Origin of the sequence: Luteimonas salinisoli (assembly GCF_013425525.1) — a bacterium.
Classification (GTDB): Bacteria; Pseudomonadota; Gammaproteobacteria; order Xanthomonadales; family Xanthomonadaceae; genus Luteimonas; species Luteimonas salinisoli.
Map to the genome: position 1 here is coordinate 56,948 of NZ_JACCKA010000082.1, position 47,648 is coordinate 104,595.

The window sequence follows — 47,648 nt, forward strand, 5'->3', positions numbered from 1 at the left end:
TGGGACAACACCGGCGGGCGCCTTCCCTGGCCGTGAGGCCCGCTGAGGCGACCGGCAGGCCCTTTCGCGGTCCAGCGCCTCTCCGGCTGCCATCGGCCCGGCTGTCCGCACTGAGCGGATAGACACTGAGCGGATAGAATCGGGTTTTCCGACCGAGCGGCAGCCACCGATGCCCCTGACCCGTCGCTACAACGAGGCCCTGGACGAAATCCGCGAACAGGGACTGTTCAAGTCCGAGAGGATCATCACCAGCCCCCAGTCGGCCGAGATCGAACTCGAGGGCGGGCGCCGCGTGCTGAACTTCTGCGCCAACAACTACCTGGGGCTGGCCGACCACCCCGACCTGATCGCCGCCGCCAGGGAGGCGCTGGAATCGCACGGCTTCGGCATGGCCTCGGTGCGCTTCATCTGCGGTACCCAGGACCTGCACAAGCGCCTGGAGCGGACCATCGCCGACTTCTTCGGCACCGAGGACGCGATCCTCTATGCAGCCTGCTTCGACGCCAACGGCGGGCTGTTCGAGCCGCTGCTGGGAGAGCAGGACGCGATCGTCAGCGACGCGCTCAACCACGCCTCGATCATCGACGGCGTGCGCCTGTGCAAGGCGCGCCGCTACCGCTACGCCAATTGCGACATGGCCGACCTGGAGCGCCAGCTGCAGCAGGCCCGCGAGGACGGCGCCCGCAGCATCATGATCACCACCGACGGCGTGTTCTCGATGGACGGCTTCATCGCGCCGCTGGACGAGATCGCCGCCCTGGCGCGGACCTACGACGCGATGGTGCACATCGACGAATGCCACGCCACCGGCTTTCTCGGCGCCACCGGACGCGGATCGGCCGAGGTGAAGGGCGTCATGGACCGCATCGACATCTTCACCGGCACCCTGGGCAAGGCGATGGGAGGCGCGATCGGCGGCTTCACCACCGCGCGGCGCGAAGTGGTGGAACTGCTGCGCCAGCGCTCCCGCCCGTACCTGTTCTCCAATTCGCTGCCGCCGCACGTGGTCGCGGCCGGCATCCGCGCGTTCGAGATGCTGGACGCCGCGGCCGGGCTGCGCGAGCAACTGGCGACGAACACCGCCTACTTCCGCGAGCGGATGACCGCCGCCGGCTTCGACCTCAGGCCCGGCAGCCACCCGATCTGCCCGGTGATGCTGTACGACGCGCCGCTGGCGCAGCGCTTCGCCGAGCGCCTGCTCGAAGAGGGGATCTACGCGATCGGGTTCTTCTTCCCGGTGGTGCCGAAGGGCCAGGCGCGGATCCGCACCCAGATCTCGGCGGCGCATACGCGCGAGCATCTGGACAGGGCGATCGAGGCCTTCGTGGGCATCGGCCGGGAGCTGGGCGTGCTGGAACGCGCCGCCCCGTAAGAGAGCGAGCCGCCGCTCGGCCGCCGCACCAGGCCTGCCGCGGTCAGGGCGTGGGCGCGGGCTCGTCGCTGCCGGCGGGCGCGGCCTCGGCGGGTTCGGGCGGTGCGGCTCCGGAGGGTGCGGCAGCGGCGCCTTCGATCGGCGGAGGCTCAGGGAGCGCGGCGGCGGCGGGCTTGGGCGCGCCGCGCGCCACGCGAACGCCGCGCGCCTTCATCCAGGCGTCGAATTCGTCGGCAGTCATCATCTTGCCGTCCTGGCTCATGTCGAAGCGCCAGGGGGTGTTGTCGTGCTCGGTCAACGGCTTGTAGACCGAGGGATCGAGCGGATCGACCGGGGTCGGCGCCGGCATCGCGCTGGCAATGTCGCGACAACCCTCGAGCCGCAGCCGCAGCAGCACCTGATCGACCGACTGGGACTCGTCGTAGGCATGCGACAGCACGCCCCCATGGGCGCCCAGCCGATAGCTCGGCGCGGCCAGCTCCGAGGACAGCGGCGCGAGCACCGTCGGGCGCAGCAGCGTCTGGGAGGCTGCAGGCGGCCGGGTGCAATCGGACGCGTGGCCGATCACCGGCAGGGCGAGCAGGAGCAGGAGGGTCTTGGCGGCGCGCATGAGGGTCCCCGATTGCGAATGCGCATGAGTGTAGGCGCCTCAGGTTTGCGCCACAAGCCATTGTTTTGCTTGCCCAGCCCATTCACCTTGAATGCGCGCCCATCCGACCGGTCCAGAAAAAACGAAGCCCGGCACTGGGCCGGGCTTCGTGGACTGCAGCGATGTCGGTCCGTCAGTTCTGGACGTTCATCTCGGTACGGCGGTTGCGTGCGCGACCTTCCGGATTGTCGGAACCATCCGGGTTGGTGTTCGGCGCGATCGGGCGGCTCTCGCCGTAACCGGTCGGGCCCACCAGGCGGCCGGCGTCGATGCCGTTGCTGGTGATGTAGTCGTACACGGTCCGGGCGCGGCGCTCGGACAGGCCCTGGTTGTACTCGTCGCTGCCCACCGAATCGGTGTGACCGGCGATCTCGACGCGCAGGTCGGGATAGCGGCGCAGGATCTCGATCGCCTCGTTGAGGATCTGCACGGCATCCGGACGCAGGGTGGACTTGTCGAAGTCGAAGTTCACGCCACGCAGGTCGATGGTGACCGGAACCGGGCAGCCGTCCGGACCGACGGTGGTGCCGGCCTGGGTGTCGGGGCAGCGGTCGTCGCAGTCGTTGACGCCGTCGCCGTCGCTGTCGCGATCGGCGCAGTTGTCGACCGGTGCCGGCGCCGGGGCGACCGGGGCGGTCGGCTCCGGACCCAGCGGGATCACCACGCCGACCGAGGCCAGCATGTCGCCGAACCAGCTCTCTTCCTGGTTGTGCGGATACCCGTTCCAGTCGGTCGAGCCGTTGGCGGCGAAGCTGTCGTCGTTGAAGTCGGCGCGATAGGCCAGTTCGGCACGGACCGCGACGCGGTTGGTGAACGTGGTCTGCAGACCGGCGCCGACCTTGGCGGCGAAGTTGCCGTCCTCGTTCTCGCCCGGCGAATTCGGGTTCGGGAAGGCGTCGAACTCCTCCTCACTGCGCTGATAGCCAACGCCGAACAGGAGGTAGGGGTTCCAGGCGCGTCCCTCGGAGACGAAGTGGCGGCGGAAGTCGAACGAGATGCCGTACTGGCTCCAGTTCAGGTCGCTGTTGCCACCGACCACACCGCTGTCGAAGTTCGGGTTCTGATAGTTGAGTTCGCCGTCGATCGACCACACCGGGTTGAGGAACTTACCCAGCCCCAGCGTCACGAAGGGGGCATCGTTGGTGCGGCGGTCTTCGTCCTGGAAGTTGAAGCCCGCGGAACCGGTGATGTACCAGCGGTCGTCGAACTCCTGCGCATTGGCCGCCTGGGCAAGGCCCAGACCGCCCAGCAGCGCGGCACAGAGGAGTTTCTTTTTCATTCGTTCAGCTCCTTGATCAAGGGGGTAAAGCGGGACTGCACCCATTTCTTCTTCGAGGCGGCAGATCGCGCGCCTTCAGTTGGGTAGCCTAGAGTCAGCCGTGTGAAGACCTCGTTAACGCTAGCATAACAGTTGGGGACTTCCAAGCAGGAATCGCCCCCTCCTGTTCAGCTGCGGTAGAGCCCCAGGAAATCGGCGATCGGCAGCGCGTCCAGCGCGGCGGGATCGGCCGCCAGTTCCAGCAGGCGCTCGGCCTGACCGGCCGGAAGATGCTCGCGCAGCGCCGCCTCGACCTTGGCCATCAGCACCGGGATGCCCTCCGCGCGGCGGCGGCGGTGGCCGATCGGGTAGTCGATCGACACCTTGTCGGTGGACGACCCGTCCTCGAAGAACACCTGGACCGAGTTGCCGATATAGCGCTTTTCCGGGTCGAAGTAGTCCTGGGTGAACTGCGGGTTCTCCCGCACTTCCATCCGCTCGCGCAGGGCGTCGATGCGCGGGTCCGCGGCCACGTCGTCGTTGTAGTCGGCGGCGGTCAGCCGGCCGAAAACGAGCGGCACGGCCACCATGTACTGGATGCAGTGGTCGCGGTCGGCGTAGTTGGCCAGCGGCCCGGTCTTGTCGATGATGCGCACCCCGGCCTCCTGGGTCTCGATCACGATCCGATCGATCTCGGCGACCCGCTCCTTTACCTGTTCATGCAGCCGCATCGCGCATTCCACCGCGGTCTGGGCATGGAACTCCGCCGGATAGCTGATCTTGAACAGCACGTTCTCCATCACATAGCTGCCGAACGGCCGTTCGAACTCGAAGGCCTTGCCGCCGAAGGCGATGTCGTAGAAGCCCCAGGTCTTCGCGCTGAGCGCACTCGGGTAGCCGACCACCTTCTTGTGCGCGGCGTTGATGGCATGGATCACCGCGCGGCGGCAGGCGTCGCCGGCGGCCCAGCTCTTGCGCGGCCCGGTGTTGGGGGCATGGCGGTAGGTGCGCAGCACCCCGTTGTCGATCCACGAATGCGAAACCGCGGTGACGACTTCGTCCTTGCCGCCACCCAGCATCGCCGTGGCCACCGCGGTGGAGGCCAGCCGCACCAGGATCACATGGTCGAGGCCGACGCGGTTGAACGAGTTGCGCAGCGCGTACCCGCCCTGGATCTCGTGGGCCTTGACCGCCCAGCCGAGCACGTCGCGCACGCTGATGTCCCGGCCCTCCTTGCGCGCCAGCCAGTCGGCCACCGCCAGGATGGTGCCGAGGTTGTCGGAAGGGTGCCCCCATTCCGCGGCCAGCCAGGTGTCGTTGAAATCGAGCCAGCGCACCAGGGTGCCGATGTTGAACGCGGCCTGGGCCGGGTCCAGCTCGAACGCGGTGCCGGGCACCCGCGCGCCGCCGGCGATCTCGCCCCCCGGAACCAGCGGACCGAGATGCTTGACGCAGTCCGGGAATTTCATCGCCAGCATCGCGCACGCCAGCGAGTCCAGCAGCATGTAGCGCGCGGTGTCGTAGGCCTCCTGCGAGTCGATCCGGGTGTCGATCACGTAGTCCGCGATGTCGACCATCGGCGCATCGGGTTGGGGACGGGCGGCGGAGCGGATGTCGGCATGGCTCATTCGGCGGGCTCGCTGGAGGGAGGGAAGCCCGCCATTTTGCCAGACCGGGCCCTCGCACCGTCGCCGGCGCGACGAACGGACGGAGCGACCGGCACCACCGTTCGGCCCGGCCTTCGGCGGCACGGCGCGGCGACCCGCGCTAGAGGATCCCCGCTTCCCACGGCGGTTCGGCGAATCTGTCCGCCAGGAACTCCACGAATGCGCGCACGCGCGGCGGCACCAGCCGCCGCTGCGGCATCAGTGCGTGGATGCCGGTTTCGGCAACCGGATGTTCCGGCAGCACGATGCGCAGGCGCCCGGCACGCAGATCGTCGCAGACATGCCAGAGCGATTGCATCGCGATGCCCAGCCCGGCCACCGCCGCATCGCGCACCACTTCGCCGTAGTTGCTCTCCAGGCGGCCGCGTACCCGGACCGTGGTCCTGCCGCCGCCTCCCTCGGCCAGATTCCAGAGATCCTGCCGTCCGCGGCTGCCGACCAGCAGCACGCAGTCGTGCCGCGTCAGGTCCCCGGGCACCCCCGGCGCGCCGCGTCGACGCAGATAGTCGGGCGAGGCGCACAGCACGCGCCGGTTGGCGGCCAGCCGGCGGGCGACCAGGCTGGAATCGTCGAGCGCACCGATGCGGATGGCCACGTCGTAGCCGGCGGTCACCAGGTCCTGCGCGCGGTCGTCGAGGTCGATGCTGAGCCTGACCGCAGGATGCCGCTCCAGGAATTCCGGCAGCAGCGGCGAGACGTACAAGCGACCGAACGAGGCCGAGGTGGTGACCCGCAGGTTGCCGGCGACCTCGGTGCCGGCCTGGCGCAGCCCGAGGGTCAAGGTTTCCAGGTCCTCGACCAGGGTCCGGCCCTGCTCTGCCAGCACTGCGCCCTCGGGGGTCGCATGCAGGCGCCGGGTGCTGCGATGCAGCAGACGCACGCCGAGGGCCTTCTCCAGCCGCTGCAGCCGTTGGCTGGCCTGCGCCGGCGACAGGTTCAGGTGGCGCGCGGCAGCGCTGATCGAACCCAGGTCCAGCACGCGGAGGAACAGGGAAATGTCGTCGATGCGGTCCATTTTCAATGATTCATTGAAGATGATTCATCATAACTCCGGTTTTCGAAGATGACCGTCATGCCCAGGCTGTGCCGTCCACACACGCGGCATCCCAGCCTCCCGCACCGCGCGTGCCGGAACGCCGTGCCCACGTCATCGACCCGGAGTCCACCCATGGAATATCGTTTTCTCGGCGCGTCCGGCCTCAAGGTGCCGGCGCTCGGCTATGGCGCCGGCACGTTCGGCGGCAAGGGCCCGCTGTTCTCGGCTTGGGGCGATACCGATGCCGCGGAGGCCCGGCGGCTGATCGACATCTGTCTCGAGGCCGGGGTCAACTTCTTCGACACCGCAGACGTGTACTCGGATGGCGCTTCCGAATCGATCCTCGGCGCCGCGATCAAGGGCCGGCGCGACCAAGTCCTGCTGTCGACCAAGACCGGCCTGCGATCCGGCGACGACCCGAACGCGGTCGGCGCCTCGCGTTTCCATCTGCTGCGCGCGGTGGACAGCGCCCTGCGCCGGCTCGGTACCGACTACATCGACTTGTTGCAGCTGCATGCGTTCGACGCCCGCACCCCGGTCGAGGAAACGCTTTCCGCGCTCGACGGACTGGTGCGTGCCGGCAAGGTCCGCTATCTCGGCGCTTCCAACTTCTCGGGCTGGCAGCTGATGAAATCGCTGGCCGCGGCTGACCGGCTCGGCGCCCCCCGTTTTGTGGCCAACCAGGCCTACTACTCGCTGGTCGGTCGCGACTACGAATGGGAGCTGATGCCGCTCGGCATCGACCAGGGGCTCGGAGCCGTGGTCTGGAGCCCGCTCGGTTGGGGCCGCCTGACCGGAAAGATCCGCCGCGGCCAGTCGCTGCCGAACGGCAGCCGCCTGCGCGACACCGCAACCTTCGCGCCACCGGTCGACGACGAGCGCCTGTACACGGTGGTCGATGCACTCGACTCCGTGGCAGGCGAGTGCGGCAGGACGGTGCCGCAGGTGGCCCTGAACTGGCTGCTGCGCCGGCCCACGGTCTCGACGGTGCTGGTCGGCGCTCGGAACGAGACCCAGCTGCGGCAGAACCTCGGCGCGGTCGGGTGGGCACTGACGGCGGAACAGGTCGCGCGGCTCGATGCAGCCAGCACCGTGACGCCACCCTATCCCTACTACCCATACTGGAACGGGCAGTTCGCCGAACGCAGCCCGGCGCCGGTCTGATCCTTTTCCCTCGCGGAGCCCCTGCATGAAAGCCGTCGCCCTCACCCGCTACCTGCCCATCGACGACCCGGGATCGCTGCTCGACGTCCAGCTGCCGAGGCCGGAGGCCACCGGACACGACCTGCTGGTCCGGGTGGAGGCGGTATCGGTCAATCCGGTCGACACCAAGGTGCGGGCCCCGAAGCCGCACGTGGAGGATGCGCCGAAGGTCCTGGGCTTCGACGGGGCCGGGGTGGTCGAGGCGACCGGCGACCGGGTCACGCGCTTCAGGCCGGGTGACGCCGTCTACCACGCCGGCGACATCACTCGCCCCGGCAGCAATGCCGAGTTCCAGCTGGTCGACGAGCGCCTGCTCGCGCGCAAGCCGCGCACGCTCGACTTCGCCGACGCCGCGGCGCTGCCGCTGACCGCGCTGACCGCGTGGGAGCTGCTGTTCGAACGCATGCCCTACGACATCGACGGTGGCGGCGCCGGCCGTACGCTCCTGGTGATCGCCGGCGCCGGCGGCGTGGGCTCGATCGCGATCCAGCTGGCGCGCCTGGCCGGGTTCATCGTGATCGCCACCGCCTCGCGCAGCGAATCGGCCGACTGGTGCCGGGCGATGGGCGCCGACCACGTGGTCGACCACCGCGAGTCGCTGGCAGCGGGGATCGGCAGGCTCGGCTTCGAACAGATCGACGCGGCGGTCAATTTCGCGGACACCGACCGCTACTGGGAGGCGCTGGGTGCGCTGCTGGCACCGCAAGGCCACCTGGGGCTGATCGTGGAACCGCGCGGGCCACTGGACCTGGGCGGCCCGTACAAGGAAAAGTGCATCGGCATCCACTGGGAATCGATGTTCGCCCGCTCGCGCTTCGCGACCGGCGACATGGACCGCCAAGGGCGGATCCTCGAGCGCGTCGCCGACCTGGTCGACACTGGAAGCCTCCGCGGGACCCGCAGCGCGACGCTCGGGCCGATCGACGCGGCCACTCTGCGCGAGGCGCACCGACGGCTGGAATCCGGCGCCACCATCGGCAAGCTGGTGGCGGCGGGATGGAGTGGGTGATCGGAGATCGGTGAACGGCGGAGCGACGCACGCCGACGGCCGATGCCGCGGCTTGCGATGACGCCGGTTTCCCGGCATGGTGCCGACTGCCGTACGCCAGCGCATCTCATGCCGCTTCCGCCCGCCGCGACGCCCGCGGCCACCCCGCCCTACCCGCGCCTGCTCGCTCCGCTCGACCTGGGCTTCGTGACCCTGCGCAACCGGGTGCTGATGGGCTCCATGCACACGGGCCTGGAAGATCGCGCGCGCGACTTCCCGAAGCTGGCCGCGTACTTCGCCGAACGCGCCGCCGGGGGCGTCGGCCTGATCGTCACCGGGGGTTTCTCGCCGAACATCAGCGGCTGGCTGAAGCCGTTCGCCGGCAAGCTCGGCTGGCCGTGGGAGGCGCGCAAGCACCGCCAGGTGACCGCGGCGGTGCACGCCCACGGCGCGAGGATCTGCCTGCAGCTGCTGCATGCCGGGCGCTACGCCTATCACCCGCTGTCGGTGGCGCCGTCGCGGATCAAGGCCCCGATCAATCCGTTCACTCCGCGCGCGCTGAGCGGCAGCGGCGTGGAGCGCACCATCGCGGCCTATGCCCAGGCCGCGCGGCTGGCGCGCGAGGGCGGCTACGACGGGGTCGAGATCATGGGCTCGGAGGGCTACCTGATCAACCAGTTCGCCAGCGCGCGCACCAACCGCCGCAGCGACCGCTGGGGCGGCAGCCTCGAGCACCGCATGCGCCTGGCCACCGAGATCGTGGCGCGGGTGCGCGAGGCCTGCGGTGCCGACTTCATCATCGTCTATCGCCTGTCGATGCTGGAGCTGGTGCCCGACGGGTCGGACTGGGACCAGGTGGTCGCCCAGGCGCGGGCGATCGAGGCCGCCGGCGCCACCCTCATCAACACCGGAATCGGCTGGCACGAGTCGCGCGTGCCGACCATCGCCACTTCGGTGCCGCGCGCGGCCTTCGCCGGCGTCACCGCCAGGCTGCGCCCGCACGTGCGCCTGCCTCTGGTGGCCACCAATCGCATCAATACGCCGGAGGTGGCGGAGGCCGTGCTGGCTTCCGGCGACGTCGACATGGTGTCGATGGCGCGGCCGCTGCTGGCCGATCCCGACTGGGTGGCCAAGGCCGCCGCGGGCCGCGCGGAGGCGATCAACACCTGCATCGCGTGCAACCAGGCCTGCCTCGACCACGTCTTCCAGAACCGCCGCGCCAGTTGCCTGGTCAACCCCCGGGCCTGTGCCGAGACCGAGCTGAACTACCCGCCCGCGGCCGAGCCGCGGCGGATCGCGGTGGTGGGCGCCGGCCCGGCCGGCATGGCCTGCGCCACGGTCGCGGCACAGCGCGGCCACAGGGTCACCCTGTTCGAGTCGGCGGACGAGATCGGCGGCCAGTTCAACCTCGCCAAGCGGATCCCGGGCAAGGAGGAGTTCCACGAAACCTTGCGCTACTTCCGCCACCGCATCGCCGAGACGGGCGTGGAGCTGCGCCTGTCCACGCGTGCCGACGTCGCTGCGCTGGCTGGATTCGAGCGCGTGGTGCTGGCGACCGGGGTCGAGCCGCGGGCGGTGGACTTTCCCGGCTGCGACCACCCGATGGTCGTCGGCTATCTCGACGTGCTGCGCGGACGGGTCGTGCCGGGGCGGCGGGTGGCGATCGTCGGCGCCGGCGGCATCGGCTTCGACGTCGCCGAATACCTGGTCCACGCCGGCCCGTCGCCGGCGCTGGATCCGCGGCTGTGGATGCGCGAATGGGGTATCGACCCGGGCTTCTCGGTTCCCGGCGGCCTGGTCCCGGCACGCCCCGAGCCGGCCGCGCGCCAAGTCTGGCTGCTGCAGCGCAGCGCCGGGCGCCCCGGCGCCCGGCTGGGCAAGACCACGGGATGGATCCACCGCGCCAGCCTCAAGGCCAAGGGCGTGAAGGCGTTCGGCGGCGTCGAGTATCTGGGCGTCGAAGCGGCCGGCCTGCGTGTGCGCATCGACGGCGCGGAGCGGCTGCTCGAGGTCGATCACGTCGTGGTCTGCGCCGGCCAGGAGCCCCGCCGCGACCTCCGGGAGCCACTGCGGGCGGCGGGCCTGGATGCGCTGCTGATCGGCGGCGCGGATGTCGCCGCGGAGCTGGACGCCAAGCGCGCGATCGCCCAGGGGAGCACCGTCGCGGCCGATCTCTGAGCGCCCCGGCGATGCCGGGCTCCTGCAAGTGCCTGATGCGGATCGGATTCCGGTCAAGTGCCGCGGCGATCCCCGTTCAGGAGACATTCCGAGATCGCCCCTTAGGGTGCGCGCACCTGACCCGCCGCCTGAATGCGGTGGGCACGGCCGGCCAGCCCAGCGCCCCGGCCACCCGGGGCCAAAGCGCCATAGAGCCGCTGCCCTTCTTGTCGCGAGCCATCGCGAGCGTCCGGTCCCGACCGGGCGCGCCCATTCGCCATGCCGGACCGCTCCGCCACCCCGGCGGCGTGCAAGCCCCGGCGCAACGGAGCAAGGAGTCCGACCCGATGAAGCTGGCCTGGATCCTCTGGCTGACCTCGATCCTGCCGCAGCCCGCGGCCGATTCGCTGTGCCTGAGCACCACCCTGTACCTCGAGGCCCGCGACCAGTCGCCGCGCGGCCAGCAGGCCGTGGCCGAAGTGGCGCTGCGCCGCCAGGACAGCGGCCTGTGGGGCGATTCGATGTGCGAGGTGGTGACCGCGCGCAAGCAGTTCGCCCCGACGATCGTCTCCCCCCGTACCCGCCTGGGCAATGCCGAGGCGTGGTCGCAGGCGGTCACCGTGGCGATCGAGTCGCAGCGCAACTGGGCGCTGCCGCCCGGGGAGCGCAACGAGATCGTGCCCGGCGCCAGCCACTTCCTGGCCCATGCGATCGCCAGCCCGAGCTGGCGCAACGCCTATCAGGTGGCCACCATCGGCGACCACACCTTCCTGCGGGTGCAGTCGCTCCGGCCGCGCAAGTCGTAGCGCATCCGGCGAGGCCACCGAGCTAAAAGAAGGGCCGCGCGGTGCGCGGCCCTTCTCTTCGTCTGCGTCGCGACACGCCCTGGGGCGCCCGTGTCCCTCAGGAACGGCGGTCGATCGGCACGAACTCGAGGTTCTCGGGCCCGGTGTAGTTGGCGCTCGGGCGGATGATCTTGCCGTCGATGCGCTGCTCGACGACGTGAGCCGCCCAGCCGCTGGTGCGCGCGATCACGAACAGCGGAGTGAACATCGCCGTCGGCACGCCCATCATGTGGTAGCTCACCGCGCTGAACCAGTCGAGATTGGGGAACATCTTCTTGGCGTCCCACATCGCCGTCTCCAGGCGCTCGGCGATGTCGAACATCCGGGTGTTGCCCTGCTCCGCCGACAGCTCCTTCGCCACCTGCTTGATCACCTGATTGCGCGGATCGCCGGTGGTGTAGACCGGATGCCCGAAGCCGATGATCACTTCCTTCCGTTCCACCCGCGCACGGATATCGGCCTCGGCCTCGTCCGGGGTTTCGTAACGCTTCTGCACCTCGAACGCGACCTCGTTCGCGCCGCCGTGCTTGGGGCCGCGCAGCGCGCCGATCGCGCCGGCGATGCACGAGTGCATGTCGCTGCCGGTGCCGGCGATCACCCGGGCGGTGAAGGTGGAGGCATTGAATTCGTGCTCGGCGTACAGGATCAGGCTGGTGTGCATCGCCCGCACCCAGTTGGGCGAGGGCTTCGTTCCGTGCAGCAGGTGCAGGAAGTGGCCGCCGATGCTGTCGTCGTCCGTCTCTACCTCGATGCGGCGGCCGTTGTGGCTGAAGTGGTACCAATACAGCAGCATCGAGCCCAGCGAGGCCATCAGCCGGTCGGCGATCTCGCGGGCGCCGGGATGGTTGTGGTCGTCCTTCTCCGGCAGGGCGCAGCCCAGCACCGAGACGCCGGTGCGCATCACGTCCATCGGGTGCGCCGAGGGCGGCAACTGCTCGAGCGCGCCCTTGACCGCCGCCGGCAGCCCGCGCATCGCCCGCAGCCGGGTCTTGTACGCCTCCAGCTCGGCCATGTTCGGGAGCTTGCCGTGGACCAGCAGGTGGGCGATCTCCTCGAACTCGCTGCTGGTGGCCAGGTCGAGGATGTCGTAGCCGCGATAGTGCAGGTCGTTGCCACTGCGGCCGACGGTGCACAGCGCGGTGTTGCCGGCGGCGGTGCCGCTCAAGGCCACGGACTTCTTCGGCTTGAAACCGGCCGGGCTCGGGGTGGCGTCGCTCATCGGGTGTCTCCTTGGTGTTCGCGCCGCGGCGAAGCGGCGGCGCTTGCGTGATCGGGGCAGCGGGCGGGCTGCAGCTCGAGCTTGAAACCGGTATGGGTGGGCGCGAAGCCCAGCCGCTCGTAGAAGCGATGGGCATCGGCGCGGCTGCGGTCGGAGGTCAGCTGGACGATGGCGGCTCCCGAGGTACGGGCATGGTCGACCGCGTGCTTGAGCAGCTCCTCGCCGACGCCCTGTCCCCGGCAGCGGCTGGCGACGCGCACGCTCTCGATCAGCGCGCGGGTGGCGCCCCTGCGGCTCAGGCCGGGAATCAGCGTGACCTGGCAGACCGCGTTGACGCCGGCCTCGTCCTCGCCCACGGCCAGGTACTGGCGGGCGTCGATGGCGATCGCCTCGAAGGCGCGGACGTAGTGGTCGGCACCGGGATCTTCCGGCGTCTCGCGCGCTGCCCCCAGCGGGTCGTCGGCCAGCATCGCCACGATCGCCGGCAGGTCGTCGCGCCGCGCCCGGCGGAAACGCACGGCCATCAGCGCCCGCCGGCGAACAGCGCGTCCAGCTGCTGCTCGTAGGCGTGATAGCCGATGCGCTCGTAGAGCTCGTCGCGGGTCTGCATGGTATCGACCACGGCCTTCTGGTGACCGTCGCGGCGGATCGCGGCGTAGACGTTCTCGGCGGCGCGGTTCATCGCCCGGAACGCGGACAGCGGGAACAGCTGGATCGCCACGCCGGCGGAGGCCAGCTCGTCGCGGCTGAACAGCGGCGTGGCGCCGAACTCGGTGATGTTGGCCAGCACCGGGACCTTCACCGCGTCGACGAAGCGGCGGTAGGTGTCGAGGTCGTGGGCGGCCTCGGCGAAGATGCCGTCGGCGCCGGCCTCGACGCAGGCGAGCGCGCGCTCGATCGCCGCATCCACGCCGTCGACCGCGATCGCGTCGGTGCGGGCGATCAGGAAGAAGTCCGGGTCGGTCTTGGCGTCCGCGGCGGCCCGGACGCGGTCTGCCATCTCGGCCGCCCCCACGATCTCCTTGCCGGGTCGGTGACCGCAGCGCTTGGCGCCGACCTGGTCCTCGATGTGGCAGGCGCCCGCGCCGGCCTTGATCAGCGACTTCACCGAGCGCGCGATGTTGAACGCGCTGGGCCCGAACCCCGTGTCGATGTCGACCAGCAGCGGCAGGTCGCAGACGTCGGTGATCCGGCGCACGTCGACCAGCACGTCCTCGAGGGTGTTGATGCCCAGGTCCGGCAGACCCAGCGAGCCCGCCGCCACGCCGCCGCCGGACAGGTAGATCGCGCGGTAGCCGGCGCGCCTGGCCAGCAGGGCGTGGTTGGCATTGATCGCGCCGATCACCTGCAGCGGCGACTCGGCGGCGAGGGCGGCGCGGAAGCGGGCGCCTGCGGAAGCCTGGCTCATCGAATTCCTCCTGGAGCGACCCCGGGGCGGACGGCGGTGGCCGCGCATCGCGCCGGTGTCGGGCGGACACAATCTGGCACCGATCCACGTATTGATCAATCTTGATGGAAGCAATCAATATGTCGGCATGCATCCCGAATTCGTCTCCGCGCGCGAAGCCTGCGCCATCCTCGACATCGCCCCGGCGACGCTGTACGCCTACGTCAGCCGGGGACTGCTGGAGTCGCGGCCCGGCCCGGACCACCGCAGCCGCGTCTACAGTCGCCAGGACCTGCAGCGGCTGGCCCGCCGCAAGCGCGCCGGCCGCGGCGCCGCCGGCGGCGCCGCGCAGAGCCTGGACCGCGGCCTGCCGGTGCTGGAGACCCGGATCTCGCTGATCCAGCCGGACGGGCCGTACTACCGCGGCCGGTCGGCGGTGACCGCGGTGCGCGACGGCGCGACGCTCGAGGACGCTGCGCGGCTGCTCTGGGACTGCGGCGCGGAGGATCCTTTCGCCGCTCCGCCCGCGGAACGCTGGCCCGCGCGGGTTGCGGCGATCGCCCGGGATGCCGCGCTCCCGCCGCTGGAGCGCGCGATGGCGGCGATCCCGCTGCTGGCGCTGGACGTACGCCACTCGTTCAACTCCGCCACGTCCGTGCGCCGCGAGATCGCAGCGCTGCTGCTGCGCCAGAACGCCGCCCTGCTGGTCGCCGAACGGCCCTCCCCCCACCCGATACACGCCCTGCTCGCCCGCTGCTGGAAGTCGCGGGATGCCGCGTTCGCCGATCTCGTGCGCGCGGCGCTGGTGCTGTGCGCGGACCACGAACTCAACGTCTCGGCGTTCGCGGCCCGGGTGGTGGCATCCACCGGTGCGCACCTGCACGCGACCGCTTGCAGCGGGCTGGCCGCCCTGTCCGGGCCGCGCCACGGCGGCGCGACCGCGCGCGCCTACGCGCTGATCGAGGACGCGCTGCCCTCGCCGTCTCCATCGGCGCTGGTCGCCTCGCGCTGGCGGCGCGGCGACGACCTGCCCGGGTTCCGCCATGCCCTCTACCCCGACGGCGACCCGCGGGCCGCGGAGCTGCTGCGAATGCTGCGCGAGGCGCGCGGGCGCAACCGCACCATGCGCCGCATCGACGGGCTGGTCCGCTGCGCCGAGGACATCAGCGGCCAGCGTCCCAACATCGACTTCACGCTGGCGGCGATCTGCCACGTCCACGCGCTTCCGGCGACGCCGGCACTGGTGCTGTTCGCCGCCGGGAGGCTCGCCGGCTGGTTGGCGCACGCGCTCGAGCAGCAGGCCGACGGCCGGCTGATCCGGCCGCGCGCGCGATACGAGGGGGATCGGCCGGAACGGACGGGCGGGAGGAAGTCGCACCCGCGTCCGGACTCCGCGGCCGCCGTCGATTGACATCGCTTCCCCGTGCGCCGACGCTGCGGACCGTCCTCTCCCCTTCCGCTTCCGGTGCCCGCGATGCGCTTTCCGGTCAGGCTGTACCCGCTCGCCCTGTTGCTGGCCGCCATGGCCGGCACCGCCTGCGCCACGACATCCGCCGATCCGGATCGGCCTGGGCCGGACGCGACGCCGGTGCCCGCGCCGCCCGCGTGGCTGGCCGGGCTGGAGCGCCGCTACGACCGCGACTTGCGCGTGCCGGGCCTGGAAACGCGCACGTTCTCCCCCGAACAATGGTGGGAGGTGGCCATGCCGCTGCTGGCGGACGACCGTGGCTTCACCGTGGAGGACGCCGGGCGCAGCGCCGAGGGGCGTCCGTTGCGGCACATCGCCTGGGGCGAAGGCGGCGCGCGCGTGCTGCTGTGGTCGCAGATGCACGGCGACGAAAGCACGGCTTCGATGGCGCTGGCCGACCTGTTCCGCCTCCTCGGGGAGTACCCGGACCATCCGCTGGTGGAGCGTCTGCGCCGGCGGACCTCGTTGCACTTCCTGCCGGTGATGAACCCGGACGGCGCTGCCCGGTTCCAGCGACGCAACGCCCAGGGCATCGACATCAACCGCGACGCGCGTGCGCTGGCGTCGCCGGAGGCGCGGGCGCTGAAATCGCTGCGCGACCGCCTGCAGCCGGAATTCGGCTTCAACCTGCACGACCAGCGCGTGGGCTATCGCGCCGGCGACTCGGAGCGCGGCGTGGCGATCGCGCTGCTGGCGCCGCCCTACGACGCGAGCGGCGGCATCGATCCGGTACGCGCGCGCGCGATCGAAGTGGCGGCGGTGATGCGCACGGCGCTGGAGCCGTACATCGCCGGCCGCATCGCGCGCTGGGACGACAGCTTCAATCCGCGTGCCTTCGGCGACCTGATGACGCAGTGGGGCACCAGCACCGTGCTGGTGGAATCGGGCGGCATCGAGGGCGATCCGCAGAAACAGGCGTTGCGCAAGCTGAACTTCCTGGCGCTGGCCGCCGCGCTGGACGCGATCGCGAGCGGCGGGCACCGCGGGATGCCGCACGCGCTCTATGCCGACCTGCCCGAGAACGGCAAGGACTGGCCCGACCTGCTCGTCCAGGGCGGGATACTCGCCGCGCCCGGTCTGCCGGCGGCGCGCGCCGACCTGCTGGTGAGATTCGAGCAGCCGCTTGCGGGGCGCGGGGGCAGGATCGCCGACGTCGGCGACCTGGCCGGGACCCGGGCGCGACGCGTGATCGATGCCAGCGGTCTGTTCATCGTCCCGATCGGCGGCGGGACCGGGCCCGACGCCGGCTCCGGCTTCGACGATACCCCCGGCCCGCCGCGAATCGCGCCGGGCGAGCCGGCGCGCATCCACCTCAGTCGGGATCCGCAAGGGCGAGACATCGTCTGGACCCTGGCGGAGGACATCGATCCCGCGCACCCATACCCGGCGGTCGCGGACGGCCTCTAGGGCGATCCGATTCGTAGAGCGGAGCTTGCTCCGCTGCCCCGGGGTCGAAGGTTTTCGAGGAGAAGCAGCGGAGCAAGCTCCGCTCTACGGGTCCGTCCGGGGCGCGGCAACGAGCAAGGGCGGCGCCTCAACTCCCGGAGTCGGCGTCCCTCGCCAACGCACGCTTCACGTCCTCCAGCGCGCCCGGATCGTCGAGGGTAGACAGGTCGCCCGGGTCCTGGCCCTGCGAAAGCGCCTGCAGCGAGCGACGCAGCAGCTTGCCCGAGCGCGTCTTCGGCAGCGCGTTGACGATGTAGACCCGCGCCGGGCGCGCCACCGCACCGAGCGAGCCATCGACCGCGCGTTTCATGTCGCTCGCGGCCCGGTCGCGCGCGGCCTCGTCCGCCTGCGGATCGCGCAGGGTCGCGAACACCACCGGCACCTGGCCCTTGACCTCGTCGGCGACGCCGACCACCGCGGCCTCGGCCACGGCCTTGCACGAGGACACGGCCTCCTCGATCTCGCGCGTGCCCAGGCGGTGGCCGGCGACGTTGATCACGTCGTCGGTGCGGCCGAGGATGAAGGTGTAGCCCTCGGCATCGCGGATCGCCCAGTCCAGCGAACTGTAGACCAACTCCCGGAAGTGCGAGAAATAGCTCGCCAGGAAGCGCTCGTCGTCGCGCCAGACCGTGGTCATGCAGCCGGGCGGCAGCGGCGGGTCGATCACCAACACGCCTTTCTCGCCCGGCGCGGCCTCGCCGCCGCTCGTCTCGTCGATCACGCGCAGGCGATAGCCCGGCACCGGCAACCCGGGCGAGCCGAACTTCACCGGCTTCATCTCCACACCAGGCATCAGCGCCAGCACCGGCCAGCCGGTCTCGGTCTGCCAGTAGTTGTCGATGACGGTCTTGCCGATGCCGTCGGTGATCCAGTGCGCGGTCGATTCGTCCAGCGGCTCGCCGGCCAGGAACAGGTACTGCAGCGCCGAGAGATCGTACTTCGTCAGCCACGCCGGGTCCTGCTTCTTCAGCACGCGAATCGCGGTGGGCGAGGAGAACATCGTGCGCACCCCGTACTTCTCGCAGATGCGCCACCAGACGCCCGGATCGGGACTGGTCGGCAATCCCTCGTAGAGGATCGACGTAGCGCCGGCGACCAGCGGCCCGTACACGTTGTAGGAATGCCCCACCGCCCAGCCCACGTCGGAGGTGGAGAACATCGCCTGGCCCGGACGCACGTCGTAGATCGACCACATCGACAGCGCCATCGCCACCGCGTAGCCGCCGACGTCGCGCTGCACGCCCTTGGGCTTGCCGGTGGTGCCGGAGGTGTAGAGCAGGTAGCTGGGCTCGTTGGACTCGAGCCACTCCACCGCTACCACGGCGCCGGCGTGGCGCGCGCTCAACTCGTAGTAATCGAGGTCCCGGCCCTCCACGCGCGCATTGTCCGGATCCAGGCCGCGCCCTACGATCAGCACGTGCGGCGGCGGCGCCTGCGCCTTCGCGCAGGCGGCATCGACCAGCGGCTTGTAGGGGATGACCTTGCCGCCACGCATGCCGGCGTCCGCCGCGATCAGCAGCTTCGGCTCTGCGTCGTCGATGCGCAACGCGAGGTTGTGCGCCGCGAAGCCTCCGAACACCACCGAATGGATCGCACCGAGCCGTGCACAGGCCAGCATCGCCACGGCTGCCTCGGCCATGTTCGGCATGTAGATAACCACCCGGTCGCCGCGGCCCACGTCCAGCGACTTCAGCACCGCGGCGAATTCGTTGACCTCGCGGTAGAGGTCGCGGAACGTCAGCTCGCGGGTCTTGCCGGTCTCGGTGGAGATCGCCACCAGCGCCAGCTGGTCGGCACGCTCCGCGAGGTGGCGATCGACCGCGTTGTAGCAGAGGTTGGTCTCGCCGCCGACGAACCACTTGCGGAACGGCGGGTTCGAATAGTCGAGGATCTCGTCCGGGCGCCGATGCCAATGAATGTTGCGAGCCTGATCGGCCCAGAAAGCTTCCGGTTCCTCGATCGAACGACGGTAGAAATCCCCATAGGTCATGGCGGGACCTCGCTTTTGCCGCCAGCGTAGCCCGCGGGGAGGCCCCTGGGTCCCAGACTTTGGTCTAGTCCACCGCCAACCAGCGCTCCAAGGCGGCCCCGGGGCGGCCCCGGGGCGGATCGGCGCAGCCCCGCGGCCAAGGGATCGGAGCCATCAAGCGGCTTTCCAAGGTCCCGTGCGAGATGCTCCTCGTACCCGGCATCGTTGCGTTCGGCACCTCGGCGCGTGTCGACGGCTCCGCCCCCCCGCACCTACTCGACGCGACCCGCGGGCGCGGGCGACACCAGGTACACGTGGGCGTCAGAATCGGGCTCATGTCCGCTGGGACGGCGCTCGTGCCCCTCGGGCGCGGACAATGCCGATGCATGCTCGTGGAGCAGTGAGCGCTGCGTCGCATACTGCCGCGGCAGCCACCACCATCGCCCGCCGTCTTGCTTTGCGCGCACTCCATAGCGGCCAACCTTCTCCGCCACCAACTCGCCTTCTGCAACTCGCCGGGCGATAACTCCAGCCACTGTGCCAACATCGGGCTGCTTCAAAAAATCTCCGTGCCCCACAGCCAGCACCGGACGAGAGATCGTGGACGGATCCGGGTAGCCGAACCACCCATGCAGATCGTCCCGATCACGTATGGAGGCGACCAGCTGAGGGTGACTCTCGCCAATATCGGAAGCCAGCAGCGCGCGGCATCGATTCAGGTCGGTGGTCCATCCGCTGCCGACATCCACCACGGGGACGTCCGGATAGCGGCTCCCGATATCGAAAAGCGCAATCTCGAAGGCCTCTTTCGCGTCGGCGGCATAGATCAAGCCGCGCTGCTCGTGACCGAAATACGGTGCGCTTCCGAGGACGACCAGCGCCGGGAGCGCAGCGAAGCCTGCCGCCGGCAAGCCGCGGCTGCGCAAACGGGGCGCGGCCACGGATATCCACATCCTGCCGACGAGCAACGTTGCGGGCACGATACAAAGCGCGTAGTAGCGCTGTTGTATGACAGGCAGCAGGTACTCGCTCAACGAGGCGGTCCCGAATGTGAAATACGCCAACGGCCATGCCCAGAAGCCGACTACTCCAAGCCACGTGAGCATCTCGCCCGTCGCCAGACGCCCGCGCAAGGCTTCCCACACCAGCCGTATCGACGATATCGCCGCAACAACGAACAGCAGCGACGTGTGGAGACCGAGCTGTCCGGCGAGCGTCCGCAACCTGGCGATGGGCGTCCGCCCCTGGATTTCTGCGAACCCACCGAGATCGTGAGGGACCGCGAGACTGGCAACGCTCGAATGCCACTGTCCGGCCGTTGCGCGGAACACGAGGGCTTCGAGCAACAGCACGCCCATGAGCCCGAGCCCCAGCCCGCCGAGATCGACGAGTGCGCGCCCGGAGTTCCGCTTGTTCGCCAGCCGCACGCAGAGAAAGACCAGGGGGACAACGAGGACGACCGCGCTGCTCTCCTTGATTGCGAAACCCGTGGCGATGCTCGCGCCGAGCATCGTCGCTGAAGCCACGCTGTCGAATCGACCGCGCGACTGTTGCGCCTCCGCCCAACGGCAAAAAAAATAAAGCGCTGCGGCGAGAAAGAAAGATGCCGGAACGTCCGGCAGCAGGCCTCCGGAGTAGAGATACAGCGCTGGCTGCAGCAGCGCGAGAAGTGCAACGGCGGCGGCTCGCCAGGGCGACCAGAACCGCCTCGCTATCGCAAAGGCGACGAGTGCTGTGCCGACATAGAACAAGCTGTAGACGGCAATCGAAACGTCGACGCTCGATGTGAGCGCGTAGACCACCGCTGCCGGGAGAAGCAGAGCGACCCTGCGCTCCGCCAGCGAGCCGATCGACACGCTTTCGCCAATGGCGATCTTGATCGCTCCGATCATGTACCTCGTATCGTCGCTGCAAAGCAGCCCGGTGTAGTACAGCCAGGCCATCGCGATCGAAGCGGTGAAAGTGGCGGCGAGTGCCGCGAGGCGTCGTTCCCCCGCTCGATCCATCGTTGCCTCCGTGACCACGACTCGGTCTCGCCGATCAGCTCGCTTCGCTCGAATGCGACCTCAGGTTAGCTCGCCTTCGAAAGAGGCCAGCCGACCCACACCGCCTGCGGACCGAGCTCGGGGACGGCGGCGATCACGCAACCGCACCTCCCGCTCCGAAGTTCCCGGAGCTGAAACAGCCCCAGGAGCTCCCCTGGGCGCCCGGGCCCGGCCAGCGCGTCAGTCGAGCAGATGCGCCACACCCGCACGCTCTTCCTCGAGCTCCGCCAGCGTCTTGTCGATGTACCGCTGGCTGAATTCGTCGATCGGCAGGTCCTTCACCAGGGTGTACTCGCCGCCCGCCGTGATCACCGGAAAGCCGAAGATCACGCCTTCCGGAATCCCGTAGCTGCCGTCCGAGGGAACGCCCATCGTCACCCACTTGCCGTCGCTGCCGAGCAGCCAGTCGCGGACGTGGTCGATGGCGGCGTTGGCGGCCGAGGCGGCCGAGGACAGGCCGCGGGCCTCGATGATCGCCGCACCGCGCTTGCCCACGGTCGGAATGAAGGTGTCCGCGTTCCACTCCTGGTCGTCGATCGCCTCGGCGACCGGCGCGCCGTCGGCGTTGGCGAAGCGGTAGTCGGGATACATGGTCGGGCTGTGGTTGCCCCAGACCACCAGCTTCTCGATGCCGCCGACCGGCTTGCCGAGCCTGGTCGCCAACTGGCTCAGCGCCCGGTTGTGGTCCAGGCGCAGCATCGCGGTGAAGTTCTTCGCCTGCAGGTCAGGGGCCGACTTCATGGCGATGTAGGCGTTGGTGTTGGCCGGGTTGCCGACCACAAGCACCTTGACGTCGCGACTGGCGACCTTGTTCAACGCCGCGCCCTGGGCGGTGAAGATCTTGGCGTTCTCCAGCAGCAGGTCCTTGCGCTCCATGCCCGGACCGCGCGGTCGCGCGCCGACCAGCAGCGCGACGTCCGCGTCCTTGAAGGCCACTTCCGGATCGTCGGTGCCGACCATGCCGGCCAGCAGCGGGAACGCGCAGTCCTCCAGCTCCATCATCACGCCCTTGAGCGCGGCCTGGGCCTTCTCCATCGGCAGCTCGAGCAGCTGCAGGATCACCGGCTGGTCCTTGCCCAGCATCTCGCCGGAGGCGATGCGGAACAGCAGGGCGTAGCCGATCTGGCCGGCGGCACCGGTGACGGCGACTCGGACGGGCGTCTTCATGGGGAAGTCCTCTCGGTATTTTGGGGATGCGGGGCCATCGCGTCAGTACACGCGATAGCCGAGGGGCGCGAGCCGCGCGTCGAGCGCGGCGGTATCGTAGCCGCGCACCACGTCCTGGCCGATCACCGTCACCGGCACGCCGCGGGCGCCTAGCGCGCGCATGGCGCGGTCGCCCTCGGCGGTGTCGATGTCGAGCACGCGATAGCGCACGTTGGCCGGTTCGAAATCCTTCTGCTGCCGGCGGCAATACCCGCACCATTCTGCGGCGAGCATGACGATGCCCTTCTCGCCGCTGGCGTTGCGCGGGTCGTCCGGATGCAGCTTGGCGGCCTCCGCGCTGCGAAAATGCAGGAACGCCCCGGCCCCGGCCAGTACCAACAGGATCATCAGCACGCGCATGGTGCGGCTCCGGCTCAGGCGAGTTCGGCGAAGAATTCCCGGATCCGCTCCAGCCCCGGGCCCAGTTGCGGCGTCGGGCAGGTGTAGCTGATCCGCATCGCCCGCGGCTCGCCGAACGCGGAGCCCGGAACGCAGGCCACGCCCTTGGCGTCCAGCAGCGCGGTGCAGAAATCGACGTCGTTGGCGATCTCCCGGCCCTGGTGGCGCTTGCCGAAGGCGACGCTGATGTCCGGGAACACGTAGAACGCGCCCTGCGGTCGCGGACAGACGATGCCGGGGATCGCGGTGAGCACCTCGAGCACCTGGTCGCGCTTGGCCTGGAACTCGGCGCACTTTTCGCGCGGCACGTCCTGCGGCCCCGACAGCGCGGCTACGCCGGCGGCAGAGACGATCTCCGGCACGTTGGTGATGTGGTTGGAATTGAGCGTGGTGACCGCCTGCGCCACCGCTTCCGGCCCGGCCATCAGCCCCAGCCGCCAGCCGGGCATGCCGTAGGTCTTGGACAGCGAGTCGAGGAAGATCACCCGGTCGCGCAGCTCGGGGCGCGCGTGGACGAAGTTGTGATAGCCGACGCCGTCGAACACCATGCGGTTGTAGATGTCGTCGGTGATGATCCACGTCTCCGGGTACTTCACCAGCACGTCGGCCAGCGCGGCGATCTCCTCCTTCGTGTACACCATCCCGGTCGGGTTGGACGGGTTGTTGAACAGAAAGACCCGCGGCTTCTTCTCCATCGCCGCGTCCAGCTGTGCAGGCGTCAGCTTGTAGTCCTGTTCGGCCGGACACGGCAGCAGCTGGATGTCGGCGTTGAGGATCTCGCCGACGTCGACGTAGCTGGTCCAGTACGGGGTCGGGAAGGCGAAGCCGTCGCCCTCGTCGAGCAGCGCCTCGGCCAGGTTGTAGATCAGGTGCTTGGCGCCGACGCCGGTGGCGCAGTTGGCGCGGGTATAGCCGTCGAGGCCGATCTCGGACATGTGGCCCAGGAAGGCATCGAGCAGCGCATCGGCGCCGCGGTTGCTGCCGTACTGTCCCGAATCGTGCTCGAGGGCCTCGCGGGCGGCGGCGTAGACGTGTTCACCCGGCAGGAAGTTGGGCACGCCGATCGAGAAGCTGATGATGTCCCGGCCTTCGGCCTTCAGGCGCTTGGCCTTCTCGGCGACCTGCATGATGGCACTGGGCTTGGCGCGACCAATGCGCCGGGCAAGCTGGGGCATCGCTGGACCTCTCGGGAAGGGCGGGAAGACGCGCGCGGACCGGGTCTGCTGCGGCGCGGAATTTTAGCATGGCCGCGCGGTGGGGCCGGGATGTCGGGAAGTCCGGCAACGTCGCTCTGATCCGGGGCCGCCCGCTGGGCGGCATGCCGTCTCCGCCGTCCCGGGCGTCCCAGCCATGTCGGCTGGAGGAAGCGGCGGGTTCGCGGGTTTCGGTGCCAGCGGCGCCCGGGCCGGAATAGGCTCCCCGGCTCGGTCGGGCCATCCATGGCCCGGCTCGCCGCCGCAGACCATCCATGGTCTGCTGTCCGCATATCCCGGCCCGGGCGCCGCATCGGTCATTCGCTTTCGGATTTCCGGCAGCCCATTCCTCCGAAGCCGACCAACATCTCAGCGGGAGTCGCGCCGGGGGTGTTGCGGAGAGCTGCACATGGATGTGCAGCGGCCCTGAGTCCGGCCATGGATGGCCGGACCGAAGGGCGTAGCAACACCCCCGGCGCGGCTCACGCCCCGCACAGCCAACCGAAGGCGCTCGGGGGATCTGTCAAACAGCGGCTATTCGCTGGCGCACCCCGACACAGACCCCGCAACGGAAAGGACTGCCTGGTGCTGAAATGCCTCCGGGGCAACCGCCTTCCGCAAAGGAGAGGCGGAGCCGTGCGCCATTGACTTCAGGCCGCGAGGATCTTGTTCCACTCGGCCACGCGATCTGCCCGCGCCGCGAGTGCCGCCTCGGCGTCGCCCTCGATCTTCACCGACTTGATGGCATCGCCCTGCTTCACCGCGTCCACCACCTCCAGGCCCTCGGTGACCTTACCGAAGACGGTGTGCTTGCCGTCCAGCCAGTCGGTCTTGATATGGGTGATGAAGAACTGGCTGCCGTTGGTGTCCGGGCCGGCGTTGGCCATCGACAGCACCCCGCGCTCGTGGCGGACGCCGTTGCCGGTCTCGTCCTCGAACTTGTATCCGGGGCCGCCCCGGCCGGAGCCCTCCGGGCAGCCACCCTGGATCATGAAATCCGGGATCACCCGGTGGAAGCCCAGCCCGTCGTAGAACCCGCGCCGGGCAAGATTGACGAAGTTGGCCACCGTCAGCGGGGCCTTGTCGGGGTACAGCTCGACCTTGATCTGGCCACGATCGGTGTCGAAAACGGCATTCAGGGACATGTCGGATCCTCAGCTGGGGACGAAGAAATCGGGGTCTGGAACCAGATGCGGGGCCCGGAGCCCCGATTCAACCGCGGGCCGGGATTGACGCAGCGCAACACGCTATAATACCCGGCTTCCTCCACTTCCCTACCGCGCCCTGCCCCACCGCACCGGCGCGCCTCGCCCATGTCCGCACCCATGTCCATCGAACGCCTGCGCAATATCGCCATCGTCGCCCACGTCGACCACGGCAAGACCACCCTCGTCGATCAGCTGCTCAAGCAATCGGGCACCCTGAGCGATCGCGCCGTCGTCCCCGACCGGGTGATGGACAGCAACGACCTCGAGAAGGAGCGTGGCATCACGATCCTCTCCAAGAACACCGCCATCCGCTGGACCGACAAGGACGGCCAGGTCTGGCGCATCAACATCGTCGACACCCCGGGCCACGCCGACTTCGGCGGCGAGGTCGAACGGGTACTGTCGATGGTCGACTCGGTGTTGATCCTGGTCGACGCCATGGACGGGCCGATGCCTCAGACCCGATTCGTCACCCAGAAGGCGTTTGCGATGGGTTTCAAGCCGATCGTCGTGGTCAACAAGGTCGACCGCCCCGGCGCCCGGCCGAGTTGGGTACTCGACCAGACCTTCGACCTGTTCGACCGCCTCGGCGCCAACGACGACCAGCTCGACTTCACCACCGTCTATGCCTCGGGCCTGCAGGGCTACGCCGGGCCGACCGAGGACGTTCGCGAAGGCGACATGACCCACCTGTTCGAGACCATCTGCGAGCACGTCCCCGCGCCGCCGGTCGATCCGGACGGCCCGTTCCAGATGCGCGTGACCAGCCTCGACTACAACAACTACGTCGGCATCATCGGCGTGGGCCGCATCCAGCGCGGCAAGGTCAGGACCAACCAGCAGGTCACCGTGGTCGACCGCGAGGGCAAGACCCGCAACGCCAAGGTGCTGCAGGTGCTCGGCTTCATGGGCCTGGAGCGCATCGAAGTATCGCAGGCCCAGGCCGGCGACATCATCGCCTTCAGCGGCATCGAAGGAATCGGCATCTCCGACACGCTGTGCGACCCCGCCGCGGTCGAGCAGTTGCCGGTGCTGGCGGTCGACGAGCCCACCATCTCGATGACCTTCCAGGTCAACGACTCGCCGTTCGCCGGGGTCAAGGACCGCAGCGGCGGCAAGTTCCTGACCTCGCGCCAGCTGCGCGATCGCCTCACCCGCGAGACCCAGCACAACGTCGCGCTGAAAGTCGAGGACACCGCCGATGCCGACAAGTTCAAGGTCTCCGGCCGCGGCGAGCTGCACCTGTCGATCCTGATCGAAACCATGCGCAGAGAAGGCTACGAACTGGCGGTATCGCGCCCCGAGGTGATCGTGCGCGAGATCGACGGCGTGAAACAGGAGCCGTACGAGCAGCTCGTCGTCGACATGGAGGAGCAGTTCCAGGGCGGCGTGATGGGACGCCTGGGCGAGCGCAAGGCGCAGCTGCAGAACATGGAGCCCGACGGCAAGGGGCGCGCGCGCCTGGAGTTCATCATCCCGGCGCGCGGGCTGATCGGCTTCCAGACCGAGTTCCGCACCCTCACCGCCGGGACCGGCCTGCTGTTCCACGTGTTCGACCACTACGGCCCGCGCGCCGAGGGCGAGATCGGCCAGCGCATCAACGGCGTGCTGATCTCCAACGGCACCGGGCCGTCGCCGGCCTATGCGCAGATCGCGATGCAGGAGCGCGGCCGGCTGTTCATCGAGCCGGGCGAGGAGATCTACGAGGGCCAGATCGTCGGCATCAACTCGAAGGACAACGATCTCACCGTCAATGCGCTGCGCGGCAAGCAGCTCACCAACTTCCGCGCGTCCGGCAAGGACCAGGACGAAGGGCTGATCCCGCCGATCAAGCTGTCGCTGGAGCAGGCGCTCGAGTTCATCGACGACGACGAACTGGTCGAGGTGACCCCGAAGCAGATCCGCCTGCGCAAGAAGCTGCGCACCGAGGTCGACCGCAAGCGCGCCAGCCGCGCCGCCTGAGCCCGCCGTGAGCGTGTTCGTCGCCTGGATGCCGGACGACGACGCGCTCGATGCGCTCACCGCGCTGCGCGCCTCCGTCGTCGACGCGGCGCCGGAGACCGCGCGCCTGGAATGGCGCCGGCGCCGCCAGCTGCACATGACGCTGCGCTACCTGTACGGCGGGCTGCCGGCCGATCCCGGGCCGCTCTACGCCGGGATGGCCGCGATCGCGGCGCGCACCCGACGCATCGACCTGGTCTTCGATCGCGTCGAGGCCTGGAGCAACGTACTGGTGGCGTGCCCGGCGCCGCATTCCCGGCTCGACGGGCTGTTCGCGGACGCCGATGCCGTCGCCGTGGCGTGCGGCGACCGGCCCGAACCGAAACCGCCGAAGCCGCACGTCACCCTCGCCTACCTGCCCCGCGCGCCGGGCGCCCTGCCCGGCACCGGGCTGCCGCGGGCCCCGTCGCCGCTTCCGTTTGAGACCTGCGTGGGACGCGTCGCGCTCGCCCGGACCGCCCCCGGCGGCTACGAGACGCCGGACTGGTGGCCGCTGCAGGACCCACCGCTGCCCACCTCCCCGGACTGAGCGCACCCACGACGACCGGTCCGATGTTGCGCGGCCCGGCAGCGCGCGCGATGCTGCTCGCCGGTCCCCCGGGAATGCCGCATGCGATCCCTTCCGTCAGCGGCCCTGCTGCGCACCGGCTGGATGCTCCTGGGCTGCGCCCTCCTCGGCGCCTGCGAGCGCCAGCCCAGTCCCACCTCGGCCTCCAGCGCCGAGGCGCCCGGGGCCGAACGGGGCCCGGCCGGGACCGCGCCGTTCGCCTTCGCCGAACTCGAGGTCGCCGAACTGCAGGCGCGCATGGCACGCGGCGAGCTGGACAGCCGCACCCTCACCCGCGCCTATCTCGACCGCATCGCGGCGATCGACCACGCAGGGCCGACCCTGCGCGCGGTGATCGAACTCAATCCGGATGCGCTCGACGAAGCCGATGTGCGCGACGCGGAGCGCGCCGCCGGCCGGCCACGCGGCCCGCTGCACGGCATCCCGGTGCTGCTCAAGGACAACATCGACGCCACCCCGATGGCGAACTCGGCCGGTTCGCTGGCCCTGGCCGGCCACCGTCCGGCGCGCGACGCCTTCCTGGTGCGCCGGCTGCGAGACGCCGGCGCCGTGCTCCTCGGCAAGACCAACCTCAGCGAGTGGGCCAACTTCCGCTCCAGCCGCTCCACTTCGGGCTGGAGTGCGCGCGGCGGCCAGACCCGCAACCCCTACGTGCTCGACCGCAGCCCGTGCGGATCGAGTTCCGGCAGCGCGGTGGCGGTGGCGGCCAGCCTCGCCGCGGTGGCGATCGGCACCGAGACCGACGGCAGCATCCTGTGCCCGGCCGCGGTCAACGGCCTGGTCGGGATCAAGCCCACCGTCGGCCTGGTCAGCCGCGACGGCATCATTCCGATCGCCGCGTCCCAGGACACCGCCGGTCCGATGGCGCGCAGCGTGGCGGACGCCGCGGTGTTGCTGGCGGCGATGGCCGGGCCCGACCCGGCCGATCCCGCGACCGGGGGCACCGGCCGGCCGCCGCCCGTGGACTACGTCGTCCACCTGCGCGCCGACGGCCTGCACGGCGCGCGCATCGGGATCCTGCGCGAGCATGGGGTCGACGCGCAGCCCGACGTCGACGCCGCCTTCGAGCGCGCGATCGGCACCCTGCAGGCGGCCGGCGCGACCGTCGTCGAGGCCCGGATCGCCACCGCCGGCGAATGGTCGGACGACGAGTTCACGGTGCTGCTGCACGAGTTCCGGGACGGCCTGGAGCGCTACCTCGACTCGCGTCAGGCGCCGGTACGCGATCTCCCCGCCATCGTCGCCTTCAATCACGACCATGCGGCGCAAGAGCTCCCGTGGTTCGGCCAGGAACTGCTCGAACGCGCCGCCGCGACGCCGGGGCTCGACGATCCGGCCTATCGTCGGGCGCGCGACCGCGCCCGGCGGCTCGCCCGCGAACAGGGCCTGGAGGCCGCGCTGCGCGACGGCCGTCTGGACGCCCTGGTGGCGCCGACCGTCGGCCCGGCATGGCCGATCGATCCGGTCAACGGCGACAACTTCACCGGCGCCGGGTATGGCGTGGCCGCGGTGGCCGGCACGCCGTCCATCACCGTGCCGATGGGGGACAGCCACGGTTTGCCGCTGGGCATCGTCTTCCTCGGCCCGGCCTGGAGCGAGGGCCGGCTGATCGAACTGGCCTACGCCTTCGAGCGCCTGTCCGCGGCGCGCGCGGCGCCGCGCTTCCTGGCCACCGTGTCGATTCCCGCGCCGGAGTGAACGGTCAGCGCGCCGCCGGCGCGGCGACCTGGTTCTGCTTGTGCACGATCGCCATCGCGATCTCCAGCGCCTGTTCGTAGTTGAGCCGCGGATCGACCGAGGAGCGGTAGGCGCGCGCCAGGTCGAGATCGGTCAGGTCGCGGGCACCGCCGGTGCATTCGGTCACGTCCTCGCCGGTCAGCTCCAGGTGCACACCGCCCAGGCGCGTGCCCGCGGCGGCATGCAGGTCGAACGCCTGCTCCACCTCGCCGCGGATGTTGTCGAAGCGCCGGGTCTTGTAGCCGTTGCTGGTCGATTCGGTGTTGCCGTGCATGGGGTCGCAGATCCACAGCACCCGGCGGCCCTCGCGCCTGACCGCATCGAGCAGTGCAGGCAGGCGCTCGGCGATGCGGCTGGCGCCCATGCGGTGGATCAGCGCCAGCCGGCCCGGCTCGTCGTCCGGATTGAGCGTATCGATCAGGCGCAGCAGCTCGTCGGAGGTCACCGACGGGCCGATCTTGACCGCGACCGGATTGCGGATCCCGCGGAAATACTCGGTATGCGCGCCTTCCAGCGCGGCGGTGCGCATGCCGATCCAGGGGAAATGCGTGCTGAGGTTGAACCAGCCCCACTGCCGCGGCACCTGCCGGGTCTGCGCCTCCTCGTAGGGCAGCAGCAACGCCTCGTGCGAGGTGTAGAAGTCCACCCGGTTGAGGTTGTAGACCTCGCTGCCCGACAGCGTCTCCATGAAGCGCACCGCGTCGCCGATGCTGGCGACCATGCGGTGGTAGTCGGCCGCCAGCGGCGAGTGCCCCACCCAGTCCAGGTTCCAGTACTCGGGATGGTGCAGGTCGGCGAAGCCGCCGTCGATCAGCGACCGGGTGAAGTTCATGGTCATCGCCGAGCGCGCATGCGCCTTGACCATGCGCCGCGGGTCCGGGGTGCGCGCTTGCGGCGTGAACTCCGGGCCGTTGACCATGTCGCCGCGGTAGCTGGGCAGGGTGACGCCGTCGCGGGTCTCGGTGTCGGCGGAGCGCGGCTTGGCGTACTGGCCGGCGAAGCGCCCCACCCGCACCACGGGCAGGCGCAGGCCGTGCACCAGCACCAGGCTCATCTGCAGCAGCACCTTGAGCCGGTTGGAAATCAGCTCCGAGCTGCAGTCGGCGAAATTCTCGGCGCAGTCGCCGCCCTGCAGCAGGAAGCGCTTGCCTTCCTGGGCCTCGGCGAGCTGCTGCTTGAGGGCGAGGATCTCCCAGGACGTGACCAGCGGCGGCAATGCCTGCAGCTCTTCCTGCACCGCCGCCAGGGCGGCGGCGTCGGGATAGGTCGGCAGTTGCAGCGCCGGACGCCTGCGCCAGCTGTCCGGGCTCCAGTCGGCTGGAAGGTTCACGGCGCGGAGGTTGCGTTCTGGCTGCGGCATGGTCTGGACCCGGCTTGGTCCGTCATCATGCCAGACTGCTGCACCGCGTCAATTTCGCCTGCAACCGTTGCCGGACGGCTCAGCGCCGGCGCCGGAACGCCGCATGCAGCGCCCAGGCGCCCAGCAGGACGAACCAGACCAGGCTCCAGGCCGGCATCGACAGGCCCAGGAAGGTCCAGTCGACCAGGCCGCAGTCGCCGGTTCCGGTCAGCACCTTGCGGATCAGGCTGCCGGTCGACATGGTCTGGCGCATGAAGTCCAGCGGCGGGCCGCAGGCGGGGATCTCGGGGGGGAACAGCTGGATCCAGGTGTGGCGCCCGGCAATGCCGATGCCCACCGCGGCGGCAGCGAAGGCAAGTCCCCCGTAAAGCCTGCGCCCCACGACGCCGCGCGGTGCATGCAGCCCGCCGACCAGCAGCACCAGGCCGAGTCCAGCGAAGGCGATCCGCTGGAAGATGCACAGCGGGCAGGGCTCGAGCCCCCACTGCAGCTGGGAGTAGATCGCGAATCCGATGAGCGCCGCGCAGGCCGCGGCGGCGATCAGGAACTGGGCGCGGAAGGACCAGCGCAAGGGGTTCGTCTGCATCGGCGCAAGATAGCAAAAACCCCGGCGCGTGGCCGGGGTTCTGCGGGACCTGTCGTCGGGCGGAAGGACCGCCCGGCGCCTACTCGGCGGCGTCGGCGGCCACCGGACGGTCGACCAGCTCCACGTACGCCATCGGCGCGTTGTCGCCGTCGCGGAAGCCGCACTTGAGGATACGCAGGTAGCCGCCCGGGCGTGCACGGTAGCGCGGCCCCAGCTCGACGAACAGCTTGCCGACCGCTTCCTTGTCGCGCAGGCGCGCGAACGCCAGGCGGCGGTTGGCCACGCCGTCGTTCTTGCTGATGGTGATCAGCGGCTCTGCGACCCGACGCAGTTCCTTCGCCTTCGGCAGCGTGGTGCGGATCATCTCGTGCTTGAACAGCGACGCCGCCATGTTGCGGAACATCGCTTCGCGATGGGCGCTGGTGCGGTTGAATTTGCGTCCGGCTTTCTGGTGGCGCATGGTCTTGGTTCCTGAATTTGTCTCGGATGACGACGCCCAACGCGCGCCTCTCGAATTCTATGCCTTGCCATCCATGGCGGAGCGAAGCTGGCTTCGGATCGTCCTGCCCGGCCATCCATGGCCGGGCGTTCGCGACCGCAGCCGATGCCGATAGGGCATCGGCTAGACGCGGTCGCTCACCCAAGCATCCCGTGCTGCGAGACGCCGGCCGGCGGCCAGTTCTCCAGCTTCATGCCCAGCGAAAGCCCGCGCTGGGCGAGCACTTCCTTGATCTCGGTGAGCGACTTCTTGCCCAGGTTCGGGGTCTTGAGCAGCTCGACCTCGGTCTTCTGGATCAGGTCGCCGATGTAGTAGATGCTCTCGGCCTTGAGGCAGTTGGCCGAGCGCACGGTCAGCTCCAGATCGTCGATCGGGCGCAGCAGCAGCGGATCGACGCCGGCGGTCTGCTGCTTGGCGGCACCGCGGTCGCGGTTGGTGAAGTCGCCGAACACCGACAGCTGGTCGGTGAGGATGTCGGCGGCGGTGCGCACCGCCTCCTCGGCGTCGATGGTGCCGTTGGTCTCGATGTCGAGCACCAGCTTGTCGAGGTCGGTACGCTGCTCGACGCGGGCGGCCTCGACCTCGTAGGCGACGCGGCGCACCGGCGAGAACGATGCGTCGAGCATCAGCCGGCCGATGGCACGGGTCTCCTCGTCCGGACGACGGCGCGCGGCGGCCGGCTGGTAGCCGAAACCGCGCTCGATCTTCAGCCGCATGTTGACCGAGGCGTCCTTGGTCAGGTGGCAGATCACGTGGTCGCCGTTGAGGATCTCGACGTTGTGATCGGTCTTGATGTCGGCCGCGGTCACCGTGCCCGGGCCGGACTTGGCCAGCGACAGGGTGGACGACTCGCCCGTGCCCATGCGGATGGCGACGTCCTTGAGGTTCAGCAGCACCTCGAGCACGTCCTCCTGCAGGCCCTCGATGGCGCTGTACTCGTGCAGCACGCCGTCGATCTCGACCTCGGTGATCGCAAAGCCCGGAATCGACGACAGCAGCACCCGGCGCAGCGCATTGCCCAGGGTATGGCCATAGCCGCGCTCCAGCGGCTCGATCACGACCTTGGCGCGATTGCCGGCAAGGCGCTCGATCTGCGGGGCGCGCGGACGCAGGACCTGGTTGGCAGTAACCGTCATTTTCTTGGCTTCTCCTCAAATGCCGACGCGTGGGGGTGCGCGGCCATAGAGCTGTTGGAGCCCCCTTGATACCGGGGGAGCCGGCGCGCGGCTGCACGCGCTGGCGGGGGATCGGTGCGGCGAATGGCCGGCCAGGGGCCGGCCATAGGAGCCGGCGCCGGCCTTACTTCGAGTACAGCTCGACGATCAGCGCCTCGTTGATGTCGGACGGCAGGTCGCCGCGATCCGGCACCGCCTTGAACACGCCGGCGAACTTCTTGGCGTCCACCTCGACCCAGCCCGGCGACAGATCCATCTGCGACGACACGTCGAGCGCTTCCTGCACGCGCATCTGCTTCTGTGCGCGTTCGGCCAGGGCGATCGCGTCGCCGGCCTTGACCTGGTAGGACGGCAGGTTGACCGGCTTGCCATTGACGGTCACGCCGCGGTGGCTCACCAGCTGGCGCGCGGCCGGCCGGGTGACGGCGAAGCCCATCCGGTAGACGACGTTGTCCAGGCGGGTTTCCAGCAACTGCAGCAGGTTCTCGCCGGTGTTGCCCTTCTTGGTCGAGGCCTTCTTGTAGTAGTTGCGGAACTGCCGCTCGAGCAGGCCGTAGATGCGCTTGACCTTCTGCTTCTCGCGCAGCTGGACGGCGTAGTCGGAGAGCTTGCTGCGGCGTGCGCCGGTGCCGGCGCCGTGCTGGCCGGGCTTCTGCTCCAGCTTGCACTTGGAATCGAGCGCGCGCGACGGGCTCTTCAACGAGAGGTCGGCGCCTTCGCGGCGGGCGAGCTTGCAGGTGGGACCGATATAACGAGCCATGTCTTCTCAGCTCCTCAGACGCGACGCTTTTTGGGAGGCCGGCACCCGTTGTGCGGGATCGGCGTCACGTCGATGATGTTGGTGATCTTGTAGCCGACGTTGTTCAACGAGCGCACCGCCGACTCGCGCCCGGGGCCGGGGCCCTTGATGCGCACTTCCAGCGACTTCACGCCGTAGTCGAGCGCGGCCTTGCCGGCCTTCTCGGCGGCGACCTGCGCAGCGAACGGGGTCGACTTGCGGGAGCCACGGAAACCCGCGCCGCCCGAGGTCGCCCACGACAGCGCGTTGCCCTGGCGGTCGGTGATCGTGATGATCGTGTTGTTGAACGAAGCGTGGACGTGGGCGACACCGTCGGTGACGACGCGCTTGATCTTCTTCTTGGTCTTGGCAGCCGGCTTGGCCATGGCGTTGTCCCCTTACTTCCGGATCGGCTTGCGCGGACCCTTGCGGGTGCGGGCGTTGGTGCGGGTGCGCTGGCCGCGCAGCGGCAGGCCGCGGCGGTGGCGCAGGCCACGGTAGCTGCCCAGGTCCATCAGGCGCTTGATCGACATGCCGACCTCGCGACGCAGATCGCCCTCGACCACGAACTTGCCGACCTCGGAGCGCAGGCGCTCGACTTCCGGCTCGGACAGGTCGACGATCCGGGTCGAAACCTCGACGCCGGCCGCTTCGCAGACCTGCTTGGAACGGGTACGGCCGATGCCGTAGATGCTTTGCAACCCGACCCAGACGTGTTTCTGGGCAGGCAGGTTGACACCCGCAATACGCGCCATGAGGCGATCTCCAAACTGTTTTGGCTGCCGGACCCTGGATCCGGCGGAGTGAACACGAAATTGTATCAGGGTCTCGGGTTCTCAGGAAGCCCCTGGACGGCCTGGCGGCCGCCCGGGGCTCCGGCACGGGGAGTGTGCCCGTGCTCCGGCGAAAGCCCGGCGCTGGCCGCATCCCGGAGTCTCCGGGTCGCGGCCGCCCCACGCACTCACGCGGGGACAGGCACCGGACCACCCGCGCGCGAGACCGCCGCCCGGGTCGCCCATCTTCCCTTCCCTGCGCTGTTGTCAGGGGCGGGTCTTGTTCTGCGCCGCTCCGCTTTGAAAGCCGGGGCGGAGCGGAATCTCTAGCTGCCATCCTTGGCGCAACCGTGCCGGCTTGCGGGTGGTCCGGCCCGGCCATCATTGGCCGGGCGCTCGCGCGGGCAGCGCGGCAGTGCCGCGCTAGCGCGCCCGCGCTCCCTGGTGGGAACTTCATCCCGCAAGGGCCGGTGTTCTTGCCATCCATGGCGGGACCATCTTGGCTCCGGAGGGACCTGCCCGGCCATCCTTGGCCGGGCGCTCGCGCGGGCAGCGCGGCAGTGCCGCGCTAGCGCGCCCGCGCTCCCCCCTTCAGGTTTGCTTTCTTGAGGAGGCTTTCGTACTGGTGCGACATCAGGTGCGCCTGGATCTGGGCGATGAAGTCCATCACCACGATCACCACGATCAGCAGCGAGGTGCCGCCGAAGTAGAACGAGGTGCCCAGCTCCGCGCGCATGAACTCGGGCAGCAGGCAGACGATCACCAGGTACAGGGCGCCGGCCGCGGTCAGCCGCGTCAGCACGCCGTCGACGTAGTCCGCGGTCGCCTTGCCCGGCCGGATCCCCGGAATCAGCGCACCCGACTTCTTCAGGTTGTCGGCGGTCTCCTGGCTGTTGAACACCAGCGCCGTGTAGAAGAAGGCGAAGCCCGCGATCAGCCCGCCGTAGAGCAGGATGTACAGCGGCTCACCCGGCGACAGGGCCTGCGCGGCGCGCTGCAGCCACAGCGCCGAGCCGGCCTGGCCGAACCAGGTCGAAACCGTGGCCGGGAACATGATGATCGACGAGGCGAAGATCGCCGGGATCACGCCCGCCATGTTGAGCTTGAGCGGCAGGAACGAGGTCTGGTTCATGTACGCGTTGCGGCCGCCCTGGCGGCGCGCGTAGTTGACCGTGATCCGCCGTTGCCCGCGCTCGATGAACACCACGAAGAAGATGAAGGCGAGCACGATGACGGCGATCATGATCACCGCGATCGGGCTGATGTCGCCGTTGCGCGCCTGTTCCAGCGTGCTGAACACCGCGCTCGGCAACCCCGAAACGATGCCGGCGAAGATGATCAGCGACACGCCGTTGCCGACGCCGCGTTCGGTCACCTGCTCGCCCAGCCACACCAGGAACATGGTGCCGGCGGTCAGCGCGACGATTGCGGTGAGGACGAAACCGATGCCAGGCGCGTACACCACCTGGATGCCGTTGCTGGCGCCGGACCCCTGCAGGGCTACGGCGATGCCGGCCGACTGGAAGATCGCCAACGGGATCGCGCCGATGCGCGACCACTGGGTGATCTTGCGGCGACCGGACTCGCCTTCCTTCTGGATCGCCTTCAGGCTGGGCACGATCTGCACCATCAGCTGCATGACGATCGAGGCCGAGATGTACGGAATGACGTTCAGCGCGAACAGGCTGAAGCGCTCCAGGGCGCCGCCCGAGAACATGTTGAACATGTCCACGATGGTGCCCTGCTGCTGCTCCATCAGCCGCAGCATCGCTTCCGGATTGACGCCCGGGACCGGGATGAAGCAGCCGATCCGATAGACCAGCAGCGCACCGAGCACGAACAGCAGGCGCTGACGCAGCTCGGTGAACTTGCCCAGCCCCGAACCGACTCCGCCCATTGCGCTACCGCTGCGTGACATTCGATGCTCCGATGTGACGATCTATCTGCACGCTCAAAAACCCTTCACTCGAAAACGATGGCTGCCATCATGGTGCGGCTTCGCCGGCTCCGGACCGCCCGGCCCGTCCATCCATGGCCGGGCGCTCGCCGGCGCGCTGGGTGCCGCGCCAAGCTTACGCCGGCTCGCCCTCGACGCTGCCGCCGGCGGCCTCGATCGCCGCGCGCGCGCCGGCGGTGGCCAGCACGCCCTTGAGTACCAGCTTCTTCGAGATCTCGCCCTTCTTGACGATCTTGGCGCGCTTGGCCTTGGACGGCACCAGCTTGGCCGCGCGCAGGGCGGCGAAGTCGATCTCGCCCTCGAGCCTGTCCAGCTGGTACAGCATCACCTCGGCGGTGTCGTTCTTGAGCTTCGAGCGGAAGCCGACCTTCGGCAGCCGCATGTGCATCGGCATCTGGCCGCCTTCGAAGCCGGCCTTGATCTTGCCCTTGCCCGAGCGCGCGAACGAGCCCTTGTGGCCGCGCCCGGCGGTCTTGCCGAGACCCGAACCGATGCCACGGCCGACCCTGGTGCGCTCCTTGCGGGCGCCGTCGGCGGGCTTGAGTGTGTTCATACGCATGACGATTACTCCTCGACCCGGACCAGATAGTGGACCTTGTTGATCAGGCCGCGCACCTGCGGGCTGTCCTTCAGTTCGCGGACGTCGTTGAGCTTGTTGAGGCCCAGCGCCTTCACCGACAACCGGTGGCGCGCCTGGGTTCCCCGCAAGCCCTTGACCAGGCGCACCTTGACGGTGCCGCCGGTGGTTTCGTTCTTAGCCATGGAGCACGTCCTCCACCTTCTTGCCGCGCTTGGCCGCGATCTTGCCGGGAGAGTGCATCGACTCCAGGCCCCTGACCGTGGCGCGGACCAGATTGATGGGATTGCGCGAACCGACCGCCTTCGCCAGCACGTCCTTGACGCCGACCGCCTCGAGCACGGCGCGCATCGCGCCGCCGGCGATCACGCCGGTACCCTCGGAAGCGGGCTGCATGAACACGCGGGCCGCGCCGTGGCCGGCCTTGACCGTGTGCCACAGAGTGCCGCCGTTGAGTTCGACGCTGCTCATGTTCTTGCGGGCGTACTCCATCGACTTCTGGATCGCCACCGGCACCTCGCGGGCCTTGCCGTAGCCGAAGCCGACCTTGCCGTTGCCGTCGCCCACCACCGTCAGCGCGGTGAAGGTGAACTGGCGGCCGCCCTTGACGGTCTTGCTGACGCGGTTGACCGCGATCAGCTTCTCGACCATGCCGTCGTCCATCTCCTCTCGGTCGCGATTGCGTCCGCGCGAATCTCTTTCGTTTGCCATGTCGTGATCTCTGATGTGTCCGGGAATGTACGGCTTGGCCGCTTATGGTTGTGGTATGTATCGGTGAACCACCGGCTCGCGCAGAAGGCGAAGCGGTGTCCGGCGCAGCCCACGCCGGCAGGGGCTGGATCAGAACTCGAGACCGCCCTCGCGGGCCGCGTCGGCCAGCGCCTTGACGCGGCCGTGGTAGCGATAGCCCGAGCGGTCGAAGGCGACCTTGTCGACGCCGGCCGCCTTGGCCTTCTCGGCGATCGCGCGGCCCACCTTCGCGGCCGCCTCGATGTTCTTGTTGCTCTTCAGGCCGTCGCGCACGTCGGCCTGAGTGGTGCTGGCGGCCGCGAGTACCTTCGAGCCGTCGGCGCTGAACAGCTGCGCGTAGACGTGCTGGCCGGTGCGAAGCACCGACAAGCGCGGCGTGCCGATGTCGCGGATGCGCGCGCGGGTCGACTTAGCGCGGCGCAGACGGGCGTTCTTCTTGTCCATGGTCTTTCTCCGAGGCGGATCGACGAACTACGCCTTCTTGGCCTCTTTGCGGATGATGTTTTCACCGGCGTACTTCACGCCCTTGCCCTTGTACGGCTCGGGCGGGCGATAGCCGCGGATCTTGGCGGCGACCTGGCCGACGCGCTGCTTGTCGGCGCCGCTGACCACGATCTCGGTCTGGGTCGGCGTGGTGATGCTGATCCCGTCCGGGGTGGCGAAGACCACCGGGTGCGAGAAGCCCAGCGACAGGTTCAGGTCCTTGCCCTGCATCGATGCGCGGTAACCCACGCCGACCAGCTCCAGCTTGCGCTCGAAGCCCTCGGACACGCCATGCACCATGTTGGCCAGGATCGCGCGCATGGTGCCGGTGATGGCCATGTGGGAAGGCTCGCGGGGCGACAGCACCGCGGTGCCGTCCTCGACGGAAACGTCGACCCCTTCCGGACGCGCGATCGACAGCGTGCCCTTGGCGCCCTTGACGCTGATGGAATCGGCCTGGATGTTCAGTTCGACGCCCTTCGGAAGAGCGATCGGCTTCTTGGCTACGCGAGACATGCGGCGTGCTCCCTCAGGCCACGAAGCACAGGACCTCGCCGCCGACGCCCTGCTGGCGCGCCTGCGAATCGGTCATGATGCCCTTCGAGGTGGAAATGATGGCGATGCCCAGGCCATTGAGGACCTTGGGCAGCTCGTCCTTGCCGCGGTACTGGCGCAGACCCGAGCGCGAGAAGCGCTTGAGGTTCTCGATTACCGGACGGCCTTCGTAGTACTTCAGCTCGATCTCGAGCTCGGCCTTCGGGCCGTTCTCGGTCACGCGCCAGTCGGCGATGTAGCCCTCGTCCTTCAGCACCTTGGCGATGGCCGCCTTGGTCTTCGAAGACGGCATCTTCACCGCAGGCTTGCCGACGGCGGCCGCATTTCGGATGCGGACCAGCATGTCGGCGATGGGATCAGTCATGCTCATTGATTGTTACCTTTGAGTGCACCGATATCCGATGGATACGGGGAAACGTGAATCGAGAATCGAGAATCGAGAATCGGAAAAGCGGCGACCGGGGCTCTTGCGATTCCCGACTCCCGATTCCCCATTCCCGCTCTACCAGCTGGCCTTGCGCAGGCCCGGGACGTCGCCGCGCATGGTGGCCTCGCGCAGCTTGTTGCGGCCCAGGCCGAACTTGCTGTAGACCGCGCGCGGGCGGCCAGTCATGGCGCAGCGCGTGGTCTGGCGCGCCGGCGACGAGTCACGCGGAAGCTTCTGCAGGCGGATCACCGCCTCCATGCGCTCGTCGTAGCTCGACGTCTCGTTGCTGATGATCTTCTTAAGCTCTTCGCGCTTGGCGGCGTACTTCTTCGCCAGCTTGGCCCGCTTGACTTCGCGGTTGACCATGGAGGTCTTGGCCATGTGTAAATCCTCAGTGATTCGTGATTCGTGATTTGTGATTCGAAGGATCGGGACCGCGCCGGCTTTCGCCGTTGCGAATCACCAATCACCAATCCCGAATCACGGCTCCATCAATTGCGGAACGGGAAGCGGAAGGCCTCGAGCAGCGCCCTGGCCTCGGCATCCGTCTTCGCGGTGGTGGTGATGGCGATATCCATGCCGCGGATCGCGTCGACCTGGTCGAAATCGATCTCCGGAAAGATGATCTGCTCCTTCACGCCCATGTTGTAGTTGCCGCGGCCATCGAACGACCGCCCGGAAACGCCGCGGAAGTCGCGTACGCGCGGCAGCGACACGTTGACCAGGCGGTCGAGGAACTCGTACATCCGGGTCCGGCGCAGGGTCACCTTGCAACCGATCGGCCAGCCATCGCGGATCTTGAACGAGGCGACCGACACGCGCGACTTGGTGATCTGCGGCCTCTGGCCGGCGATCTTCGCCATGTCCGCGGTCGCGTTCTCGAGGATCTTCTTGTTGGCCGCCGCCTCGCCCACGCCCATGTTGAGCGTGATCTTGGTCAGCTTCGGCACCTGCATCGGATTGGTGTAGCCGAACTTCTCCATCAGCTTCGGCACCACTTCGTCCTTGTAGAACTGTTCCAGACGGGTCATTTCAGCATTCCTCAGGCGTCGACCGCCTCACCGCTGGAGCGGAACACCCGGATCCGGCGTCCATCCTCCAGCACCTTGGTACCGATGCGCTCGCCCTTGCCCGAGGCAGGGTTGAACGGCATCACGTTGGAAACATGGATCGGCGCCTCGCGCTCGATCACGCCGCCCGGCTGGTTGGCCTGCGGATTCGGCTTGGTGTGGCGCTTGACGATGTTGATGTTCGACACGACGACCTTGTCGCCGAGCACGCGCACCACGTCGCCCTTCTTGCCCTTGTCCTTGCCGGCGGTCACGATGACCTGGTCGCCCTTCTTGATTCTGTTCATAACCATATTCTCTTAGAGAGAGCCTGCCATCCATGGCGCAACATCGTTAGCTTCGGATCGTCCGGCCCGGCCATCCTGGCCGATCGTTCGCCAAGGCGGCGCGGCGGTGCCGCGCCAAACACGCCTTGGCTCACCCGCGCTCAGAGCACTTCAGGCGCGAGCGAGACGATCTTCATGAACTTCTCGGACCGCAGTTCGCGCGTCACCGGCCCGAAGATGCGGGTGCCGATCGGCTCGTGCTTGTTGTTCAACAACACCGCGGCGTTGCCGTCGAAGCGGATCAGCGAACCGTCCGGGCGACGCACGCCCTTGCGGGTACGCACCACGACCGCGTTGTAGACCTCGCCCTTCTTCACCTTGCCGCGCGGGATCGCGTCCTTGATCGACACCTTGATGATGTCGCCGATCGCGGCGTAGCGGCGCTTGGAGCCGCCGAGCACCTTGATGCACATCACTTCCTTGGCGCCGGAGTTGTCCGCCACGTCGAGGTGGCTTTGCATCTGGATCATGTTCGGCGCTCCTCGTTATTCGGCCGCACGCGTGACGATTTCGACCACGCGCCAGTTCTTGGTCTTGGACATCGGCGCGATCTCGACCATGCGCACCATGTCGCCTTCGCTGCAGGCGTTGTCCGCGTCGTGGGCATGCAGCTTGGTCGAGCGGCGGATGTACTTGCCGTACAGCGCGTGCTTGACCTGACGCTCCACCAGCACCGTCACGGTCTTGTCCATCTTGTTGCTGACGACGCGGCCTTCGACCGTGCGCAGCTTCTTCTCGGCCTGGTTCATATCGGCGGTGTTCTCTGTCATGTCGGCCGTCCTCACTTCTTCTGGCCGAGCAGGGTGTTGACGCGCGCGATCTCGCGGCGCACCCGGCGGGCCTCGTGGGTCTTGGCGAGCTGGCCGGTGGCCTTCTGCATGCGCAGCGAGAACTGCTCCTTGTGCAGGTCCACCAGATGGGACTTGAGGTCGTCGCCGGACTTCTCGCGGAGTTCCTTGATCGTAGCCATCAGCGCACCGTCCGGGTCACGAATTGGGTGGTGACCGAAAGCTTGGCGGCGGCCAGGCGGAACGCCTCGCGCGCGGTCGCCTCGTCGATGCCCTCGATCTCGAAGATCATCCGCCCGGGCTGCACCTGGGCGACCCAGAACTCCACGTTGCCCTTGCCCGAGCCCATCCGGACCTCGATCGGCTTCTTGGTGATCGGCTTGTCGGGGAACACCCGGATCCACATCTTGCCGCCGCGCTTGACGTGACGGCTGATGCTGCGGCGTCCGGCCTCGATCTGGCGCGCGGTCAGCTGCCCGGTCTGCGTCGCGCGCAGCCCGTATTCGCCGAAGCTCACGAGATTGCCGTTCCAGGCCAGGCCGTCGTTGCGGCCCTTGTGCATCTTGCGGTACTTGGTTCGCTTGGGTTGCAGCATGACTTAGTCCCTCGCCTCGCGATCACGGTCGCGGCGCGGACCGCGCGGGCGCTCGTTGCGCTCGCCGCGATCGCCACGCGGCGAATCGTCCTGCTTCTCCTGGCCCACCTGGCTGAAATCGAAGATCTCGCCCTTGTAGATCCAGGTCTTGATGCCGATGATTCCGTAGGTCGTCTTGGCCTCGGCGAAGCCGTAGTCGACGTCGGCGCGCAGCGTATGCAGCGGCACGCGGCCTTCCCGGTACCACTCCGAACGTGCGATTTCCGCGCCGTTGAGGCGGCCGGCGACGTTGACCTTGATGCCCAGCGCGCCCAGGCGCATCGCGTTGCCGACAGCGCGCTTCATCGCGCGGCGGAACATGATGCGGCGCTCGAGCTGCTGCGCGATCGACTCGGCGACCAGCTGCGCGTCGAGTTCGGGCTTGCGCACCTCGGTGACGTTGATGTGCGCAGGCACGCCCATCATGTCGCTGACCTCGCGGCGCAGCTTCTCGATGTCCTCGCCGCGCTTGCCGATCACCACGCCCGGGCGGGCGGTATGGATGGTCACGCGTGCGGTCTTGTTCGGACGCTCGATCATGATCTTGGAGATCCCGGCCTGCGCCAGCTTCTTGCGCAGCATCTCGCGGACCTTCAGGTCGGCCGCCAGGTAGTCGGCGAACTCCTTCTTGCCGGCGTACCACTTGGAATTCCAGTCCTTGGAAATGCCGAGGCGGATACCGGTGGGATGAACTTTATGACCCATGGTTACTTGCCCTTTCCGGTGGTTTCGCCCACCACCACCGTGATGTGGCTGGTGCGCTTGAGGATGCGGGTGCCGCGGCCCTTGGCGCGCGCCATGAAGCGCTTCAGGGTCGGGCCCTCGTCCACCATGATGGTGGTGACCGAAAGCTCGTCGACGTCGGCGCCCTGGTTGTTCTCGGCGTTCGCGATCGCCGATTCGACCACCTTGCGGATCATGTGGGCGGCCTTCTTGTCGGAGAAGCGCAGCAGGTTGACCGCGCGCTCGGCAGACAGCCCGCGCACCTGGTCGGCGACGAGACGCGCCTTCTGCGGGGAGATGCGCGCGGTCCGCAGGACCGCCCTTGCGCCATTCTGGTTGCTCATGGTCGTCATCTCCTTAACGCGACTTCTTGTCGCCGCTGTGACCCTTGAACGTACGGGTCAAGGCGAACTCGCCGAGCTTGTGGCCGACCATGTTCTCGTTGACCAGCACCGGAATGTGGTTTCTGCCGTTGTGCACGGCGATGGTGTAACCCACCATCTCCGGCAGGATCATCGAACGGCGCGACCAGGTCTTGATCGGGCGCTTGCTGGTGCCCGCGGTCTCGATCTTCTTGATCAGATGATGATCGACGAACGGACCTTTCTTCAGGGAACGTGCCATAGCCAATTAGCTCCTGCGGTCGCGCACGATGAACTGCTGGGTGCGCTTGTTCTTGCGGGTCTTGTAACCCTTGGTCGGCACGCCCCACGGCGTAACCGGGTGCGGGTTGCCCTGGCCGGCGCGGGCTTCGCCGCCGCCGTGCGGATGGTCGACCGGGTTCATCGCCGCGCCGCGGACGGTCGGCTTGATGCCGCGCCAGCGCTTGGCGCCGGCCTTGCCCAGCTTCTCCAGGTTGTGCTCGACGTTGCCGACCTCGCCGATGGTGGCGCGGCACTCGGCAGGCACCCGGCGCATCTCGCCGGAGCGCAGACGCAGCGTGGCATAGCCCTGCTCGCGTGCGACCAGCTGGACCGAGGCGCCCGCGGCGCGCGCGATCTGCGCGCCCTTGCCGGGCTTCATCTCGATGCAGTGCACCGTGGAGCCCATCGGGATGTTGCGCAGCGGCAGCGTGTTGCCGGTCTTGATCGGCGCATCCGGGCCCGCCATCACCTGGTCGCCGGCCTTCAGGCCCTTCGGCGCGATGATGTAGCGGCGCTCGCCGTCGACGTAGCACAGCAGGGCGATGTGGGCCGTGCGGTTGGGATCGTATTCGATCCGCTCCACGCGCGCCGGGATGCCTTCCTTGTTGCGCTTGAAGTCGATGATCCGGTAGTGCTGCTTGTGGCCACCGCCGATATGACGGGTGGTGATGCGGCCGTGGTGGTTGCGGCCGCCGGTCTTGCCCTGCTTCTCGACCAGCGCGGCGTGCGGGGCGCCCTTGTGGAGCTCGGGCGTCACCACGCGGACCGCGGAACGGCGGCCGGCGGAAGTAGGCTTGAATTTCATCAATGGCATGGGACTGGATCCTGTTCAGTGAAGTCCTGCGGAGCAGGGCTTCGTCAGACCTTGGCCGTCATCACGTCGATCGACTGGCCCTCGGCCAGCTTCACGTACGCCTTGCGCCAGTCGCCGCGACGGCCGCTGCGGAAGCGGAAGGACTTGTTCTTTCCCTTCACGTTCAGCACGTTGACCGCCTCGACCTTGACGTCGAAGAGCTTCTCGATCGCGGCCTTGATGTCGGCCTTGGTCGCGTCCTTCGACACCTCGAACGCATACTGATTGGAGAGTTCCTGCAGGCGCGCGGTCTTCTCGGAGACGCGCGGTGCACGAATCACCTCGTAAAGCTTGCTGGCGGCGAGCTCGCGGGTCGCGCCGGCGGTGTTGTCGGTGCTCTTGGCGCTCATGCCAGCCACTCCTCGATCTTCTTGACCGCATCGGCGGTGATCAACACGGTGTCGGACGACACCAGCGCGACCGGGTCCAGCCCCTGGACGTCGCGGACCTGCACGTAGGGCAGGTTGCGCGCCGACAGGTACAGGTGCTCGGAGGCTTCCTCGGTCACGATCAGCGGACGCCGACCGAGATCGAACTCCTTGAGCTTCGCGATCAGGCCGCTTGTCTTCGTCTGCTCGATATCGAACGCGTCGACGACCTTCAGACGGCCCTGCCGGTTGAGCTCGGACAGGATCGCCGCCATCGCGGCGCGGTACATCTTGCGGTTGACCTTCTGCTCGAAGCTGCGCGGCTTGGCCGCGAAGGTCACGCCGCCGCCGACGAAGATCGGCGCGGTCAGCGCGCCGTGGCGGGCGCCGCCGCCCTTCTGCCGCTTCGACTTCTTGGTGGTGCCGTTGACCTCGGAGCGGGTCTTCTGCGCCTTGGTGCCGGCACGCCCGGCATTGCGGTAGGCGACGACGACCTGGTGCACCAGGTCCTCGCTGAACTCGCGACCGAAGACCGCGTCGGACACCGACAGCTTCTCGCTGCTGTTGTTGATAGCCAGTTCCATCGTGGTCTCCTTAACCCTTGCTCGCCGGACGCACGATGACGTCGCCGCCCGGCGCGCCGGGCACCGCGCCCTTGACCGCGATCAGGCCGCGCTCTGCGTCGACCCGGACCACCTCGAGGTTCTGGGTGCTCTGGTTCCTGGCGCCCATGTGGCCGGACATCTTCTTGCCGGGGAACACGCGGCCGGGCGTCTGGCGCTGGCCGATCGAGCCCGGCGAGCGATGCGACAGCGAGTTGCCGTGCGTCGCGTCGCCCATCTTGAAGTTCCAGCGCTTGATCGTGCCCTGGAAGCCCTTGCCCTTGGTCACGCCCTGGACGTCGACGATCTGGCCGACCTCGAAAATGTCGGCCTTGATCTCGCCGCCGACCTGGAAGTCGCCGAGCCGGTCGTCGGCCACGCGGAACTCCCACAAGCCGCGGCCCGGCTCGACCTTGGCCTTGGCCAGGTGACCGGCCTCGGGCTTGGTGAGCAGCGAAGCGCGACGGGCGCCGACGGTGACCTGTACGGCGCTGTAGCCGTCGGTGTCGGCGGTCTTCACCTGGGTGATGCGGTTGGGGGTCGCCTCGATCAGGGTCACCGGCACGGACTGGCCGTCCTCGGTGAACACCCGGCTCATGCCGGCCTTGCGGCCGACGATTCCCAACGAATGCTTCTTCGCGGTCATGGTCCGGGCCCTCAGGTCAGCTTGATCTGGACGTCGACGCCGGCCGCGAGCTCGAGCTTCATCAGCGCGTCCACGGTCTTGTCGTTGGGGTCGACGATGTCGAGCACGCGCTTGTGCGTGCGGGTCTCGTACTGGTCGCGCGCGTCCTTGTCGACGTGCGGCGAGGTCAGGATGGTGTAGCGCTCGATCTTGGTGGGCAGCGGGATCGGGCCGCGCACCTGCGCGCCGGTCCGCTTGGCCGTTTCGACGATCTCGCTTGCCGAACGGTCGATCAGGCGATGATCGAACGCTTTCAGCCGGATCCGGATCTTTTGGTCCGCCATGACGAAATTCCTTGGTTGAAAGAGCGACAGGCCCCGCGGCTGGGTGCGCAAGGCCTCGTGGAATCGACGACTTTCCGGACCGATGCCGCAGGCCCGGGAGTTTCCCTGGGAAAAACGAAGGCAGGCCGGTCACCCGGCCCGCCCAGACTGAGAACTGCAAGCGCGACGAAATGCCCCTGCCGATGATGTCCCGAACCATTTCGGGACGACCGGGGCGCTGCCGCGCGACATTTTCCCTGTCTGGCGAAAACGAGGCGCGTCCTGCCCCTCATTTCGCGGTTCCGCGAAGCCGCCCGAGGCGGCTCCGCGAAGTGGTCGATCATTATAGGGAGTGGGCCGGGCTGAATGCAACACCCGAACCGCTCGCCGATGCCCGGGAGTTCCCGGAGCCGCGTCCCGCCACCCGGAGGAGGCGCGGACTGTCGTGGCTCCTGCCAGCCCGCGGCCCACAAGCGGGGCGCGGGCCTGACCCCGGCCTGCACCGGGACGGCGCAGCGACAAAGGCGAGCGCGTCAGGCGCGCCCGCCGCGCTGCGTCACTTCAGGATCTTCGCCACCACGCCGGCGCCGACCGTCCGGCCGCCCTCGCGGATCGCGAAGCGCAGGCCCTCGTCCATCGCCACCGGGTTGATCAGCTCCACCACCATCTTCACGTTGTCGCCCGGCATCACCATCTCCGTGCCCTCCGGCAGCGTCACCGCGCCGGTGATGTCCGTGGTCCGGAAGTAGAACTGCGGACGGTAGCCCTTGAAGAACGGCGTGTGACGACCGCCCTCGTCCTTCGACAGCACGTACACCTCGGCCTCGAAGCTGGTGTGCGGCGCGATCGAACCCGGCTTGCACAGCACCTGCCCGCGCTCCACGTCGTCGCGCTTGGTGCCGCGAAGCAGCAGACCCGCGTTGTCGCCCGCCTGGCCCTGGTCCAGCAGCTTGCGGAACATCTCCACGCCCGTCACCGTGGTCTTCTGCGTCGCGCGGATCCCCACGATCTCGATCTCGTCGCCCACCTTGATGATCCCGCGCTCGATGCGCCCGGTCACCACCGTGCCGCGCCCGGAGATCGAGAACACGTCCTCCACCGGCATCAGGAACGGCTTGTCCACGTCGCGCTCGGGCTCCGGGATCCAGGTGTCCAGCGCCTCGACCAGCTTGATGATCGACGGCACGCCAATGTCGGTCTGATCGCCTTCCAGCGCGGAACGCGCCGAACCGGTGATGATCGGAGTGTCGTCGCCCGGAAACTCGTACTTGCTCAGCAGCTCGCGGACCTCCATCTCCACCAGCTCCAGCAGCTCGGCGTCGTCCACCAGGTCCGCCTTGTTCAGGTAGACCACGATGTACGGCACGCCGACCTGGCGCGCCAGCAGGATGTGCTCGCGCGTCTGCGGCATCGGACCGTCCGCGGCCGAACACACCAGGATCGCGCCGTCCATCTGCGCCGCACCGGTGATCATGTTCTTCACGTAGTCCGCGTGGCCCGGGCAGTCGACGTGCGCGTAGTGCCGGCTCTCCGACTCGTACTCCACGTGCGCCGTCGAAATCGTGATCCCGCGCGCCTTCTCTTCCGGCGCCGCGTCGATCGCGTCGTAGGCCTTGAACTCGCCGCCGAAACGCTCCGCACCGATCTTCGTCAGCGCCGCCGTCAGCGTCGTCTTGCCGTGGTCCACGTGACCGATCGTGCCCACGTTCACGTGGGGCTTGGTGCGCTCGAACTTACCCTTGGCCATGGTT

At 68.7% G+C, this 47,648-nt stretch carries 54 protein-coding genes (1 of these 54 cut by a window edge); 11 read left to right on the forward strand and 43 right to left on the reverse strand.

Annotation, left to right across the window (positions count from 1 at the left end; all coding sequences use genetic code 11):
• Positions 1-36 carry the final stretch of a LysM peptidoglycan-binding domain-containing protein gene (locus H0E84_RS14690; protein ID WP_180679396.1) on the forward strand. 3,264 nt of this gene lie to the left of the window's left edge, so only the last 36 of its 3,300 coding nucleotides appear in the window; the start codon falls outside the window, past its left edge; the stop codon is at positions 34-36.
• A 133-nt stretch (positions 37-169) separates the two neighbouring features.
• Complete coding sequence (gene kbl, locus H0E84_RS14695) at positions 170-1,372, forward strand: glycine C-acetyltransferase (RefSeq protein WP_180679397.1); 1,203 nt, start codon at positions 170-172, stop codon at positions 1,370-1,372.
• Positions 1,373-1,415: 43 nt separating this feature from the next.
• Here kbl and H0E84_RS14700 read toward each other — a convergent pair whose 3' ends face one another.
• From H0E84_RS14700 to H0E84_RS14715, 4 genes are all read right to left on the reverse strand, one after another.
• Positions 1,416-1,982 carry a hypothetical protein gene (locus H0E84_RS14700; RefSeq protein ID WP_180679398.1) on the reverse strand — a complete coding sequence of 189 codons (567 nt, stop codon included), beginning with the start codon at positions 1,980-1,982 and terminating at the stop codon, positions 1,416-1,418.
• A gap of 172 nt (positions 1,983-2,154) precedes the next feature.
• The gene (locus tag H0E84_RS14705) at positions 2,155-3,300 is read right to left on the reverse strand and encodes an OmpA family protein (RefSeq protein ID WP_180679399.1); all 1,146 of its coding nucleotides are present in this window, start codon (positions 3,298-3,300) and stop codon (positions 2,155-2,157) included.
• Positions 3,301-3,467: 167 nt separating this feature from the next.
• Positions 3,468-4,907, reverse strand: a complete 1,440-nt coding sequence (locus H0E84_RS14710) for a bifunctional 2-methylcitrate dehydratase/aconitate hydratase (protein WP_180679400.1) — start codon at positions 4,905-4,907, stop codon at positions 3,468-3,470.
• Positions 4,908-5,046: 139 nt separating this feature from the next.
• A complete protein-coding gene (locus H0E84_RS14715; protein WP_180679401.1) occupies positions 5,047-5,961 on the reverse strand; it encodes a LysR family transcriptional regulator in 915 nt (304 codons plus the stop codon).
• 153 nt (positions 5,962-6,114) lie between these two features.
• On the opposite strand from H0E84_RS14715, the gene H0E84_RS14720 reads away from it, so the two are divergent.
• From H0E84_RS14720 to H0E84_RS14735, 4 genes are all read left to right on the forward strand, one after another.
• Positions 6,115-7,146 (forward strand): aldo/keto reductase, encoded by a 1,032-nt coding sequence (locus H0E84_RS14720; protein WP_180679402.1) that lies wholly within the window; start codon positions 6,115-6,117, stop codon positions 7,144-7,146.
• 25 nt (positions 7,147-7,171) lie between these two features.
• Positions 7,172-8,194, forward strand: coding sequence for a zinc-binding alcohol dehydrogenase family protein (locus H0E84_RS14725; protein WP_180679403.1), 1,023 nt, complete (start codon positions 7,172-7,174; stop codon positions 8,192-8,194).
• A gap of 108 nt (positions 8,195-8,302) precedes the next feature.
• On the forward strand, positions 8,303-10,351 hold the full coding sequence (locus H0E84_RS14730; protein ID WP_180679404.1) for an NADPH-dependent 2,4-dienoyl-CoA reductase: 2,049 nt from the start codon (positions 8,303-8,305) through the stop codon (positions 10,349-10,351).
• 326 nt (positions 10,352-10,677) lie between these two features.
• Positions 10,678-11,136, forward strand: coding sequence for a cell wall hydrolase (locus H0E84_RS14735; protein WP_180679405.1), 459 nt, complete (start codon positions 10,678-10,680; stop codon positions 11,134-11,136).
• A gap of 97 nt (positions 11,137-11,233) precedes the next feature.
• Here H0E84_RS14735 and prpC read toward each other — a convergent pair whose 3' ends face one another.
• The 3 genes from prpC to prpB are packed head-to-tail and all read right to left on the reverse strand — an operon-like array spanning position 11,234 to position 13,802.
• Positions 11,234-12,394, reverse strand: coding sequence for a bifunctional 2-methylcitrate synthase/citrate synthase (gene prpC, locus H0E84_RS14740; protein WP_180679406.1), 1,161 nt, complete (start codon positions 12,392-12,394; stop codon positions 11,234-11,236).
• Entirely contained in the window at positions 12,391-12,918 is a 528-nt protein-coding gene (locus H0E84_RS14745) for a GNAT family N-acetyltransferase (protein ID WP_180679407.1), read from the reverse strand. Before H0E84_RS14745 ends, prpC begins: the two co-directional genes overlap by 4 nt.
• Entirely contained in the window at positions 12,918-13,802 is an 885-nt protein-coding gene (gene prpB, locus H0E84_RS14750; RefSeq protein ID WP_180679408.1) for a methylisocitrate lyase, read from the reverse strand. Before prpB ends, H0E84_RS14745 begins: the two co-directional genes overlap by 1 nt.
• Positions 13,803-13,929: 127 nt before the next feature.
• On the opposite strand from prpB, the gene H0E84_RS14755 reads away from it, so the two are divergent.
• Positions 13,930-15,192 carry a citrate synthase gene (locus H0E84_RS14755; RefSeq protein ID WP_180679409.1) on the forward strand — a complete coding sequence of 421 codons (1,263 nt, stop codon included), beginning with the start codon at positions 13,930-13,932 and terminating at the stop codon, positions 15,190-15,192.
• A gap of 63 nt (positions 15,193-15,255) precedes the next feature.
• Positions 15,256-16,656, forward strand: a complete 1,401-nt coding sequence (locus H0E84_RS14760) for a M14 family zinc carboxypeptidase (RefSeq protein WP_180679410.1) — start codon at positions 15,256-15,258, stop codon at positions 16,654-16,656.
• Positions 16,657-16,783: 127 nt separating this feature from the next.
• Here H0E84_RS14760 and prpE read toward each other — a convergent pair whose 3' ends face one another.
• The 6 genes from prpE to H0E84_RS14790 all read right to left on the reverse strand — a co-directional run bounded on the left by prpE (position 16,784) and on the right by H0E84_RS14790 (position 24,652).
• Positions 16,784-18,685 carry a propionate--CoA ligase gene (prpE, locus tag H0E84_RS14765; RefSeq protein ID WP_180679411.1) on the reverse strand — a complete coding sequence of 634 codons (1,902 nt, stop codon included), beginning with the start codon at positions 18,683-18,685 and terminating at the stop codon, positions 16,784-16,786.
• Between the two features lie 251 nt (positions 18,686-18,936).
• Entirely contained in the window at positions 18,937-20,670 is a 1,734-nt protein-coding gene (locus tag H0E84_RS14770) for a phospholipid carrier-dependent glycosyltransferase (RefSeq protein ID WP_180679412.1), read from the reverse strand.
• Between the two features lie 219 nt (positions 20,671-20,889).
• On the reverse strand, positions 20,890-21,876 hold the full coding sequence (locus H0E84_RS14775; RefSeq protein WP_180679413.1) for a malate dehydrogenase: 987 nt from the start codon (positions 21,874-21,876) through the stop codon (positions 20,890-20,892).
• Between the two features lie 42 nt (positions 21,877-21,918).
• Positions 21,919-22,275: a glutaredoxin family protein gene (locus tag H0E84_RS14780; protein ID WP_180679414.1), complete on the reverse strand. Its 357-nt coding sequence runs from the start codon at positions 22,273-22,275 to the stop codon at positions 21,919-21,921.
• 14 nt (positions 22,276-22,289) lie between these two features.
• Positions 22,290-23,441, reverse strand: a complete 1,152-nt coding sequence (locus H0E84_RS14785) for an aminotransferase class I/II-fold pyridoxal phosphate-dependent enzyme (protein WP_257644236.1) — start codon at positions 23,439-23,441, stop codon at positions 22,290-22,292.
• Positions 23,442-24,157: 716 nt separating this feature from the next.
• Entirely contained in the window at positions 24,158-24,652 is a 495-nt protein-coding gene (locus tag H0E84_RS14790) for a peptidylprolyl isomerase (protein WP_180679416.1), read from the reverse strand.
• Positions 24,653-24,832: 180 nt separating this feature from the next.
• Here H0E84_RS14790 and typA point away from each other — a divergent pair, with 180 nt between their 5' ends.
• From typA to H0E84_RS14805, 3 genes are all read left to right on the forward strand, one after another.
• Entirely contained in the window at positions 24,833-26,677 is a 1,845-nt protein-coding gene (gene typA, locus H0E84_RS14795) for a translational GTPase TypA (RefSeq protein ID WP_180679417.1), read from the forward strand.
• Positions 26,678-26,684: 7 nt separating this feature from the next.
• Complete coding sequence (locus tag H0E84_RS14800; protein ID WP_180679418.1) at positions 26,685-27,245, forward strand: 2'-5' RNA ligase family protein; 561 nt, start codon at positions 26,685-26,687, stop codon at positions 27,243-27,245.
• Positions 27,246-27,374: 129 nt separating this feature from the next.
• Positions 27,375-28,982, forward strand: coding sequence for an amidase (locus tag H0E84_RS14805; protein ID WP_425600494.1), 1,608 nt, complete (start codon positions 27,375-27,377; stop codon positions 28,980-28,982).
• A gap of 4 nt (positions 28,983-28,986) precedes the next feature.
• Here the strand turns inward: H0E84_RS14805 and H0E84_RS14810 are convergent, their stop codons facing one another.
• From H0E84_RS14810 to tuf, 30 genes are all read right to left on the reverse strand, one after another.
• A complete protein-coding gene (locus tag H0E84_RS14810; protein WP_180679419.1) occupies positions 28,987-30,381 on the reverse strand; it encodes a class II 3-deoxy-7-phosphoheptulonate synthase in 1,395 nt (464 codons plus the stop codon).
• A 79-nt stretch (positions 30,382-30,460) separates the two neighbouring features.
• Positions 30,461-30,967, reverse strand: coding sequence for a disulfide bond formation protein B (locus H0E84_RS14815; RefSeq protein WP_180679420.1), 507 nt, complete (start codon positions 30,965-30,967; stop codon positions 30,461-30,463).
• 79 nt (positions 30,968-31,046) lie between these two features.
• Positions 31,047-31,427: a 50S ribosomal protein L17 gene (rplQ, locus tag H0E84_RS14820; RefSeq protein WP_180679421.1), complete on the reverse strand. Its 381-nt coding sequence runs from the start codon at positions 31,425-31,427 to the stop codon at positions 31,047-31,049.
• Between the two features lie 176 nt (positions 31,428-31,603).
• The gene (locus H0E84_RS14825) at positions 31,604-32,602 is read right to left on the reverse strand and encodes a DNA-directed RNA polymerase subunit alpha (protein WP_180679422.1); all 999 of its coding nucleotides are present in this window, start codon (positions 32,600-32,602) and stop codon (positions 31,604-31,606) included.
• Positions 32,603-32,765: 163 nt separating this feature from the next.
• Positions 32,766-33,401 carry a 30S ribosomal protein S4 gene (rpsD, locus tag H0E84_RS14830; RefSeq protein WP_180679423.1) on the reverse strand — a complete coding sequence of 212 codons (636 nt, stop codon included), beginning with the start codon at positions 33,399-33,401 and terminating at the stop codon, positions 32,766-32,768.
• Between the two features lie 14 nt (positions 33,402-33,415).
• Positions 33,416-33,805, reverse strand: coding sequence for a 30S ribosomal protein S11 (gene rpsK / locus H0E84_RS14835; RefSeq protein ID WP_180679424.1), 390 nt, complete (start codon positions 33,803-33,805; stop codon positions 33,416-33,418).
• A gap of 12 nt (positions 33,806-33,817) precedes the next feature.
• The gene (gene rpsM / locus H0E84_RS14840) at positions 33,818-34,174 is read right to left on the reverse strand and encodes a 30S ribosomal protein S13 (RefSeq protein WP_180679425.1); all 357 of its coding nucleotides are present in this window, start codon (positions 34,172-34,174) and stop codon (positions 33,818-33,820) included.
• A gap of 586 nt (positions 34,175-34,760) precedes the next feature.
• Positions 34,761-36,089, reverse strand: coding sequence for a preprotein translocase subunit SecY (gene secY, locus H0E84_RS14845; RefSeq protein WP_425600495.1), 1,329 nt, complete (start codon positions 36,087-36,089; stop codon positions 34,761-34,763).
• Positions 36,090-36,264: 175 nt separating this feature from the next.
• Positions 36,265-36,708 (reverse strand): 50S ribosomal protein L15, encoded by a 444-nt coding sequence (gene rplO / locus H0E84_RS14850; protein ID WP_219339765.1) that lies wholly within the window; start codon positions 36,706-36,708, stop codon positions 36,265-36,267.
• Between the two features lie 5 nt (positions 36,709-36,713).
• Positions 36,714-36,911 (reverse strand): 50S ribosomal protein L30, encoded by a 198-nt coding sequence (rpmD, locus tag H0E84_RS14855; protein WP_180679427.1) that lies wholly within the window; start codon positions 36,909-36,911, stop codon positions 36,714-36,716.
• Positions 36,904-37,437 carry a 30S ribosomal protein S5 gene (gene rpsE, locus H0E84_RS14860; protein WP_180679428.1) on the reverse strand — a complete coding sequence of 178 codons (534 nt, stop codon included), beginning with the start codon at positions 37,435-37,437 and terminating at the stop codon, positions 36,904-36,906. The genes rpmD and rpsE overlap by 8 nt, the downstream gene beginning before the upstream one ends.
• A 129-nt stretch (positions 37,438-37,566) precedes the next feature.
• On the reverse strand, positions 37,567-37,920 hold the full coding sequence (gene rplR / locus H0E84_RS14865) for a 50S ribosomal protein L18 (protein WP_180679429.1): 354 nt from the start codon (positions 37,918-37,920) through the stop codon (positions 37,567-37,569).
• A 27-nt stretch (positions 37,921-37,947) separates the two neighbouring features.
• Positions 37,948-38,475 (reverse strand): 50S ribosomal protein L6, encoded by a 528-nt coding sequence (gene rplF, locus H0E84_RS14870; protein ID WP_180679430.1) that lies wholly within the window; start codon positions 38,473-38,475, stop codon positions 37,948-37,950.
• Between the two features lie 13 nt (positions 38,476-38,488).
• On the reverse strand, positions 38,489-38,884 hold the full coding sequence (rpsH, locus tag H0E84_RS14875; protein ID WP_180679431.1) for a 30S ribosomal protein S8: 396 nt from the start codon (positions 38,882-38,884) through the stop codon (positions 38,489-38,491).
• A gap of 132 nt (positions 38,885-39,016) precedes the next feature.
• On the reverse strand, positions 39,017-39,322 hold the full coding sequence (gene rpsN, locus H0E84_RS14880; RefSeq protein ID WP_180679432.1) for a 30S ribosomal protein S14: 306 nt from the start codon (positions 39,320-39,322) through the stop codon (positions 39,017-39,019).
• A gap of 110 nt (positions 39,323-39,432) precedes the next feature.
• On the reverse strand, positions 39,433-39,972 hold the full coding sequence (gene rplE / locus H0E84_RS14885; RefSeq protein ID WP_180679433.1) for a 50S ribosomal protein L5: 540 nt from the start codon (positions 39,970-39,972) through the stop codon (positions 39,433-39,435).
• An 11-nt stretch (positions 39,973-39,983) separates the two neighbouring features.
• A complete protein-coding gene (gene rplX, locus H0E84_RS14890) occupies positions 39,984-40,298 on the reverse strand; it encodes a 50S ribosomal protein L24 (protein ID WP_180679434.1) in 315 nt (104 codons plus the stop codon).
• A gap of 140 nt (positions 40,299-40,438) precedes the next feature.
• The gene (gene rplN / locus H0E84_RS14895; RefSeq protein WP_058835375.1) at positions 40,439-40,807 is read right to left on the reverse strand and encodes a 50S ribosomal protein L14; all 369 of its coding nucleotides are present in this window, start codon (positions 40,805-40,807) and stop codon (positions 40,439-40,441) included.
• Between the two features lie 15 nt (positions 40,808-40,822).
• On the reverse strand, positions 40,823-41,086 hold the full coding sequence (gene rpsQ, locus H0E84_RS14900; RefSeq protein WP_425600496.1) for a 30S ribosomal protein S17: 264 nt from the start codon (positions 41,084-41,086) through the stop codon (positions 40,823-40,825).
• A 32-nt stretch (positions 41,087-41,118) separates the two neighbouring features.
• Complete coding sequence (gene rpmC, locus H0E84_RS14905; RefSeq protein WP_180679436.1) at positions 41,119-41,307, reverse strand: 50S ribosomal protein L29; 189 nt, start codon at positions 41,305-41,307, stop codon at positions 41,119-41,121.
• Entirely contained in the window at positions 41,307-41,720 is a 414-nt protein-coding gene (gene rplP / locus H0E84_RS14910; protein ID WP_180679437.1) for a 50S ribosomal protein L16, read from the reverse strand. Before rplP ends, rpmC begins: the two co-directional genes overlap by 1 nt.
• 3 nt (positions 41,721-41,723) lie before the next feature.
• The gene (gene rpsC / locus H0E84_RS14915) at positions 41,724-42,464 is read right to left on the reverse strand and encodes a 30S ribosomal protein S3 (RefSeq protein ID WP_180679438.1); all 741 of its coding nucleotides are present in this window, start codon (positions 42,462-42,464) and stop codon (positions 41,724-41,726) included.
• Positions 42,465-42,466: 2 nt separating this feature from the next.
• Positions 42,467-42,826, reverse strand: a complete 360-nt coding sequence (rplV, locus tag H0E84_RS14920) for a 50S ribosomal protein L22 (RefSeq protein ID WP_180679439.1) — start codon at positions 42,824-42,826, stop codon at positions 42,467-42,469.
• Positions 42,827-42,839: 13 nt separating this feature from the next.
• Entirely contained in the window at positions 42,840-43,106 is a 267-nt protein-coding gene (gene rpsS / locus H0E84_RS14925; protein ID WP_149195995.1) for a 30S ribosomal protein S19, read from the reverse strand.
• A 6-nt stretch (positions 43,107-43,112) separates the two neighbouring features.
• Entirely contained in the window at positions 43,113-43,940 is an 828-nt protein-coding gene (gene rplB / locus H0E84_RS14930; protein ID WP_180679440.1) for a 50S ribosomal protein L2, read from the reverse strand.
• 44 nt (positions 43,941-43,984) lie between these two features.
• On the reverse strand, positions 43,985-44,329 hold the full coding sequence (gene rplW, locus H0E84_RS14935; RefSeq protein WP_180679441.1) for a 50S ribosomal protein L23: 345 nt from the start codon (positions 44,327-44,329) through the stop codon (positions 43,985-43,987).
• Complete coding sequence (gene rplD / locus H0E84_RS14940; protein WP_180679442.1) at positions 44,326-44,931, reverse strand: 50S ribosomal protein L4; 606 nt, start codon at positions 44,929-44,931, stop codon at positions 44,326-44,328. Before rplD ends, rplW begins: the two co-directional genes overlap by 4 nt.
• A 10-nt stretch (positions 44,932-44,941) precedes the next feature.
• Positions 44,942-45,595: a 50S ribosomal protein L3 gene (gene rplC / locus H0E84_RS14945; protein ID WP_180679443.1), complete on the reverse strand. Its 654-nt coding sequence runs from the start codon at positions 45,593-45,595 to the stop codon at positions 44,942-44,944.
• An 11-nt stretch (positions 45,596-45,606) separates the two neighbouring features.
• Positions 45,607-45,918 carry a 30S ribosomal protein S10 gene (gene rpsJ / locus H0E84_RS14950; RefSeq protein WP_024891232.1) on the reverse strand — a complete coding sequence of 104 codons (312 nt, stop codon included), beginning with the start codon at positions 45,916-45,918 and terminating at the stop codon, positions 45,607-45,609.
• Between the two features lie 535 nt (positions 45,919-46,453).
• A complete protein-coding gene (gene tuf, locus H0E84_RS14955; RefSeq protein WP_180678727.1) occupies positions 46,454-47,644 on the reverse strand; it encodes an elongation factor Tu in 1,191 nt (396 codons plus the stop codon).
• Positions 47,645-47,648 lie beyond the last annotated feature (4 nt).

Bases quoted from the DNA above. Each gene is read 5' to 3' on its own strand.
- rpsE (WP_180679428.1), bottom strand. From the start codon at position 37,437: ATGGCAAACGAAAGAGATTCGCGCGGACGCAATCGCGACCGAGAGGAG.
- H0E84_RS14810 (WP_180679419.1), bottom strand. From the start codon at position 30,381: ATGCCGCAGCCAGAACGCAACCTCCGCGCCGTGAACCTTCCAGCCGAC.
- rplD (WP_180679442.1), bottom strand. From the start codon at position 44,931: ATGGAACTGGCTATCAACAACAGCAGCGAGAAGCTGTCGGTGTCCGAC.
- rplC (WP_180679443.1), bottom strand. From the start codon at position 45,595: ATGACCGCGAAGAAGCATTCGTTGGGAATCGTCGGCCGCAAGGCCGGC.
- H0E84_RS14715 (WP_180679401.1), bottom strand. From the start codon at position 5,961: ATGGACCGCATCGACGACATTTCCCTGTTCCTCCGCGTGCTGGACCTG.
- H0E84_RS14730 (WP_180679404.1), top strand. From the start codon at position 8,303: ATGCCGCTTCCGCCCGCCGCGACGCCCGCGGCCACCCCGCCCTACCCG.
- rplE (WP_180679433.1), bottom strand. From the start codon at position 39,972: ATGACCCGTCTGGAACAGTTCTACAAGGACGAAGTGGTGCCGAAGCTG.
- prpB (WP_180679408.1), bottom strand. From the start codon at position 13,802: ATGAGCCAGGCTTCCGCAGGCGCCCGCTTCCGCGCCGCCCTCGCCGCC.
- H0E84_RS14735 (WP_180679405.1), top strand. From the start codon at position 10,678: ATGAAGCTGGCCTGGATCCTCTGGCTGACCTCGATCCTGCCGCAGCCC.
- rpsM (WP_180679425.1), bottom strand. From the start codon at position 34,174: ATGGCGCGTATTGCGGGTGTCAACCTGCCTGCCCAGAAACACGTCTGG.
- rplX (WP_180679434.1), bottom strand. From the start codon at position 40,298: ATGAACAGAATCAAGAAGGGCGACCAGGTCATCGTGACCGCCGGCAAG.
- H0E84_RS14815 (WP_180679420.1), bottom strand. From the start codon at position 30,967: ATGCAGACGAACCCCTTGCGCTGGTCCTTCCGCGCCCAGTTCCTGATC.
- rplR (WP_180679429.1), bottom strand. From the start codon at position 37,920: ATGGACAAGAAGAACGCCCGTCTGCGCCGCGCTAAGTCGACCCGCGCG.
- H0E84_RS14775 (WP_180679413.1), bottom strand. From the start codon at position 21,876: ATGAAGACGCCCGTCCGAGTCGCCGTCACCGGTGCCGCCGGCCAGATC.
- rpsS (WP_149195995.1), bottom strand. From the start codon at position 43,106: ATGGCACGTTCCCTGAAGAAAGGTCCGTTCGTCGATCATCATCTGATC.
- H0E84_RS14790 (WP_180679416.1), bottom strand. From the start codon at position 24,652: ATGTCCCTGAATGCCGTTTTCGACACCGATCGTGGCCAGATCAAGGTC.
- H0E84_RS14700 (WP_180679398.1), bottom strand. From the start codon at position 1,982: ATGCGCGCCGCCAAGACCCTCCTGCTCCTGCTCGCCCTGCCGGTGATC.
- rpsC (WP_180679438.1), bottom strand. From the start codon at position 42,464: ATGGGTCATAAAGTTCATCCCACCGGTATCCGCCTCGGCATTTCCAAG.
- rpsN (WP_180679432.1), bottom strand. From the start codon at position 39,322: ATGGCCAAGACCTCCATGGTCAACCGCGAAGTCAAGCGGGCCAAGCTG.
- rpsH (WP_180679431.1), bottom strand. From the start codon at position 38,884: ATGAGCATGACTGATCCCATCGCCGACATGCTGGTCCGCATCCGAAAT.
- secY (WP_425600495.1), bottom strand. From the start codon at position 36,089: ATGGGCGGAGTCGGTTCGGGGCTGGGCAAGTTCACCGAGCTGCGTCAG.
- H0E84_RS14825 (WP_180679422.1), bottom strand. From the start codon at position 32,602: ATGACGGTTACTGCCAACCAGGTCCTGCGTCCGCGCGCCCCGCAGATC.
- rpsK (WP_180679424.1), bottom strand. From the start codon at position 33,805: ATGGCCAAGCCGGCTGCCAAGACCAAGAAGAAGATCAAGCGCGTCGTC.
- prpC (WP_180679406.1), bottom strand. From the start codon at position 12,394: ATGAGCGACGCCACCCCGAGCCCGGCCGGTTTCAAGCCGAAGAAGTCC.
- H0E84_RS14705 (WP_180679399.1), bottom strand. From the start codon at position 3,300: ATGAAAAAGAAACTCCTCTGTGCCGCGCTGCTGGGCGGTCTGGGCCTT.
- rplN (WP_058835375.1), bottom strand. From the start codon at position 40,807: ATGATCCAGATGCAAAGCCACCTCGACGTGGCGGACAACTCCGGCGCC.
- rpsD (WP_180679423.1), bottom strand. From the start codon at position 33,401: ATGGCTCGTTATATCGGTCCCACCTGCAAGCTCGCCCGCCGCGAAGGC.
- H0E84_RS14760 (WP_180679410.1), top strand. From the start codon at position 15,256: ATGCGCTTTCCGGTCAGGCTGTACCCGCTCGCCCTGTTGCTGGCCGCC.
- H0E84_RS14780 (WP_180679414.1), bottom strand. From the start codon at position 22,275: ATGCGCGTGCTGATGATCCTGTTGGTACTGGCCGGGGCCGGGGCGTTC.
- rplB (WP_180679440.1), bottom strand. From the start codon at position 43,940: ATGCCATTGATGAAATTCAAGCCTACTTCCGCCGGCCGCCGTTCCGCG.
- rplO (WP_219339765.1), bottom strand. From the start codon at position 36,708: ATGCGTATGAACACACTCAAGCCCGCCGACGGCGCCCGCAAGGAGCGC.
- kbl (WP_180679397.1), top strand. From the start codon at position 170: ATGCCCCTGACCCGTCGCTACAACGAGGCCCTGGACGAAATCCGCGAA.
- rplV (WP_180679439.1), bottom strand. From the start codon at position 42,826: ATGAGCAACCAGAATGGCGCAAGGGCGGTCCTGCGGACCGCGCGCATC.
- rplQ (WP_180679421.1), bottom strand. From the start codon at position 31,427: ATGCGCCACCAGAAAGCCGGACGCAAATTCAACCGCACCAGCGCCCAT.
- H0E84_RS14785 (WP_257644236.1), bottom strand. From the start codon at position 23,441: ATGCAGGTCGCCGAGAAGGCCAAGCGCCTGAAGGCCGAAGGCCGGGAC.
- rplF (WP_180679430.1), bottom strand. From the start codon at position 38,475: ATGTCTCGCGTAGCCAAGAAGCCGATCGCTCTTCCGAAGGGCGTCGAA.
- H0E84_RS14725 (WP_180679403.1), top strand. From the start codon at position 7,172: ATGAAAGCCGTCGCCCTCACCCGCTACCTGCCCATCGACGACCCGGGA.
- rpsJ (WP_024891232.1), bottom strand. From the start codon at position 45,918: ATGGCGGACCAAAAGATCCGGATCCGGCTGAAAGCGTTCGATCATCGC.
- tuf (WP_180678727.1), bottom strand. From the start codon at position 47,644: ATGGCCAAGGGTAAGTTCGAGCGCACCAAGCCCCACGTGAACGTGGGC.
- rpmD (WP_180679427.1), bottom strand. From the start codon at position 36,911: ATGGCTAAGAACGAAACCACCGGCGGCACCGTCAAGGTGCGCCTGGTC.
- rpsQ (WP_425600496.1), bottom strand. From the start codon at position 41,086: ATGAACCAGGCCGAGAAGAAGCTGCGCACGGTCGAAGGCCGCGTCGTC.
- H0E84_RS14770 (WP_180679412.1), bottom strand. From the start codon at position 20,670: ATGGATCGAGCGGGGGAACGACGCCTCGCGGCACTCGCCGCCACTTTC.
- rplP (WP_180679437.1), bottom strand. From the start codon at position 41,720: ATGCTGCAACCCAAGCGAACCAAGTACCGCAAGATGCACAAGGGCCGC.
- H0E84_RS14755 (WP_180679409.1), top strand. From the start codon at position 13,930: ATGCATCCCGAATTCGTCTCCGCGCGCGAAGCCTGCGCCATCCTCGAC.
- typA (WP_180679417.1), top strand. From the start codon at position 24,833: ATGTCCATCGAACGCCTGCGCAATATCGCCATCGTCGCCCACGTCGAC.
- H0E84_RS14745 (WP_180679407.1), bottom strand. From the start codon at position 12,918: ATGGCCGTGCGTTTCCGCCGGGCGCGGCGCGACGACCTGCCGGCGATC.
- rpmC (WP_180679436.1), bottom strand. From the start codon at position 41,307: ATGGCTACGATCAAGGAACTCCGCGAGAAGTCCGGCGACGACCTCAAG.
- prpE (WP_180679411.1), bottom strand. From the start codon at position 18,685: ATGACCTATGGGGATTTCTACCGTCGTTCGATCGAGGAACCGGAAGCT.
- H0E84_RS14710 (WP_180679400.1), bottom strand. From the start codon at position 4,907: ATGAGCCATGCCGACATCCGCTCCGCCGCCCGTCCCCAACCCGATGCG.
- rplW (WP_180679441.1), bottom strand. From the start codon at position 44,329: ATGAGCGCCAAGAGCACCGACAACACCGCCGGCGCGACCCGCGAGCTC.
- H0E84_RS14720 (WP_180679402.1), top strand. From the start codon at position 6,115: ATGGAATATCGTTTTCTCGGCGCGTCCGGCCTCAAGGTGCCGGCGCTC.